Below are 56671 nucleotides of genomic sequence, written 5' to 3' on the forward strand. Positions count from 1 at the left end.
GCGCTCACTCACGCTGAACTGGTGCGCCCCGGTGTTTGTCAGGGAGCCATGCATTGACATCGCCCAAGGCCGGCACCCGGTGGTCGAAGCGCGGCTGGCCGAAACGGGCGGCGGCGCCTTCATTGCCAATGACTGTTGCCTGATGGGCAAAAGCCGCATGCAAGTGATCACCGGCCCCAACATGGGCGGGAAATCTACCTATATGCGCCAGGTCGCGCTCATCGTGCTGCTGGCCAGTATCGGCTCTTACGTGCCAGCCAGCAGCTGCCGGCTTGGGCCGATCGACGCCATCCACACCCGCATAGGCGCGGCCGACGATGTGGCCAACGCGCAATCGACCTTCATGCTCGAGATGCTGGAAGCTGCGCAAATCCTGCACGCCGCGACACCGCATTCGCTGGTGCTGATGGACGAAATCGGCCGTGGTACCTCCACCTTTGACGGCCTGGCTCTGGCCGGTGGCATTGCCGCCTACTTGCACAACAAGGTTCAAGCCTTCACGCTGTTTGCTACGCATTATTTTGAGCTGACCGAGTTTCCGGCGCGCCACCATGGCGCGATCAATGTGCATGTCAGCGCGGTCGAGTCTGGCGCCGACATCGTCTTCCTACACCACATAGCACCCGGCCCGGCCAGCAAAAGCTACGGCATTGCGGTCGCCAAACTCGCCGGCGTGCCTGCAGCGGTCGTCACCCACGCCCGCCATGCGCTGGCTGCGCTCGAAATCCAGCAAAACGAAACGCGCGCCCAGGTCGACCTGTTCGCCGCGCCGCCCGAACCGCAGGCGCCCGAGCAGAGCGCCGCCCTCAAGGCATTGAGTACCATAGAGCCCGACACCTTAAGCCCGCGTGAAGCGCTGGAGGCGCTGTATCGGCTGAAAAAGCTGTCCGCCGCCTCCTGAAATCCTCAGCGCCTCCCGCCAACCGCCCCCCCACTACCGAACCGCCCATGACCTATTGCGTCGCCGCCAAACTCAACGCCGGACTGGTCTTTCTGTCAGATTCCCGCACCAACGCGGGCCTGGACAACATCAGCACCTTTCGCAAGATGATGGTTTACGAAAAGGCGGACGACCGCTTCATGGTGCTGCTGTCCGCCGGCAACCTGTCAATTTCGCAATCGGTGCGCGAAATTTTGCAGATCGAGCAGCTCAAAGACAGCAAAGGCCCCCAGCAGCACAAAGACCAGGAAAACCACGAAGAGGCCGAGCCGACCACGATCTGGAACGCCAAAAGCATGTTTGACGCCGCCCGCGTGCTGGGTTCGACGATTCGCCGCGTCTACGAGCGCGACGCCGCAGCGCTGAAACATGCCGATGTCAATTTCAATGTGTCCATCATTTTCGGCGGGCAGATTCGCGGTGAAGGCATGCGGCTGTTTCGCATGTATTCAGCGGGCAATTTCATTGAAGCGACCGACGAGACGCCCTATTTTCAGGTCGGCGAATCCAAATACGGCAAGCCCGTGCTGGACCGCGTGCTGACGCCCGACACTCCGCTGGCCGAGGCCGCCAAATGCCTGCTGGTGTCGATGGACTCGACCATGAAGTCCAACCTGTCAGTGGGCCTGCCGCTGGACCTGGTGGTCTATGAAGTGAATACCTATAAAAGCGACAAGATCGTCTGCATTGACCACGACAACCCCTACTACAAGATGATGCACAACAGCTGGGGGCAAAAGCTGCGCGAGGTGTTCGACAGCATTGAAGACCCGGTGTGGGACGACGCGCACACCGACATTCCGCTCAAAATGCCGGTCACCCGCCACGCCGCGCTTAAAAAAATCACGACGCCTGAAGAAAAGCTGATCTAAGCTTTTGCTAATCTAACTTTTTTACATGGGCAATTGCCTCAGCCAGTTCACTGCGGCGCCCCCAAGAAAAACCGTGCCCTCCAGTACCAAACCCCTCGTTATCTTTTCCCACGGCAACAGCTTTCCAGCCAGTACCTACGGCGTGCTGTTTCAAAGCCTGAAGTCCAGGGGCTTTCAGATCAAGGCGATTGAAAAATTCGGCCACGACCCGCGCTACCCCGTCACCAGCAACTGGCCGCACCTGGTGCAGCAACTCGCCGACTTCGCCAGCTACGAAGTCAAAAAATCCGGCCAGCCGGCGTTTCTGGCGGGCCATTCACTGGGCGGCTTTTTAAGCCTGATGTGCGCCGCGGAGCATCCGCTGCTGGGCGGGCTGCCCGTTCGGGGCGTATTGCTGATGGACTCGCCGGTGCTGGGCGGCTGGCGTGCCACTGCACTCAGCGTCGCCAAGCGCGCCAAGCTGGTGGGTTCGATCTCGCCCGGTGCCATCAGCCGCAAACGCAGAAACCAATGGCTAGGCCGCGACGAAGTGCTGGCGCATTTCCGCAGCAAAAAGGCCTTTGCCAAATGGGACGAGCAGGTACTGTGCGACTACATCGACCACGGGACCCACGACGAAACCAGTGGCGCCGAATTGCGCGGCAAAGGCCAGCGCCTGCTCAGCTTCGACCGTGACGTGGAAACCGCCATCTACAACACCCTGCCAGACAACCTGGATCAGTTGCTCAAGCGCCATCCGCTGCAATGCCCGGTCACCTTCATAGGCGGGCGCCACTCGGCAGAAATGCGACAGGTCGGCATGGCCATGACCGAAAAAGTCACCAAAGGCCGCATCATGATGCTGGACGGCAGCCACCTGTTTCCGATGGAAAAACCGATCGCCACGGCGGCGGCGATGGAAGCGGCGCTGCTCAATATGGCGAGCCTGAGCGCGCGGACCTGAGCTTCTGACCCTGTTCAGGCGCCCGCCGTGCTATATTTTCAATAGCTGCTAACGCCCGATTCTAGAGGGCTAGCGAGATTTTTACCGTTAAAAATGCGGTCCTGCGGCCTTCGCGGGTTGGGCAGAACCCACGCCTTTGGCTGCAGGCCACCTTCATCGCGTCGGTTAATGTACGGATTCGGCTTCAAGCCTAATGGATACGGGCGTAAGCAGCTATCTATTTGATAGTAGATTTATCTTTTTCACTTTGCTGGCCGGGGTAGCCCAAGCCAGCAAGGCCATAACGCCACAACGCCATCAAATAAGTAGCTACTCGCGCCCATGTCTATTGGGCTAGAGACTAATTTGGCACAAAATCCGGCAATCGAACGCAGACCAGTCGACCTAAGCCGCCCAGGTCACCACCCCACTCCAGGCCGTCGCCAACACAACGACCCCAAAAGCAATCCGGTACCACGCAAACGGCACAAAACTGTGACTCGCGATGTAGCGTAGCAGCCAGCGAATGCACAGCCAAGCGCTGACAAAGGAAAACAGCAAGCCGACGCCAAACATCGGCAGATCGGCCATCGACAACAGCGCGCGCTCCTTGTACAGGCTGTAAACCCCGGCGCCTATCAGCGTGGGGATTGCCAGGTAGAAGGAAAAGTCGGTCGCCGCCTTGCGTGACAGGCCCAGCAGCATGCCGCCAATAATCGTGGCGCCGCTGCGGCTGGTGCCCGGAATCATCGCCAGGCATTGCACCAGGCCAACCTTGAGCGCGTCCATCACCGACATCTCCTCGACCTCGTGAATGCGCGCCACCGCCGGGTTGCGTTGCTGGCGCTTTTCAGCCCACAAGATGACGAAGCCGCCAATGATGAAGGTACTGGCCACCACCACCGGGGTAAACAGATTGGCCTTGATGGCCTTGCCAAACAGCAGGCCCAGCACCACCGCCGGCAAAAAGGCCACAAGAACGTTGAGCGCAAACTGCTGCGCCTGCTTTTCATTGGGCAAGGCGATCAAGGTGCTGCGGATTTTTTGCCAGTACACCAAAATCACGGCAAAAATCGCGCCGGTCTGAATGGCGATGTCAAACACTTTGGCCTTTTCGTCGTCAAAGCCCAATAGCGCGCCGGCCAGGATCAGGTGGCCGGTCGACGAGATGGGCAAGAACTCGGTCAAACCCTCGACGATGCCCATGACGGCAGCCTTGATCAGCAATGTGATGTCCACGCAAGCTCCAGAAAAAAGTTTGCGTGATTATCGCCGCGTGGCCGCGGGGCCGCAGTGCACCGGCGCCGTGCGCCGTGCGCCGTCTATACAGTCATCAATTCCGTGCCATGAAATTAATTACCCCTCTGCCCTGAATGCCGTCCATGACATCCTCATCCACTCCTATCAATCCCGCCACGCCCGCAGCGGTCCTCAACTTCTGGCTCGCCGACGGCGTGACACTCGGCTGGCCCAGCCAAAACTTGAACAAACGCTGGTTTACCGGCGGACCCACGCTGGACCAAGCCATTGGCCAGCAGTTCGGCAGCGCGGTTGCCCTGGCACTGGCCGGCGGCCTGGCCGACTGGGAAGCCGCACCGCTTGACCGGCTGGCGCTCATCATCGTGCTTGACCAGTTCACCCGCAATATGTTTCGCGGCAGCGCGCAGGCCTTTGCCGGCGATGCGCGCGCCCAGCTGCTGGTGCGGCAAACGCTGGCGGCTCAACAAGACCGGAAACTGCCCTGGGTCTGCCGCGTCTTCCTGCACATGCCGCTGATGCACGCGGAAAGCCTGGCCTTGCAAGACCAGTGCGTGGCCTGCTTCAGGCAATTGATTGTTGACGCACCCGAAGACTTGAAGGAGCGGCTGCAAGGCAATCTGGACTTTGCCCGACAGCACCGGGACATCATCAGCCGCTTTGGCCGCTTTCCTTACCGAAATGCGGCGCTGGAGCGCAGTAACACGCCAGCCGAAGAAGAGTTTCTGCTGAACGGCAAACGCTTCGGGCAATAGCGCAGGGCGGCGGGGTGGCACAGCGGATTGAAGTCGCAGAGCAAGGCTTGCACGCAAGCCGACCTAGGCGACAGCTGACACGACCTTGCCAAACTGACTACATCTTCTGGAAAGCCGCTTAGCTTAATTACCAAGATCGCCTAGCGCGAAAAAGCCCAAGGTCCGAAAATTCCGGTTTGCGGGACTTTCCTTTTACTTTTTCCCGAAGATCAGCAGCAGCGGCAAGCTCGCTGTCACACCCAAGAAAAAGCCTGCGCAAGGCAGGCTTTTGACTCAAATCAAGCGGCGCACAACAAACCGTCTGCGTTATGTGCGCGGGCCTTACTGTTAGTCGTCGTCGCGGTCCCGGTGCCGCCGGTTATGACGCCTGTCGCCATCATCTCCACGCTTGTAATACGCTGGCCCGTAACCCCGGCCACCACCGTAACCACCGTAGTACCCTGGGCCATAGCCATAACCAGCTCCTTGTACGAAGCCATCACGGCGCCCACGCCAACCAGGGCGACCGTAGTAAACCGGTGCGGGTTGCACATAAACTGGCTGCGGCTGCACATACACAGGGCGCGGGTAATAAACCGGCGCAGGCTGCACATAAATTGGCTGGGGTTGCACATAAATCGGTTGCGGCTGCACATACACCTGTGGCGCATTGCCCACATTCAGTTCCACGCCGGGAGAACCCACACCCACCGACCAGAATACGTTGTCTCTGGCTTGGGCTGCACCGGCAAAGCCGAGAGCGGCAACCGCCAATGTTGCTGCGGCACCCGCCATAACCATTGAGCGGCTTGCTTTGAGGGATGTCTTCATAACTTACTCCTTAACAGGGCATAAAAACCCCATGTGTTCATTAAACGCACCAACCCGGTAAGCGCCTACCGTATGCACAGTGAAGAGCGTAGCCAAACGTAACCCCCGCACGCTACGGCCTAAAATCACCCAATGACCTCTCCCGCCCCCTCCCCAGCCGACAAAGAAGCCCACAAGCCCAGCAACTTCTTGCGCCAGATCATTGAAAAAGACCTGGCCGAGGGCACCTACGCCGCGCGCCGCTGGGGCGGCAGCCCGGGCGACGCCGCCCACCACGCCGCCGGTCAGTCCGACCCTGCCAAGGTACGGCTGCGCTTTCCGCCCGAGCCCAACGGCTACCTGCACATCGGCCACGCCAAAAGCATTTGCCTGAACTTTGGCCTGGCGCGCGACTACGGCGGCGTCTGCCACCTGCGTTTTGACGACACCAACCCCGAAAAAGAAGAAATCGAATACGTCGATTCCATCAAGGACGCCGTGCAATGGCTGGGTTTTGACTGGAAACACGACAACATCAGCCCGGGCGAGTCCAACCTCTACCAGGCCAGCGATTACTTCGACTTCATGTACCGCGCCGCCGTTTACCTGATCGAATCGGGCAACGCCTATGTCGACGAGCAAAGCGCCGACGAGATGCGCCACAACCGCGGCGACTTTGGCCACCCCGGCACCAACAGCCCGTTTCGCAGCCGCACACCCGCTGAGAATCTTTCCCGTTTCGAAGAAATGAAGGGCGGCAAGCTGGCTGACGGCGCCGCCGTGCTGCGCGCCAAGATCGACATGGCCAGCCCGAACATCAACCTGCGCGATCCCGCTATTTACCGCATAAGGCGCGCAACACACCACAACACCGGCGATAAATGGTGCATCTACCCGATGTACACCTTTGCCCACCCGGTTGAAGACGCGCTGGAGCAGATCACCCACAGCATCTGCACGCTGGAGTTTGAAGATCAGCGCCCGTTTTACGACTGGCTATTGGACCGTTTAGCCGAAGGCAAACAAATCGCCACGCCGCACCCGCGCCAGTACGAATTTGCCCGGCTCAACCTCACCTACGTGCTGACCAGCAAACGCAAGCTGGCACAGCTAGTCAGTGAAAAGCGCGTCAACGGCTGGGACGACCCGCGCATGCCCACCATCGTCGGCCTGCGCCGGCGCGGCTACACGCACGAGGCGATTCAGCTGTTTGCCGAACGCATAGGCGTGACCAAGAGCGACAGCTGGATTGACTACAGCACGCTCGAAGGCGCGCTGCGCGACACGTTGGATCCGATTGCCCCGCGCGCCATGGCCGTGCTCGACCCGGTAAAGCTGGTGTTGACGAATTGGGATGAGGTGATGGGGAAAGATGTGCTTGACGACTGCAGCGCGCCGATTCACCCGCACCACCCCGAACTAGGCAAGCGCGAATTCAAGATCGGCAAGGAAGTCTGGATTGAACGCAGCGACTTCGAAGTAGCCCCCCCAAAAGGCTTCTTTCGCCTTTACCCGGCTAGAGTTTCAGCTGACGGCGCCATATCTCAAGGCAGCAAAGTGCGACTGAAATATGGCCATGTCGTAGTGTGTACGGATTACACGACTGATGCCAACGGTAAAGTTTTAGAGGTTCATGCCGGCCTGATCCCCGACACCAAGAGCGGCACGCCGGGCTCGGATTCGGTGAAGGTCAAGGGCGTGATTAGCTGGGTCGCCGTGGCCGATGCGGTGCAGGCCGAAGTGCGGCTGTATGAACGCCTGTTCAAGGAAGCGCACCCGGAAGGCGGCGGCGTGGATTTTCTGGAGAACCTCAATACCGACAGCCTGAAGGTCATGACGGCTTACGTCGAGCCTTCACTGGCCAGCGGCGGCGCGATTGAGGCCAAGGCTGATGACAAGTTTCAGTTTGAGCGGCATGGGTATTTTGTAGCTGATCGGGTGGATCATACGGTGGGGAAGCCTGTGTTTAACTTGGCTGTGGGGTTGAAGGATAGTTGGGGCAAGTAATGCACAGTAAGCGCTTTGACTTGCCGGTGGTGTTAACAGAACACGCTCGAGTGCGTATGGCGCAACGCAATATCGATGCTCATCTGATTTTGGAGATCATTGATAGCGGCACGCTCAAAGAGGCTGGCGGTTTTCACTACTGGCTATACAAACACCTGCCGGACCGCACCGACAACTTGCTATGCGTGGCAGCTGTGATTGACAATGTATTCGTGGTCAAAACCATCCTGCACCATTGGGAGCCTCAACCATGAAGAGCATCTATTTCGAGAACGACGATATTTTGCAAATCCGCGTGTCTGACAAGCCGATCGTGCGCGAAGTCTCACAAGGCTGGCATACCAACATCAGCTACGCCGAAGACGGCACGATTGTCGAAATCGTGCTGCTTGACGCCAAAAAAGAAGGCTTGCTGCCCCTTGAATACAGAAAAGCAGCATGACCGACAGCTTTGAGACTTGTATTGGCAGTGACAACGTCTTCCGCGATCTGGGTTTTCCCGAGGGTGAGGCGCAAAACCTTTTGCTCAGGGGCAATCTGGTCATCCATATTCGCAAAAAGATCGACAAGCTCGGCCTGACCCAGGTTGAAGCCGCCAAGCGGGCCGGCATTACCCAGCCGCGCATGAACGATCTGGTCAAAGGTCGTATTCACAAATTCACGCTTGACGCCTTGGTCAACGTGGCGGCGAATCTTGGATATTCCGTGCAACTGAAACTCAAGAAAGCAGCCTAAGCTTCAACCGACTGGCTGCCCGCCGCGACATTCGATCGCATGAAATCTGGCCCATCGCAAGCCGCCTCTGCACCAAACGCGCCCGGCTCAAGCAAACCCCAACCGCTATTATTTTGATAGCTACTCGCGCCCACCATTCGGGCGCTAGAGCCACATTTCCCCCTAAAAATTCGGGAGTGCGCAGGCCACGTTGAGATAAAGCCGACCCCGGCGGTATATTCAAAAGATCATTGCACCCGTTTTTACCAGGAGCCTGTCATGCCAACAACCGCCAAAGCATTGAGTGAACAAGCCGTTCAGCTACCGCCTGCGGAGCGCATGGCATTGGTGGAACATATTCTCGACAGCCTGGACGCCCCCGATCCTTCCATCGAAGCACTGTGGGCGGCCGAGGCGGATGACCGCCTGGCAGCCTGGCGAAGGGGCGAGATTCGTGCGGCGACGCTATCCGAAGTACTGACCAGATACCAAGTCCCGGGCGCATGAGCATCCAACTGCTGGAGCCAGCGCAGCATGAGCTTGACGAGGCCATCGCCTGGTACACCAACCAAGCACCCGGTTTGGGCGATGCTTTTCTGGCGGAAACCCTAAAAACACTGAAACTGATCGCCTAGTTTCCGCAAGCCTGGCACCCTTTAAATCCACAAGTTCGCCGTTGCCGTCTCAATCGCTTTCCTTACAGAGTGATTTACGGCGTTGAAGTCGTTAATTTACTGATGATTTCCATCGCCCACTAGCACCGCAAACATGGCTACCGGCGCAACCGGTCGCAGAAGCGATAACAGATATCCGCCTTTTTTGGAACGAAATCAAATCCCGCGCCTTCGCCCAGTCCTGAGGGCTCACTCAAAACCGTATGGGCCAAGGCGCGCACCTACAATTGCCTACGTGTCGACACCCAGACGTTGCAGGCGGCAAAGACGTCATCGAAAAACTGAAGCCCAACAGCCTGAAAGTGGTGCAGTTAGTAGAAAAGCCATCATTGACTGCGGCCAAACCGATAACCAGTTTCAGTTTGAACGGCATGAATTTTTGTGGCGGATCTGGTGGCTTATGTGGCGGGTAGCCCTGTGCTTGATTTGGCTATGGAGTCGAAGAACTATTGGGTAGATAGTTCGGATTTAGGCAATATAATTCGAATTTTCTTTAATAATTTACTTAAGCATATAACTTTCGCTAGAACAGTATGAAAACAATATCAGTATTTAATAACAAAGGAGGAGTTGGAAAAACAACTCTCACTTTTCATCTTGCTCATGCACTTGCAGAATTAGGACATAAGGTATTGATGATCGATGCAGACCCTCAATGCAATTTAACAATATTTTCAGTTGATTCAGATGCGATTTCGGCAATCTGGGAACCAGAAGATCCTTATATTGATGAAGGCATCGAGATAACGAGAGCTACTGCCTCTAAAGCACAAATAAAAAAGCTTCTGGCCAATACGCGCAGTTTGCACTTCCTGCTAAAACCTACTGAAGAAGGGACTGGGGAGTTCGACAATCTCTCACCACCTCTTAAGCTCGCTAAAAATTTGGACCTAATACCCGGTCGGTTATCTCTTCATTCATATGAAGAAAAGGTGGCATCACGGTGGGCTGACGCGTATCGCGGCGACTCACTAGCGATACGTACCATGACTAGAATTAGAAATCTTGCAGAAGAATATTCCGGCATCCACTCTTATGACTTTGTAATAATAGATACTTCGCCTAGCTTAGGCGCTCTTAATAAAGTAATTATTTCCACGGTAGATGGCTTTTTTGTGCCTGCTTATCCAGATTTATTTTCACTCTATGGAATTCGAAATATTGGAAAATCACTTGCCAAATGGAAGCAAGACTTTGACACACTTTACCAACTCATCTCTACCGACAAGCGAAAACAGTTTCCTAATCGTTTTGTCACTTTTTTAGGATATACGATTTATAACGCGAAAAAATACACGTACACACCAGCGTACAAATGGAATCTTGCACAAGCTCACTTAAGTTTTGCAGAAAAAATTCCTAGAGAAATTAAAACTTATATTGCTCCCGAACTCCGCAGTCACATTACAGAGACGGAGTTAGAAACGCCAATAGGGGAAACTGCAGTTATGCATACACATAATACTTTTCCTGCCCTTGCACAGCATTATCATGTGCCGATGTGGAAAGTGCCGAGCATCAACGCTCTTGATGCGGAGCATCAAAACACGGTAGCGGGTGCAGCACAACGCTATCGTGACACTAAAGATGCGTACAAATCCTTCGCGCGCGAGCTCCTAAAAAGACTTAAAAACGTGTAATCATGGCAACTGCTAAGCAAAAACGGATTGCTAAACTAGTTGATCTGTACCAGACAAACCTGCACCTCTTCAAGTTATTTCAAGAAGGGGTTTCAAACGCATTACGATTTGATCCGGCGTTAAACAGTGATCCTCATCCTATTATTCACTCTATTAAAACAAGATTAAAAGATCCGAGTCACCTTGCCGAGAAGATAGCGCGTAAAGAATCAGATAGCAAGGAAATTACCGAAGGATCACTATTTACAGATATTACTGATTTAGCAGGGGTGCGTGTTCTTCACCTACACCAAGCTCAAGCAGCCAAAATACATGAGTTCATAATAAGTCGTGTCACTGATAAAGAATGGTATCTTGTCGAAAAGCCGATCGCATACTCTTGGGATCCTGACGCGACCCAATTTTTTCAGGGGCTTGGATTGAAGGTTAAAATCAAACCATCTCACTACACTAGTATTCATTACGTGGTGCGTCCAAAAAAAGGGGCGCAAGCAAGCTGCGAGATCCAAGTACGAACTTTATTTGAAGAGATTTGGGGTGAAATAGATCACACTGTTAATTATCCAAAACCTGCAACAAATATTGCAACTACAGAACAGCTTAGAGTGTTATCAAAGCTGGTGTCCGCCGGAAGTCGCTTAGCTGATTCTGTATTCAAGCTTCACACCCCCTGAGCTACCAAACTGAGAAATCTGGAAATCTTAAATTTTTAATTGGTCCTGAAAGATAAAGTCGGATGGCAAAGTTTCTAAACACCAGCGCAACCAACTATTTCCTCGAAGAAATGATTAAGGGCGCGTCAGACCGCTTGATTCTGATCAGCCCGTTTCTCAAACTCAACGACCGCATGAAAGAGCTGCTCGCCGACAAGAACCGGCTGAAGATCGATGTGCGCATCGTCTACGGCAAGAGTGAACTGCAGCCGCAGGAAATCGAGTGGCTGCGCGGCCTGACTTATATCCGAACCAGCTTCTGCAAAAACCTGCATGCCAAGTGCTACATGAATGAAGAGATGTGCATTGTCACCAGCCTGAACTTGTATGAGTTCAGCCAGGTCAACAATAATGAAATGGGCATCCTGATTCGGCGCGCCGAAGACGGTCAGTTGTACAAAGACGCCTATGAAGAGGCCCAGCGCATCATCCGTATCAGCGACGAGGTGCGCATTTCGCTGGAACGGGTGACCAGCGAACCCGAAACTGACAGCCACGATGCGGACAAGAGCACCGAAGCAGAAACTGCCGGTGACAAGCTGCCGTCCGGCAAGTTGGCGCAAAAACTCGGTTTGAAGACTGCACAGCTATTGGATCGCGCGACCGAGCAGGGCTATCTTTTGCTCTCCGGCGACAAACATGTCGTAACGCCGAAGGGTGAAAGTGTAGGCGTGGAGTTTGTTGCCAAAGGGCGCTTTGGGCCTTACTTCTTGTGGCCGCAGGATTTTCACCCGGTCTGATCCACGGCGTTTGATCGCCAGCGGCAGCCGTCATGCAATGAGCTTCCGCTATATTATTAATAGCTGATTGCGCATATTCCACGGGGGCTGGAGTCATATTCAGCACAGAACTCTTAAACAATTTGGCTTGCTGCCAATTCCCGGTCAAATTCAATGCCCCGCCCCCAAACCATCCAGATATTTCTCCCCGCCAGTGAAAAGGAACTGTTCTATTGCAAGGGCTCTGGCGCAGACGGTGTGGGCGAGTACACAACGGAAGGCTTTGTGGTGCTCAGGGGCTCACGCGGGCGCACGGAAAAAGTGGCATCCATTCAAGGCACCCCCAACGAACGCTTGCGCGAACAACTCGTCAACGACGGCGTCATGGCCGCACAAAACGGTCTGTACGTCTTTACCCGTGACCATCTTTTCCCAAGCCCCAGCACGGCCGCCATGGCGGTCATGGGCCGCTCTGCCAACGGCTGGGTGGAGTGGAAGAATTCGCAGGGCAGGACGCTGGACGAGGTGAAGCGGCAGTCTGTGACTGTGGCCGGCTGACGGTTGCTACGCTTTTAATAGCTGCTTGCGCCTATTACACGGGGGCTAGAGCCATATTTGACCAAGATTTCTCTCGAGAAATCCCAATTTGGGTACGAACAACCCTGAATTGGGTATTTCAAATCACCCAATGTTTTGAGCAACTGCCACGAAAGAGCACAGCCTGAGTAAGCACCAAGGCTTGCTTAACGTAGTGGGTTCTTGAAACCCAACTTGCGAATTTATATCCGAACCAGTATATTCAAGCTAATGAAATCCGTGCGCTTTCTCGGGAACTCGCTAAAAGCACTGAGACTTCCCGGAAGACGCCAGGCAGGACGCGGGCTACCAGATCGACAAGGTCCAGCGGGGTGAGCAGCCGGATGACTTCAAGCCGATGCCCAGCATTGGCAAGGGCGTCGAAGAGATTCGTATTTGGGATGAATCGGGCACTTACCGTGTTGTGTACACCGCCCGGCTGGCGGATGCGGTGATCGTGCTGCACGCGTTTCAGAAGAAAACACAGACCACGTCGAAGCGTGATATTGATCTTGCGAAAGAACGATTAACCGAATTCATGAAAGGCCAGAAATGAGCAAATCAGAAACTTTTTCCAGCGTGTGGGACGCACTGGCCGACACGCCCGAGCAAGCTGCCAACCTGCGTGCGCGGGCCGAGTTGATGCAGCAAATTGCGGCGATCGTGAAAGAGAGCAAATGGACGCAGGTTGAAGCCGCCGCCCAGTGCGGCATCACCCAGCCACGCATGAATGACTTGCTGCGCGGACGCGTATCAAGGTTTTCGCTGGACGCGTTGGTCAACGTGGCCACGGCTATCGGACGGCGTGTGCATCTTGAGCTTGAAGTGACTTGAGGGTAGTTGCCGTCAAAACGAACGCCATGACTTCAACTGCAAAACCAAACCAAAGCCGACTGAGGCCGCCGCCCAAAGTGCTTGAAAAGGCTTTGAGAGATTCAGCCGACCGCGCCCGTCGCATGGCTGAAGCGTTCGGCTTGAAAGTGCCCGGGGTTGAGACTAAGCCTGAGAAGGCTCGCGGCAGCGCTGCAGTGACACGTCGCGCCCAGAAAGCGTAACTTGTGAAAACCGGCTTGCTATCTTTTTAATAGCTGCTTGCGCCCATGCTTATTGGGCTAGAACCCTATTTCACTCTCAAGTTCTATGCGCCGTTAAACTCCAGTACATGCCAGTCGTATTCCGCTACAAGTCGTTCCGGTTTTTCTTCTATTCCAACGAAGGTAATCCGCGTGAGGCCATGCACGTTCACGTTCGCGGCGCTGACGGTGAGGCAAAATTCTGGTTAACACCCACCGTTTACCTGGCTGACAGTGACGGTTTTGACGCACGCACGCTGCGCGAACTGCAAGGCGTTGTCACCACCAACAAAGAGCTCATCGAAAGGACTTGGAATGAATATTTCGCCTAAATCTATTCGCTTTGACGACGACACTTTGTGGGTCAGCCTGTCTGATGGCCGCACGATCGCCGCGCCGCTAACCTGGTTCCCGCGCCTGCTGCAGGCGACGCCCGAAGAAAGAGCCAAGGTTGAACTGAGCAAAGGCGGCTTGCACTGGGATGCGCTGGATGAAGATATATCGGTCGCCGGTTTGCTGGCCGGGCAGCGAGATCTGTCCGCGCGCGGTTCACACCAGCCGGCTTGAGGCCAATTAGCTATATGCCCAGTCGGCATCACACCCGGCGTAGCTGGGGTCAGATTTAAATCTCGATCAGCCTCGCTGCTTTTTGAGGTGACGTAGCGACCCTCGCTGCATGCGCCATGACGCAGCGGATCACGTGATCCCCGGTGGTGGCTCAAACCTCTAATCAGCGGCTTTTCTCAACCGGGTTGGCGGTCAGCCAGTTGGCCGGATAGGCCCGCATGAACTCTCGGGCCTTCTCGGGGCGGGTGCTGAGCCAGGCGTCGGCGGCGCCCTCGTTCAAGATCGCCAACATGCGTTTTTCATTGCCGGGCTGCTGGTAGCGGCTCATCAGGGCGTGGCTGTTGGCGTTCAGCGTGAGCAAGGTGAAGCTGATGATGACGTCGCCCTCCGCCCCCGTCCAGCCTTCCCACAAGCCCGCCACACTCATGGGCTTGCCATCGACACGGGCAATGCGGGTGGGCACGGCCTTGCCGCTGCGCCAATCATCTTCGATGAACGCCATCATCGGCACAACGCAGCGCTGCCCGCCCAGCCAGGCATCCCGGAAGTTGGTGGACGTGGTCACGGTTTCCGAGCGTGCATTGACCAGCTTGGTCGAACGCAGCTTGGCGTCAGACGCAGACTTGACCCATCGCGGCACCAGGCCAAATTGCCCGGCCACCAGCTCACGAGATGGCATCTCACGCGGGGGCTTGTCAGCGTCTGCGGCCTCTTGGGCCTCTTGGGCCTCTTGGGCCTCTTGGGCCTTCTGGGCTTGGGCCGCGCGGATGAAAACACCCGGTTGGCGCGGCCACACTTCGCGCCCCAGGGCGCAAGCGGGGGCCGCCACATGGAAGGCATCGGGATAAAGCGAGGCGATGTGAACGCTCTCGTAACGGGTACTCATGCGGCGATGCTATCGCAATGCAGCAATCAACAGCTGCGTTGCGGCCCACCCATCAGCCGCTGCGATCCAAGCCATGGCTCAAGATGCAGAAGCTTCTAATAATCTGCTAACCCGCGCCCAAAGAACTGCACTAGGCGCTCACACTGTCAGCCAACCGAGCCCGACACATGGCTGAAGCGTTCAGATTGAAAGTTCCGGGGGTTGCAGAGAAACCGGCAGCACACACCGCCTCGCATAGGCGACCTTCGCCGACACAAAAAGCTTGCGGAGGATGGCAAACTAACTGCTTCGGGCCAGGAAGGCCGGCCTTTTAACCCATCAAGGAACTTGCCATGCCTCAATTCGCCACGATTACCGGTGCAGTGACCTTCACACCGGGAGACGGTGTCCCCATCGAAATACCGCGCGGCCGCGTGGAAGTGGACTTGGCGCCCGACAGCGCCACTTTAAGCTGGGGAACTGACGGCGTTGCTGAAGTGACGGCCATTCCGCGCACGCAATTTGATGACTACGTGCGGGACGGCAAAATCACGATGACGCAGGAATAAAGCGCTGTGCCGTGAGGCACAAAAGCTGTTGACTCTGCCCGCTTGCAGCACGTCCATCGCCGGCAGTGTGATTGACACGCCCGATGACAGCGATGTGCTTGTAGTCGCAGTCGCTCAAGGGCTCACGCGGGCGCACGGAAAACGTGGCCTCCATTCAAGACACATCCAACGAACGCCTGCGCGAACATCTTGTCAACGACGGCGTCATGGCTGCACAAACCGGTCTGTACGTCTCTTTGCCAAAGACCATCTTTTCCCAAGCCCCAGCACGGCAGCCATGGCGGTCATGGGCCGTTCGACCAACGGCAGCCTGGCGTGGAAAACCCCAAGACAAAAAACTCGATGGAATGAAGCGGCAGCCCGTCAACGTGGCAGACCCACGGTTGCTATTATTTATATAGCTGCTTGCGCCCGTATCTATTGGGCTAGAGGCCATTTTTATCCAGAACAAGTCGATCGCTGTAAACTTGCCCTCATGCGCCCTTCAGAAGCTCTTTCCCTGCACCGCACGCAAATTCGCGAGATCGCGCTGCGCCACCGCGTGGTTGGGGTTCGGGTGTTCGGCTCCGCCCTGCGCGGCGACGATGTGGCGGGCAGCGATCTGGACCTGCTGGTGGAGCCCACCCCGCAAACCACGCTGATGGACATTGGCGCTATCCGCTTCGAGTTGAAGCAGTTGCTGGGGATGGACGTGGATGTGCTGACCCCTGACGGCCTGCCGGCGAGCTTCAGGGAACAGGTGCTGCGCGAGGCTGTGGCCCTATGAGCCGCGCAGACCCTGTGCGCCTTGCCGACTACCTTCGTCACATTCCGGCCTGCGGGCTCAAATAGCTTCGCTGCCCTGATTTGCGGAATCGCGTTGCTATTACTTTTATAGCTGCTCGCACACATACCACAAGGGCCAGACCTGTTTTCATCCCCAAACTCCAGCATCCAGGCCCCTTCCACCATGTCCCAACCCGACTTCAGCCCAGCCGCTGACCGCAACAAAGAGCCGATTCTCGATCTGCTGCACCAGTTGCTGCCCGAGCGCGGCAGTGCGCTGGAAATTGCCTCGGGCACCGGCCAGCATGTCGCCTGGTTTGCCGCCAACCTGCCGAACTGGAGCTGGCAGCCCAGCGACGCGCAGCTTAATGGGCTGCCCAGCATTGCCGCGCGCGTGGCGCAGCTGGATTTGAGCAATGTGCGCGCGCCCCTGCTGCTTGACGTGATGGCCGCGCACTGGCTGCCAGACGATGCGCGATTTGACGCGATTTACTGCGCCAACATGCTGCACATCTCGCCTTGGGCCACTTGCGCCGCCTTGATGCGTGGCAGCGCACGGCACCTGGCGCCGGGCGGCGTGCTGATCACCTACGGCCCGTATCTGGAAAGCGGCGTTGCGACATCGGCGGGCAATCTGGCGTTTGACCAAAGTCTGCGCGCGCAAAGCCCGGCCTGGGGCATTCGCCGAAGCAAAGACGTTGAGCGGGAGGCCGCAGGCGCCGGGCTGCAACTGTCGGCACGCCACGCCATGCCCGCCAACAACTTGTTGCTGGTGTGGAAGCAGGTTTCTGCGACGTAATCGGTGGCGGCTCGCGCATACTTCACACTGGCCCTCACTTCACACACCGTGCCCATGTCCCACCACCTGCTCTCCCCTCTCATTCATCCAACGCTGACGCGCCGCTCTGCCCTGATGGGCGCCATGGCGCTGCTGGCGCTGCCCGCATCACGCGTTGACGCAGCCGGCGCGCCGCAGCCCTCTGATGTCTGGCCCAACGCCGCGCAAGTGCCCGGCGGCATCGCCCGGCTGTCGCTTGGCCCCTCGGCGGCGCGGCCGGTGGCGCACGCGGGCGAGGCTCCCCTGCTGGTGCTGGGCGATGTGATTGAGTGGACGGCGCTGGTCGGCATTCCCTTGGCGGCCAAGCCCGGCGAAGCCAGCATTGCTGTGCAAACGGCCCAAGGCGGCCAGCGGCAAATTCCCTACACTGTGGCGCCCAAGCGCTATCTGGAGCAGCGCCTGAAGGTGGCGCCGGGCACGGTCGATCTGTCGCCCGAAGACCAGGCGCGCTACGAGCGCGAGCGCGCGCACCTGGCGACGGTGATGGCGACCTTCTCCGAACCCTTGCCGCAGACCTCGCTGCGCATGCGCGTGCCGGTGCCGGGGCGCCGCTCCAGCTCGTTCGGGCTGCGCCGCGTGTTCAACGGGCAGTCGCGCAATCCGCACAGCGGCATGGACTTCGCGGCCGCCATGGGAACGCCAGTGGCGGCGCCGCTGCCCGGACGGGTGATAGACACAGGCGACTATTTCTTCAACGGCAGCACCGTGTGGCTGGACCACGGCGGCGGGCTGCTGAGCATGCTGTGCCACCTGAGCGCCATCGACGTGAAGCCGGGCGACACTTTGAAAACCGGCGAGCGCCTGGGTGCGGTGGGCGCCACCGGCCGCGCAACCGGGCCGCACCTGCATTGGGGCGTGATGCTGAACCGGGCCATGGTGGACCCGGCACTGTTTCTGGCCGCCTGAAGCCATGCGGGTCGGGCCAGCCCATGGCACGCCGCCAAACGCACAAAAAGAGCCATTTTCCACAGGCAATCAGTGGCATCCATGAACTTTTGACCAATCCCCGCTGGCCGGCAGCAGCGGTGGCCACGGTTTCTCAGGACGAGGACGCGGGCCGTCTGAATAAGAGCAGTTCTATTTGACGCACCGCAAAAGCGCAGCCGACAAAGCGCACGGATGATCTAAAAATGCAGTGAGTGCTCAATCGCCCGGCATGACTTGTTTGAGCGGCCGCAAGGTCCGCGTAGCCATGAGTTGGTCCTGCATGTCGATCTCGATCAGCTTGCCGCTTTTAAGAGTCAACACCCGGTCAAACTTCGCAAATGTTGAAAACTGGTGACCGATAACAAGTTGCGTCTTTCCAGCGTGCATCTCGTTGAGCGCCCGGTCAATCGCCGCTGCGGACTCTGGATCGACCGCAGACGTTGGCTCGTCCAGGATCAGGATGGATGGCCGCTTGATCAGAGCACGTGCAAGACAGATGCGCTGACGCTGGCCGCCCGAAAGCAGGCAGCCGCGCTCGCCCACCAATGCGTCATAGCCATCGGTCAATTGCGAAATGAACGTATCGGCATGCGCCGCGCGGGCCGCTTGCTCAACCTCTTCCAGCGTTGCATCAGGTTTTCCATAGGCAATGTTTTCGCGGATGCTGGCGCCAAACAAAATGGTGTCTTGCAGCACGATGCCGATCTCGCGACGCAGCGACTCGCGTGTGTACGCAGCAAGGTTGCGGCCATCAATGCGGATCGCCCCAGCCTGTGGTTCGTACAGGCGCAGCAGCAGGCTGACCAGGGTTGATTTCCCGGCGCCCGAGGCACCAATCAGCGCGACGCGTTCGCCCGCACGAATGTGCAATGACACGTCATCGAGGATGGGTGCGGCGTTCTCGTAGCCAAAAGTGACATGCTCCAGCACGATCTCTCCCTTGAGATCGTTTGCTTTGATGGCGTCGGGAAAGTCGAGAATATCTGGCTCAATCGCAAACACTTCGCTCACCCGCTCCGCACTGACGCGGGCGCGCGAAAACTTTGCCCAGATCTTGCCAAGGTCTTTGATGGGTCGGTACAGGTTGTTGACATAAGCCACGAAAACCAGCAAGTCGCCGGGCGTGATCTGCCCTTTAAGTGCGAGCCAGGCGCCAACCAGTACCGTGCCCGCTGTACCCAGCGCAGTGGCCAAGCCGATGGCTTTGGAAACCGCCGCGGCGGAGCGAGCGTTGATAAGCCCCGACTCCAGGCTTTGAGCACTCTCAGCCGAAAACCGCTCATGCTCGAAATTTTCGCGACCGAAGGCCTGTACCAGCGCGATCGAGGACAACACCTCGTTCAGCCGCGAGATCACCATGCCCTCCTGCTTGCGCTGGGAGCGGGCCGACAGCCGTATCTTTCGATTCAGGAAGTACAGCACGGTAAAAAGCAGCGGCAGTGTTGCCAGCACCACAAGGGCGAGTCGCCAGTTCATCGCCAGCATGATCACCAGCACACCGGCCAACATCAGAAGTTGCGCGGTAAAGTGGATTGCCCAGTCGGCGAACACATCGCGGATCAAGTTGGTGTCAGACGCGACTTTGTTGAGCAGCTCGCCAGAACGCGAACGATTGTGAAAAGACAGCGACAGTTGCTGCAGGTGAGAGAACAACTCACGCCGCAGCGTATAAACCATTTCGTAGCCAACCTTGGCACTCAAATACGTTTGCAGATAGGCAAAGCCGCCACTTAACAAGGCAATCACCGCAATGGAGCACGAAACCACGACCAAGGCAACAGTGGTGCCACTTGCGAAAAGGGGCTGGAGCCAGTCAAGACTTGAAGGCAGCGGCTTTGCCAGCAAGATGTAGTCGATCACGATCTTGATCGGCCACGGCGACAAAAGCTCCATCGCAGTAGCCCCCAGCAAGCTGAGGAAGGCAAACGCAATGCTCCACTTGCGGGCGCGCAAGTCGGCGAGGACGATGCGCCTGAAGCGCGAGGACCCCGGTTTCATAGGTTGATGTCCAGTTTCGAATTTGCGCCCCGCGCCAGCGACGTATGAAGTACCTCCTTGCGACCCGGAATCGCGTGGACCCGGCCGCTCCACTGCGAAAATGCCCGCCGCGCTGAATCACATGATGAAGCTGTCATGGCATACCCCGGTTTTGTTTCCGCTCAAGGTAAATGTCGCAACTTCAGTCTTGGCACCAAGCCGGATGCGATAAAAAAATTTGTTGCGCAAACGCAGTTCAGGCCAACGCTCATGGGGCCAATCCAGAAGTTTTCCCATCAATACACGGTTGGTGTTGCGATGCCCGACGATCAGAATGCGGCGTCCACGGTGCTGCTGAAGAATTTCCTGAAGTGCCTGACTGACGCGCTGCATCAAGTCGTGGTAGTTCTCGGCGCCTGGCACCTGATAACCCCACATGTCGGCATGCACTTGCGCCCACATGGCCTGGGCCTGGGGATCGCGTTCATCCCGAAAGCGCCCTTGCAGCACCCCGAGATTCATCTCGTTGAGCGCCGACAAGGAGTTGATCGGCAATTGTTTGGCGCTGGCAGTGGGCTGTGCCGTGTGGATCGTGCGTTGTAGTTCGCTCGCGTAAATCGCCGCGAGGTCTTCGTCTTGCAGGCACTGCGCCAAAGCTTCACTTTGCTGCTGGCCTTTGGGTGACAAGCCAGGATTGAGCTGCCCGGTCACGCGGCTTTGATTGTTCCATTCGCTTTGACCATGCCGCGCCACGTAAAGCGTGGTCACGGCTGGATTGTTAGAACTGAGAAGCGGTCCCGTCATGCTGGCTGACCTGACTTTCCCGCGACGGTCCGCGTACTCGCACTCGCACCTGCGGCAAAGTAATAGCTCCTGTACCACGCCACAAATCGCCGCACCCCCTGCTCCAGCGACGTAGCCGGTCGGGAGGTTCCAATAAGCGCCTGCAAACGTGACACGTCTGCATAAGTGGCTGGCACGTCGCCCGGCTGCATGGGCTGCAGATCGAGCTGCGCCTTGCGCCCAAGGGCGCGCTCAAGCTCGGCTATGAAATCGAGCAGCGGTACGGGCGCGTTGCTGCCGATGTTGAGTACACGGTACGGCGCGGAGTGGTCATCTGCGCAAGCCGGAGAGTGGTCCAGCGCGCCCAGCACACCGGCAACAATATCGTCGATGTAGGTGAAGTCGCGGCTCATCTGCCCGTGGTTGAACACCGCAATCGGCTCACCAGCGAGGATGGCGCGCGTAAAAGAAAAATAGGCCATGTCGGGCCGACCCCATGGTCCGTAAACCGTGAAAAAGCGTAAGCCCGTGCAGGGCAGTCCGTACAGGTGGCTGTAGCTGTGGGCCATCAGCTCATTGGCCTTCTTGGTGGCGGCGTACAGACTGACGGGCCGGTCCACCGGGTCGCCCTCAGAAAATGGCAGTTTCCGATTTCCGCCGTACACGCTGGAACTGCTGGCGTACACCAGGTGCAGGCAAGCGCTTGCGCGGCAGCCCTCCAAAACGTTGAGGAAGCCCACCAGGTTGGCCTGTGCGTAGTCGAGAGGATGGGTGATGGAATGGCGCACGCCGGCCTGAGCAGCTAGGTGCACAACCCGCTCAAACCCGCCCTGGGCAAAGCGGTTTTCCACGGCTGCCGGGTCTGCAATGTCCAGCCGCTCAAAGGTGAAGCCTGGCTGGCCGGTCAGCTGAGCCAATCTCGCGCGCTTGAGCGCCGGATCGTAATAGTCGTTCAGGTTATCGATGCCCACCACGCTATCGCCGCGTGCCAGTAGCGCCTGCGCGACATGCAACCCAATGAACCCGGCAACACCAGTGACAAGGACGCTCGATTTAACAGCAGTCATCACAGCCGCCATACCTGAAGCCCACTTGCCCGTAACCCTGTCGCGTCGAAGCAGCCTTTGACGTCCATGAAACACCCTGCGCGCACTAGCTTCTGACTAATGTCTTCCATGCTTAAAGCTACCAACTCGTTATGCGCGACGGCGGCAATCATGGCATCGGCACGCGGCAGGTCGCGCCACGGCAGCAGCGTCACGCCGTATTCGTGCAGCGCCGTTTCGGGGTCTGCCACCGGATCGTGCACATGGACCTCAACGCCGTAGGCCTGCAATTCACAGATGACGTCGTAGACCTTGCTGTTGCGCAGGTCGGCGCAGTTTTCCTTGAAGCTCAGCCCCAGCACATTGACTTTTGCGCCCTTGATGTAGCTGCCCGCCGCAATCATCTGCTTGATGGTCTGCTCGGCGATGAACTTGCCCATGCCGTCGTTAATGCGCCGCCCCGCCAGAATGACCTGCGGGTGGTAACCGAGCATCTCGGCCTTGTGCGTCAGGTAGAACGGATCGACGCCTATACAGTGGCCGCCCACCAGGCCGGGCCGAAAGCGCAAAAAGTTCCACTTCGTTGCCGCCGCGTCCAGCACCTCGTTGGTGTCGATGCCGATGCGCTCGAAGATGATCGCCAGCTCATTCATCAACGCGATGTTCAGATCGCGCTGTGTGTTTTCAATCACCTTGCAGGCCTCGGCCGCCTTGATGCTGGTGCAGCGATGGACGCCGGCAGACACCACCATTTCGTAGAGCGCGGCCACGCGGTCCAGCGTTTGCGGCGTATCGCCCGCCACCACCTTGGTGACGTTGATCAGGCTGTGGCTGCCGTCGCCTGGATTGATGCGTTCGGGGCTGTATCCGACGAAGAAGTCCTGTTTCCAGCGCAGACCTGAAGCGCGTTCGAGCACCGGAATACAAACCTCTTCGGTAGCGCCCGGGTACACCGTGGACTCATAGACCACCGTTGCTCCCTTGTTCAGGTTCTCCCCAATCGCCTGGCTGGCGCGGATCAACGGCCCGAAGTCCGGCGTGTGGGCAGAATCGACCGGCGTCGGTACCGCCACCAGCACGATGTTTGCCTCGCGCAGCACTGCGGGATCGCAGTGGTATTCGGCGCCTTTCGCAAGCCGCATCTCTTGACTTGATATCTCGCGGGAGGGATCCTTGTAGTCGCGGCACGACGCGACTTTCTTGGCGTCTATATCAAAACCCAGGGTGCGCAGCTTCTTGCCGAACTCCACCACCAGGGGCAGGCCGACATAGCCGAGCCCGACAACAGCAACGGTGGTCATATTATTTCCTCCATAACGAGATTAATGGCGGCAACCGCAAGCGCTGGCACATTCATGGACCGGCCAATTGGGTGGTACTCGATGCCCGCGTTGCGCACCGTCCGTGGGTTAAAAAGATTTCGGCCGTCAAATATTACGGGCTGCTTGAGCAACTGCTTCATCCGGGCAAAGTCCGGCGAGCGGAAGTGCCGCCATTCTGTGACGATGATCAGCGCATCTGCTCCCTGCAGCGCATCATTGGGCGTGGCGGCAAACTCCAGCTGCGCGGAGTCCATCGCAAAGACGCGCCGCGCCTCGTCCATCGCCACCGGGTCATGCGCCACCACACGCGCACCGCGCCGCACCAGTGCGGCCACCACGACACGGCTGGGTGCCTCGCGCAGGTCGTCGGTGTCGGGCTTGAAAGCCAAACCCCACAACGCGAACAGCCGGCCGTGCAAGTCTTCGCCGAAGCGCTCGACGATGCGGTCGACCAGCACATGCTTTTGCCGCTCGTTGGCTCGCTCTACAGCGCCGAGTACATGCAGTGGTTCGCCCACGCTTTCGGCGCTGTGCAGCAAGGCCTTCACGTCCTTGGGGAAGCATGAGCCGCCGTAGCCGCAACCCGGATAGAGAAACTGCGCGCCTATGCGCGGGTCGCTGCCGATGCCGCGCCGCACCTGTTCGATGTCGGCGCCCAGCTTTTCGGCCAGCAGCGCCATTTCGTTCATGAAGCTGATGCGCGTGGCCAGCATGGCGTTGGCAGCGTACTTGGTCAGTTCGGCCGAGCGTATGTCCATCATGACCAGCTTGTCGCGCTGGCGCTGAAACGGTGCATACAGCGCCTGCATCAGGTATTGCGCGCGCTCGTCATCAACGCCAACCACGATGCGGTCCGGGCGCATGAAGTCTTCGACCGCAGCGCCTTCCTTCAAAAACTCGGGGTTGGACACAACACTGAAAGGCACGTCGACGCAGCGCCGCGCCAGCGCCTTGGTGACCGCTCCGCGCACCGCATCGGCCGTACCGACCGGCACCGTGCTTTTATCGACCACCAGCTTGTAGTCAGTCATATGCTCGCCGATGGTGCGCGCGGCGGCCAGCACATGTTGCATGTCGGCCGAGCCGTCCTCGTCGGGCGGCGTGCCGACGGCGATGAACTGAATGGTGCCGAAGCGCACGCCTTCCTTCAGGTCGGTGGTGAAATGCAGCCGCCCGCCGCTCACGTTGCGCGCCACGATTTCCGCCAGGCCGGGCTCAAAGATCGGCAGGTCGCCGTTTTGGATACGCTCAATTTTTCGCTGGTCGACATCGACGCACAGAACGTCGTTGCCCATTTCGGCGAAGCACGCGCCAGTGACCAAGCCCACATAACCGGTGCCAATGACAGTGAGTTTCATTCTTGTCTCTCCAGTTGAATCGAAGGTTAAAAGTTGACTGACATGCCTAGCTCGATTGCGCGCGCCGGATTGCGCCGGTTGCTGGCGAAGGCCGCGCCAGGCTTGAAGCGCGACCACTTGAATGTGAGCTCTACCTGCCGCCACTCGCGCAGTACCACCGCCAGATCGAGTTCGCGGCCGATGTCGCCGTTCGCGCCCAAAGGGTCAGTGCTCAGGCGCGCGCCGGGCAGCTCGGTAGAGGGAACGCGCTGGCGGTAGCGGTGCGCTACCAGCTCAACCGAGCTGTTGCCGAGAACGCGAACGCCCGCACCCAGCGTGCTCACCGCCAGGTTGGACAGCTCGGGCTGCAGCAACTCCCCGTAGCGGCGCAGCCGCTTGACGCCGGCCAAGCGGGTTTTGTTCTCCTGGAGTCCGGTCTGGCGAAAGTTGGCGTCAAGCGTGGCACTGCGTTCACCGCCCGAACCGCGCGCATAGCCCAGCGTGACCGACGGACGCAGCGGGACCGGGAAGATCAGCGTCGCGCCGACGTCCAGCGCCTGGCCGCGCACGCGTCGCGTGCTGCTGCTGCCGGCAGTGAACTGGCCATCAGCGCGCTCGCTGTAGCGCGTAAGCGTCTCGCTGCCGCGCAGCATGGCGGCATCGGCCCAGTAGGCCAGGCGAGGACCTTTGTCAAAGCGCCATTCACCGCTGGCGCGCAAGCCGTGCCAACGGGCGGTAAGGTCGCTCGGATCGGTGTCGTCTTCGCTGGCTGCCAGCGAGCCGACGGTCGGTCGTGCGGAGCTGTCGCGCGCATGCAGCCAGAACGCATCGATCGTATGGCGGCGTGCAAGGCGCCAAGTCGCTTGCCCGAACCAGCGATTCACGCCGCGCACGCTGGGCTTGATCCCATGTTCGGCCGAAGACACCCGCGCAACTTCGCGCGCGAGGCCGGTGTCCAGGCGCCATTTGTCGCCGGCGTAGAGCACGCGCACGGCGTCCAGGTCATCGTCCCACCACCAGGCGCGGCGGTCGATCAGCGCTACGCGACCGGCCTGCAGCGCCCAGAGGGTGCCGCCCAGCCGCTCAAACTTGACCCAGGCCTGGCCGCGCTCCAGCGCCTGGCTCGTCTGCTTGCCGTCGCTGCCCTGTGTGCGGCGCGATTCGTGCAGGCCGACAGCCTGCAAAAAGAGCTCGGTGTCCTGGGTTGGCCGCGTGCGCGCCTCCAGCTTGACTTCGTGCTCACGCACGCGGCGATCACGCGCCGTGGCAGAGTTAAGGTCGAAGTTGTCGCGCAGCTCATCGCTGTATTCCCAGCTGCCACTCAGCTGCACAGGCCGGCCGAGGGCATTGACCGTCAGGGGCTGCTCGGAGCGGCGTTCGTCGACGCGCAGTCCCGCGGGTTCTGGTGGCGTGACGAGCCCGACGGGTGTTAAGTCCTGCGCGTGAACCGTTGCGCCCAGCGCCTGGCATGCCGCGGCGGCTAGAACCAGGAGAGTGGAAAAGTTCATGGGTGTGTCCTTTTGTCGCACTCAGGCCGCGATGTGGAGCGCAGCCTTGCCAAGGCATTCAACGCTTGTTGGCTGCAGCGCGCGCATGGAGCGCCAGCGCAGACGCGAATGCCGCGCCAGCGCGACGAGCCAGCCTTCAAGCAAGGCCAGCTCGCCGTCATCCATTGCCGCGTGATGCAGCATCAGGCCTAGCGGCTGGCCGTCGGCGTTGCGCTGGCTGATGGCGCGCGCCAGCGCCTCGGCCAGGGCTGCCGGACCGCCGGCACGGTGGTGTTTGCACCAGTCCACGTCAACCGGCAGTTCCGGCAGCGCGCGCTGCGGCGTGGCGCCGCGGTCGCGCGACAGTACTGCGTAGCCCAACTCGGCCAGCAGCCCTGGCGTGCCGGGTGCGCAGCGGTTCCAGGGGGGGGTGAAGATGGCGTCCAGGCGATCGTCAAAATGCTGCTGCAACAGGGCGCGGCCACGCAGCAAGTCCTGGCGCTGCGCATCCATATCGCGCGCCGCGCCAAACTCGCCCGAACGACCCTCGCTCTGGTGGTTGGCGTGGGCGTAGCCGTGCTGGTGCACGCCGACGCGCCCGGGCGCGGCATCGATGCGCGCGCGCAGCGCATGCGCCAGTGCATCACCGAGGGCCAGCGGAATCACCGCCAGATCGATCACCACGCCGGCGCGCGCCGCGACATCGAGAAGCGCGATCAGGCGCGCGTCATTCCAGCCGGCGTCGTCGTCCCGCAGAAAGATATCAAGCGGCGCGCTTGCCGCATCGAGTGCGACACGCACTGGGGTCAAGACGTCAGACATGTTGCTTCCTGAATTTGGGTTTGGCGTTGCTGGGCCTGCAACTGGGCGAGGATGCTGGCGCTGCGCTCAGCGCCGTCCAGCGCGAGTGCAGCGGGCTGTGGCTTGAAGGCCAGCAGTCGTTCGATGGCGGTGGCCAGGACTTCGGGGCGCAAGGCGTCGGCGTCAAGCTGCAGCATGGCGCCCAGCGCGGCCAAACGTTCGGCGCGCTGGCTTTGCTCGTTTTCCGTGGCCGTCTGGTAAGGCACGACCAGAGCCGGAACGCCGGATACGACCAGGTCGAGCGCGGTGTTGTAGCCGCACTGGCTGAGCGAGGCCCGCGCAGCGCGCATCTCCAGCACCATGTCGCTGACGTGGCGCACCAGCTCGACGCCCGGCATGCCTTCAGCCTGGCGCTGCAGGGCTTGCCAGTGCGGCTCGGGCAGGAATGGCCCGGCGATGATCCGCATCGGCAAGGGCTGCGCCAGCAGCGCGCGCGCCGCCAGAGCACAACGAAACAGCGCATCGCCGACGATGCCGCCGCCAGCAGACACCAACAGGTGCCCGCCGCGCACGCATGAAGCGGCCCGCTCGCGTGCAGGCACAACAAAGCCGCTGTGAAATACCGGAGTTCGCATCGGCCGTGTTGGCCGAAAGCTCGTCTCCAGCCGGGCAAATTCAGGGTCCGAATGCACCAGAACCGCATCAAAGTAACGGTCGGTCAGCCAGCGCGCACGGTCATCGTGGTGCTGCTGGTCGGGCCGCACGTCAACCAAAATGTCGCGCAGGCTGCAGGCCACCAGCGCACCACTGGGCTGGGCGCGCGCGGCGCGAATCATCGGCAGTATTTCGGTGGCGAACTTCTTGCGGCCAAAGGGGAACAATTCGACCAGCAACACATCGGGCTGGGTCGAAACTACCGCCGCATCGATCAGGCGGCGGCGTTCGACGCGCGCAGCGGCCACGTCAAACACGGCATCACGGCTGACGACGGTGTGGCCATCGTCCATACCCAGCGGCGGTAGGTCGATGCGTTCAATTCCCGCCGGCACCAGCACACCTGGCGGCAATCGGCCGCCGTTCAAAAAGACCACGCGAAAGCGTTGGGCCAGCGCAGTAGCCAGCGCGAAGCTGCGTGTCAGGTGTCCGATGCCCAGCGAATGCTGGCAGTAAAACAGCAGCGTTGGCAGTGATGGGTTACCCATGACGGCGCTCCACCAAGGGTTGCGGCAAGGCCAGTGAGGCGAAGGCTAGCGCTACGCGCTGCTGGTTCAGACAGGCGAGGTACGAAGCAGTATTCATGTTGTTGGCTCCGTTAAAACAAGGGCAAGGCGCTGTTCGGTGCGCGCAAGGCGCAAGGCAAGTTCAGCGCGCCATCCGGGCCGCTGGTAGATGAAGGCTCGGCTGGCTTGCAGCAAGGACTGCATGGCGCAGTGCCAAAGCAGGCCCAGCGGTTCAAAGTGCCGGGGTGCAGCGCTGCAGTAGCCTGCGATCAACGCGGCAACGGCGGCCGCGCACCGGGACGCGGGCAACTCCGCCTGTTCCAGCTTGACGATGAACTCGGCCAGGTCTTCCATGGGATTGCCAAGAGCAAATTCGTCAAAGTCAAACAGCACGACACGACCGGCATTGATCCAGACCTGATCAGGATGGAAGTCGCCGTGAATCAGCGTCGGCGGCGCATCGGGAAGATCGCGAGCCGCCAGGGCCAGCCCTTCAGTGATCGCTGCGACACGTGAACCAAGCTCGGGGACCGCGCGGACGAGCTTCACCTGACGGCGCTGTAGTTCGGCAAGCCAGTGCGACAGCGGCCGTCGGCTGCTGGTATTCAGGGGCGCCTGCTGCAGATGCGCCAGTGCGCGCCCCACGGCGCGAAACGCGCAGGTAGCTTTTGCTGTATCGGCCAGCGACATCAGCGTTTGCCCGCTGGCAGCAGCCTGCCACAGCGTGCGCGTGGCGGCGTCAAAACCCAGCGGCTCGGCCACGCACGGAGCGCTGGCGTCTCGCTGCGCCAATCTCCAAAAGTAAACAAAGCGTTCATGCAGCAGGCTTGCATGGTCATCCGCGAAGGTCTTGCCGTACACCACGCGCGGGGCGAGCGCCGCTTCGCCCGACAGCGTGTAGCGCAAGGTGGCGCGGCGCTCCGGTTCGTAGCGCAGCGTCTCGACCAAGGTGACCGCCTGCCCGCCAGCAGTGCAACATTCCGGCAAACAATCGGAAAACTTAAGCGGATCGAGTAACTGCGGCAGCTGCGGCAGGCCGGGGTCGTAGGGCCAGGGCCAAAGCAGCATATCAAGCTCGGGCAAATGCAGCGCCGGCGTCCCCTTCGCCGCGTCGGCACTGGCACCATCACGGTAAACCTTACCGTAAAAGTGGCGTGGAAAGTGACACCCGGTGGCTGTATCAGTCACATCGAGCTCATAGCAAAGCGTTAGCGGGACCGGATGGCGGCGGCGGGAACTGCTGCGTCTCACTTTGGATATACGAAGCTGGGCAATTCCGAAGGGGCCATCGGGTAGCTCCGGCAAAGCTATTTGTAACAGCGCGCGCATTGCCTCGGGCTCCAGGCAGGTATCGATCGAGAGCGTCTGTGAGGGGCGCGGCATCACACTTCCTCCAGACTTTGGCTGCGGGCGATGTCCGCCGCCAGTGTGATCAGCCCTGGCGCTATCGCGAAGCGGCCGGGCTTGAGGTTGACCACGCAGCGCCAAGCGCGCTGGCAAAGCAGGTTCCAGGCGCAGGCCCAGGCAAGCGCCTGAGGAGGTGGTTGTATACCCCCGGCGCCGGCATAGCCCTCAAGCAATGCCTGCCAGGCTTGCTGATCGCGTGTCGGCGCGCCACCTTCGAGCACCGCCCGGTACATGCCTTCGGCCATCCAGGCACCCAGCTCCAGCAGCGCGGGTCCGCGATGCAGGTCGTCAAGGTCGATCAACGCGAGTTGATCACCATCGGACAGCACGTTGCGCGGGTGCAGGTCGCCGTGCAGCGTCACCAGGTCCGCACCTTCTAGCCAGCGCAGGCCGTCAGTCAAGTATTCTGCGGCGCGCCGTAGCGTGCCGCGCGATGCCGGCAGAGCATCGCCCAGCAGCTCGGTGATTTGAATCAGACGGGTGTAAAGAACGGCGCGTGAAAGGTCGCTCGCCGCAGCCACGGGCGTGCCGTGCAATGCGGCCAATTGCGCGCCCAGTGGCGTAGCCAGTCGGGTCGCTTCAGTGCGTGGCAGGTCAAGCAACGCCCGGCCTGGCAGCCCCAGTTGCCAGCGCAGTGCATGGGCAGGCTGCCACAACAAGGCTCGCGGTGTGCGCAGGCTACCAGCATCCCAGGCCGGCGAGGCCTGCAGCGTGCGCAGTATCTCGTGCGCCAAAGCGCCATCTGGCTCGCGGCTGGCCTTGGCATAGACACGCTGCTGGACGTGCTGCCCGCCGGCCTGCCAGCGCAGATCCAGTCGCGCGGTCAGGCGCTGTTCGGGCACATACTGCACGATCTCTATCTCATGATTGATCAGGGCGCCGCGCCCGTCGCTAAGTACCGCCACGAGTTCGGGCAACACATGCTCGCGCAAAGCATGGGCATCGGCCAGCAATTGCGGGGCGGTGAGTTTGGCGTCGTTGGGCCACCACCAAGTGAGCATGTCGAGCGCCGGCAGCAGTCGCAGTGCCGGCCCGGAGAGCGTGGCATGCAGCGGCGTGGCACTGACGCTCGCGGCGCGGCGCACCGAATCACCACCGCTGCACAGGCGCGCCGTCACGCGTTGCTCCAGCGCCAGACCGCTAATACCATCACGCAAACGCAGCAGGTAGGAAAGCGTGCAATTGCGGTTTGGCCGGTATTTAACGCGTTCGATAGTGCAGCTCTCAAGCTGACTGCCGTGTACGCGCAACTCGTCGGCGAACACTTCGGCCATGGCGTGCACGTCAAACGCGCGCGCCAGCTGTGGCAGCGCCGGATCCTGCGGCAGCGTGTGAAAAGAAGTCATCCGTGACACCCTGCCCCTTCAATCAGACGGACCACGCCACCTGGCCCGTGCAGCGTGGCACCGGCATGAGAGACTGCCCGAAGCATGCTGCCATCAGCTGCTTCTCGCCAGTGCAGCCAGCGACCGAAAAACTGGTACGGGCCAATACGCCAGCAGCGCGCTACCACGCCACGCGCATGAAACCAGACGTCATGCATGGGCTCGCCGTCCAGTGTCAAGCCGATGCGCAGTGCGCGCGTAGTCAGGTCGCCCTCGACTGCGACCTCGCCAACTGCCGGCAAGTCGCTCACGGCCAACGGGGGCTCACTGCCCGCCCAAGGCAGCAGCACCGTGTCGAAATCGGCATCGCAGCCGCGCGCTGTGGTGCGCAGCGCCGGCGCAGGCTGTTTTTCCCCGTAGCGTGCCGAGATCCATCCGGCAGCGAGCCTGGCGCGCTGGCCGGCGCGTGAGGGCTGAGCGATGCACAGTCCGGGGCTGGAAAGCTGTGTGCCGTTTTTGTCCAGCAGCGTGGTGTGCTGATCGGCGTCTGGACCAAGCTGAAAGTTCAGCGAGTAGTCGTGAACACTTTCCGCACGCAACCAGTCGCTGACAATCCAGTAACGACGGTCAACAAAGACGATGCAGCGCTGGTGCAGCGCGTCGTACTCATGGCTGTCGCAGCGGCCGTGTAGCAGGTCCAGCACGGCGCTGGCGGCGCACTCGATCAGCGTGGTCTCAGGCGCTGGTCCGCCAATTTTGTGTCGCACCGAGCCTTGCGAGTGGCGCGACGGCTGCTTGATCGGTTTCGGCAGATAGCGCGTCTGCGGCAGGTCGTCCACGCAAACGGTATTGTGGGCGGCGGTGCTACGAAAGTGGACGCGCCAATTTGTCTCTCCTGCCTCGCTGTAGGTGAAGCGGCCCGGATCGACGACCAGCGACCGGCCGTTGGCTGCAAGCTCGAAGCTGAGTGCATCGAAGTGGCCGTGATTGCCTTCGCCCAGCGGTCCGCAGTCGAACACCAGATGCTGCGCGTCGGCAAATTGTGGCGACGCCGGCCAGCCGCTGCGCAGCACATGATAGCCACTGGCAAGAAAATGGGCGGCACGGCGCGCTGGCGGTGTGCCTTGCCGGCCCCGCGTAGCGACGAAGCGCATGTCCTCTCGGTCGAACAGCTGCGCACCCTGCAGCAGCAGCGGCAAATAGCTGCGTGCATCACCATCGGAAAAGCTCGGTACGATGCCGTCAGGCTTGTGCACATGCAGGCTGAATTCAAGCGCGCGCTCCAGCGCCTCATCCATCGCTGTCGGTACGGTTTCGCCGTTGTTTGCGGCCAGATTGCGCACCTGCAGCCAGTTGCGCAGCGCGAGATGGTGGTAGTCGGTCGACAGTTCGCAGTGCACACCATCGGCCAGCAGGTCAGCCTGAATGTTGGCCAAGGTCTCACGCAGTGCGAACGCGCGCCAGTGCGCCGCACGCTGGAACTCCGGGAACACTGCACCGGCCAGACAGATAGCCAGCAGCTCCAGCGTGCGGTGGTTGCGCTTGGGCGTCAGATTGGCGCAAAGGTATTCAACCTGTTCGTGAAGGGAATGCAGCATGCGGCGAAGGAATCCCGCCTCTACCGGCGCTGCCTGGTCTGGTCTGTCGTGCATCACCATGCCGTGCAGGCTGTAAATCCAGTTCTGCACGCGCCGGCCCGTCACGTCGGCGGCGATAAAGTCCGGCGGTGTCACCCGAATCCACCCATCAATGAGCTGCGCCCAGCGCCGCACATAGCGCGCGTCGCCACTCGTCTGCCATGCCTGGGACAGCCCTGCGGCGTAGTAGAACTTGTGCAACAGAATGTGCCACTCGATATCTGAGCTGGGATTGCTAAGCCAATCCAGCGGGTCGGCGAGCGCATGGGTTTCGCCATTGAACTCGAAGCGACCTTGCATCAGGCCTTCTATACGGGTAGGAAGAACTTCCTCCGGGTCCACCACCGCCTCGAAAGACACTGTGCGCGCACTGCGGTAGTGGGCGAGCAGCGCAGCGTCATCCAGATCGTCCCACGGCGCACAAAACAGGACGTCGGTGTTGCCGGCGGTGGCAGCCAAACCCGCAGCAGAAAAAACGGCCACGTTCATGTCGTCACCCCTTCAATGGGCGCGAGGTTAGAGGTGCCCCGCGCCTGCTGCAGCTGCCAGGCGAACAGATCGCGCAACGCCACGGTTGTACGGCGCGAGTCGAAGCGCTCACACATGCGCTGGCGCCCGCCCTGCGCCAGGCACACGTGCAGCGCATCGTCTTGCAGCACGCGCCTGAGTGCCTGGGCTAGCCCGGCCGGGTCGCGCGGCTCAACCAGCAGGCCGTGCACGCCATCGTCGATGAGTTCTGGAATTCCCGAGATGCGCGTGGAGACCACTGGCACGCCCATCGCCATTGACTCGGCCAGCACGTTCGGAAAACCGTCGCGATCACCGTCATCCATCACCTGGCAGGGCAGCGCGAAGACGTGGGCGCGGGCGTAGATGGCGCGCAAGCGATCCTGGGTCATGGCGCCGCGCAAACTTACCTGGTCGCCCAGCCCGCGCTCGGCAATCAGGCGGCGAATCGACTCGTAAGCGCTTCCGCGCTCGCCGACGATGATGCAGGCGAAGGCCACGCCGGCGTCACGCAGCCAGGCGCAGGCTTCGATCAGCTGGTCAAAGCCCTTTTTTTCGACGAAGCGGCCCACCGAAAGAATCAGCGGCGGCGTGCCGGTCTGGCGCCGTGGTCGCACGAGCCGGTCGGTCTCAAGCCCATTGGGCATCATGTGCGGTGGGGCAAACCATTCAGTATCGAGCCCGTGGTAAATCGCGTGCACCTCGTTTGGCCGAGGGTGACGCGCGCGCAATACCTGCGCGTTGGCGCAGGTACAGGTTGCGACGAAGCGAGCGTCCTCCATCTTGCGCTCGAGCAACGTACCGGGGTTGAGGTCTGCCTGATAGATGTCCTTGGCATGCGCGGTAAAGCTGTAGCTGATGCCCGTCATGCGGCTGGCAAACCAGGTGATAGTGGCCACGCCATGGCAGAAGTGGCCGTGCAGGTGGCCCACGTCGCCTTGACGCATCACGTCGGCCGCGATCGCACCGGCCTGCAAGAATTCTTTGACAAAAACCTTGCGCAGGCGCGTGTGGCCTTGCTCGTCGCGGCTACGGTGACGCCACGACAACTGCAAAGCGCTAGCCAGCGCGCCCGCCCAGCGCAGCGGGTGGCGTGCAGCAACCTGGGCGTGAGCGTGCCAGAACGCTCCCAGGTTGTCGCCCAACCAGCGGACCAGCGTAGTACCAGACAGCGAGGAAGCCTCTGTCAGGTAACGCAGCGGTGCGCGGATTTCACCCACCACCGGATGCACCATTAGCTCGCGCTCGTCTTTTACCGAGTACAGGCGCAACGCCAGGCCAAGTCGTTCGAGCTGGTAAATTTCGTGCGCAATAAAGGTTTCCGACAAGCGCGGAAAACCATTCATCACGTAAGCCACGGCTTGGCGGCCTTTGGGCGTGTCACGCGACGGCATAGGGAGAGCTGTGGGCATGGGATGTCTCCAGCAGCTGGATCACCAGCCGCAGGTTGTGGTCGTTGTCAAAGGTTTCGGTAACGGCCTGGCGTGCGGCACGTCCTAGGGCTGCGCCCAGGATTGGGTCGCCGATCAGTCGGGTCACTGCATCGGCCAGCGCTGCCGGGTCGTCAGGTTCTATAAGCAGGCCGTTGCGGCCATGGCAGACGATCTCCGGAATACCCGAGACGTTGGTGGCCACCACGGGCACACCCATGGCCATGGCCTCCAGAAGCACGTTGGGAATGCCGTCGCGATCACCATCAGCGGCCACCCGCGAAGGCTGAACGTACACGGTGGCACGCGCGTAGCAGTCTATGACGTGCTCGCGCGTCAGTTTGCCGGTGAGCTGGACCTGGCTCTGCAAGCCATGGCTTGCGATGAGCGCCTGCAGCCGTTCTTGCTCTTCGCCATAACCCACAATCTCGCAGCGAAAATGCTGGCCGCGCTGGCGCAGTAGACCGCACGCGTCTATCAAGGTGTCCAGGCCCTTCTTTTCGCGCAGCCGGCCTACGCTCAAAATCAGCGGAACCCCGCTTGGCGCCAGCCGGTGCTGCGGATGAAATACCGCGTGGTCTATGCCGTGGTACATGCGCTGCACGTTGGCGTCAGGCGCGATGGCGCGCAGCGTCTGGCAATTGAAGTCGGTGCAGGTGACCGTGAAACGGGCGGCGCCCATCTTGCGCCGCAGGTCGTCGGTGTCGGAAAGGTAAATATCCTTGGCATGCGCGGATATTGAAAACGGCATGCCAGCCAGGCACGACACCAGTTCGGCCACATCGGCCGGCGTCGAGATGAAGTGCGTGTGCAGGTGCCGCACGCCGTCGTCGCGCAATTGCCCGGCCAGCCAGCCGGCACGCGCAAAGTCAATGAAACCGGCACGCCCGCGACCGCTGGCCAGGCGCAGCGCCCGCAGGTAATGTAATGGCCGCGTCGCAAGCCAGCGCGCATGGCGCACGGCAAAACCGCGCCAGTCCGCGCGCAGCGACGCCGGCACGCAGGTAATTGTCGAGTGCACCCCCGCCACCGCCGGGTGCGCCAGCGCATCCGTCGGGGCGGCGAGCGTATACAGACGCAGCGACACGCCCAGCCGTTCGAGCCCCAACACCTCTTCGAGCACAAAGGTCTCGGAAAGCTTGGGGAATATCTTGACTAGCAGACCGATGAAACAACGGCTGTCTGGCGCGGTAGCGACCATTTGGCCTCCTGAGCATGCGTAAAAAGGGTGCTGACAGCGCTGCGCGCGGTATCGGCTGTGAGGTCGATGGCGTCAAAGATCGCCGCAGTGACGCGCGCCAAGCCGTCAAGCCGAGGCGACTGTGGCAGGGCCTGATGGGCCGCCAACGCGGCGAGTTCAGACTGCAGTCCGGCCATCAGGGCGGACGGCGTGAGGCCCACCGGGTTCAGCATACGAACCAGGCCAAGACCGGCCATGCGCTCGGCGCGCATGTGCTGCTCGATACCCGGCTTCACGCGCGGCACCAGTACGGCCCGCTTGCCCAGCGTAAGCAATTCGCAGACGGTGTTGTAGCCTCCCATGGCGAGCACCACGTCAGCGCCAGCCATCAGCGACATCATGTCGTCGCTGAAGTCCTGCATGCTGACTTGCGGCAACACTGCTGCGGCCTCGATGGCGATACGCCGGGCATCGGCCATCTCGGGCCCACACACGATGTGGGTGCGTGGGCGGTGCGTCGCGGGGATGCCTTTCAGACCTGACAGGCAGGCGCCAATGAGGTCGTGCCCGTCTTCGCCGCCGCCTGGGGTGACCAGCACCAGCGGTTGGCCTTCCCGCACGCCCAGGCCGTGGCGTACTTCGGCCCGTGTCTGCCGTCCAAACTGGCGCGCAATGTAACCACAAAATCTTATTTTTGCCGCCGCGAATGGCGGAAACTGGTATTCGCGCCGCAGGTCGAAAACGTCGGGCGAGCCGACCACCAACACCTGGTCGTAGTAGGCTTCGATCGCCTCGAAATAGCCATTCTTGCGCCACACGCGCATGGTGGTCTCCGGGCTGTCGAGGATGTCGCGCAGCAGCAGCACCAGCTTGGGCCGGCGCCCACCGGACTGCAAATCCATCAACGCACCGGACAACTCGTCTTCGACGCCGAAAGGCTTTTTATCGACCAGGATCAGGTCGGGCTCAAAATCAGCGATGGTCGAACGGATCAGATTGGCGCGCAGTCGCACCAAGGCGTCCAGATCCAGCGGCAGGCTGCGCGCGCCGTAGCGGCCGTCCACATTTCGTGACAGGCACGGAAGCTTGACATAGTCAATCCGGTCCGGTATACGAAACGCGTGCAGCATCGGTGAGCCGGTGATCACGAGCACCGAAACCTCCTGCGATTCCTGCACCAGGTGACGCCCAATTTCCAGCATGCGGCGGATGTTGCCGAGTCCAAAAGTGTCGTGCGAGTAGATCAGAATACGTTTCATGCCGGGTTCCTCACTAAAGGTTGCCGCGCTGGTGCGTGGCCTGTCTTGCTTTAGATTTGCTTGAATGTGACAATTAATTAAATAGCACTCAAAAACCGGGCCAGCCAGGCTTACGAGGCAAAACCGATGATTCATATAGGTTTTTTTCGGCGAAGTGGCAGGTCGCCCCCAAGACGCGGGTCTTTTGCCCACAATTTGCGTGGGTCTTTTGCCCACTTTTTTGGGGTTGCCATGCCCCAAGATGCAGCGCGCCCGCACCGGGCACGTTTCGCACTAAGCCGGTGGTTCGCAGGCGTGGCTTTTACCGCCATCGCGGCCATCGCGGCTACCAGCGTGTGGTTGCTCAGCTGGTTTGTTACCGAACGGATGCTCTGGCAGGAAGGCGCGCTGACGCGCGACTTCGTGCACAGCCTCATGCTTGTGGAGAAGCCACTGCACAACTACCTGCGCAATCCCGAAGGGGCACCGCCGCTGCCGGTGCAAAATGCGTTCGAACACATCGGGCGCATGCCCGACGTGGTGCGCGCCAACGTCTATGGGCGCGACCGTCAGGTCCTCTGGTCGAGCGACCAGCAGCTCATAGGCCGCAATTTCGGCGTCAATGACGACCTCGATGCGGCGCTGGCCGGCACCATCGTGGTCGAGAAGAAAACCGATATCCAGCGCGTACACGGCAAGGCCGAATACGAACTGCTGCGCCCTGCTGAAGACCTGTTCATGGAGCTGTATATGCCCGTACTGGATCTCGAGACCGGCAAGGTCATCGCCGCGATCGAGTTCTACAAGAACCCGCGCGCGCTGATGGGCGTGCTGGCGCAGCTGCGCAGCTTCATCACGTTCGGCGCGGTGGTGTTCGGGCTGCTGCTGTTCATCGCGCTGTTCTGGCTGGTGCGCCGCGCCGACCTCACCATACAGTCGCAGGAGCACCAATTGGTCGAGAACGAAACCTTTGCCGTCGTCGGCGAGATGAGTTCGGTCGTGGCGCACGGCATCCGCAACCCGCTGGCCGCCATCCGCAGCTCAGCCGAGCTGATCCTCGAATCGCCAGGCCACAGCGCGACCGATGCGGCACTCGACATCGTCGCGCAGTCCGACCGCCTCGGCTCATGGGTGCGCGAACTTCTGGCCTACACCAGGCCGACGGACGAGACGCCGCAGCCGGTGGCGCTGGAGCCACTGGTGCGTACCTGCCTGAAGGAATTTTCACGCGAATGCAAGCGTCGCCAAATTGGGGCGAGCGCTTATCTGCCCGACTATCTTCCTGACGTGCGAGGCGATTCGCTGGCGGTGGGTCAAGTGCTGCGCAGCCTGCTAGCCAATGCGCTGGATGCTGTGCCCGAGGGCGGACGTATCGTTGTACGCGCGACCTGCGACCTGAACAGGGGTGACGTCACGCTGACGGTTGAAGACAATGGCCAAGGCATGACGCCGGACCAGAGGGAACGCGTCGGCAAGCCCTTTTTTACCACCAAGGCGCACGGAATGGGCTTGGGTCTTGCGCTCGCGCGCCGCGTCATCGAACGCGCCGGTGGCAGCTTCCGCATCGACAGCGAACCCGGTCGCGGCACCACAGTCTCGATCATGCTGCGCGCCGCCTAACCTCTGTACCCAATCTATACCCAAAATTATGAGCGCTGCCATCCTGATCATCGAAGACGAGATCGTACTTGCCAAAAACATGCGTACCTACCTTGAGCGCAACGGCTACGAAGTGCGCTGCGCCGAAAGCGCCGAGGAGGGTCTGGCGGCGCTGGAGGATTTTCGCCCTGACGTCGTGCTGCTCGACTTCAACCTGCCGGGCATCGACGGGCTGCAGGCGATGGCGCGCATCCGCGCCTTCGACGCGGCGGTGCGAATCATCATGGTCACCGGGCATGGCAGTGTGGAAATAGCGGTGGAAGCCATGAAGTCTGGTGCAGTGGACTTCCTGACCAAGCCGGTGGCATTGGCCAAGCTGCGCTTGCTGATAGAGCGCGCCACCGAGAACGCGCAACGCCAGAGCGCGCTCGACTACTACCACAAGCGGGACAGCCAGGGAACTGACTTCAGTGCCTTGCAGGGCGAATCGACCGGAATGCGCAAGATCAAGGCGATGATGCAGCAGCTGCTACAAGCCGAAGCGCGCCTGCAAGACGGTGAGGCGCCTGCGGTGCTTGTAGTTGGCGAGACTGGCACCGGCAAAGAGCTGGTAGCCCGGGCGCTGCACTTCAACGGCCCGCGCCGAGACAAGCCCTTCGTCGAGTTGAACTGCGCGGCACTGCCCGCGCAACTGCTGGAATCGGAGCTTTTTGGCCATGAACGCGGCGCCTTCACCGATGCGCGGGAACGCAAACTCGGCCTGGTCGAGACGGCCCAGGGCGGCACGCTGTTTCTCGATGAAATCGGCGACATGGAACCGGCCCTGCAGGCCAAGCTGCTCAAGCTGCTGGAAGATCGCACGGTTCGCCGGCTTGGCAGCGTGCGCGAGCAGCGCGTCAACGTGCGCATCGTCGCCGCCACGCACCGGCCGCTGGAGCAGCTGGTGCGTGATGGCCAGTTTCGCGCCGACCTGTACTTTCGGCTGCGTGTGGTGCAACTCGATCTGCCGCCCTTGCGCGAACGCGGCGACGACATCATGCGACTTGCCGAAAGCTTTTTGCAGCACCACGCGACACGCTACGGTAAACCGACGCCACGCGTGACTCTGGCCGCGCGCCAAGCCCTGCTGAGCCACAGCTGGCCGGGCAACGTGCGCGAATTGCGCAACCGGCTCGAACAAGCGGTGCTGCTTTGCACGGATCAGACCCTCGACGAATCGCTTCTATCTTTGAGCCCGGCGTCGCGTGACGTGGCCGGGCCAGCGACGCCTTCCACTGCGGCGGCGCGCGCTACGCCAGTCGCGCAGCCGGACGACACGAGCAGCGCCATGGCCCGCACGCTGCCTGAGCTGGAACGCGAGGCGCTGGTGCAGGCTCTCGAACGTACCGGCGGCAACGTCAGCCGCGCTGCCCGGGAACTCGGAATCAGCCGCGACACGCTGCGCTACCGCATCGAAAAGTACGGCCTGACCGCGTCAATGGTGCAGAGCAGCTTCGGCGACCTGCGCTGAAGCTGCGGGCAGTTTCGGGCCGGCCTTGTTGTTGGTCTGAACGCCGTGCACCAAGGCCACGCGCCGCACCGGCCCAATTTGGTGCGACATCTTGGTGCATGGCGATTGGGCGTATCACATACGAGGCTGCGCTAAACCTTTTTTGCTATTTTTTTAATAGCTACCGGCGCCGGTTCAACACGGGCTAGAGGCGTATTTCTTCAATAATTTTCCCAAAAGGCAGCGCCTGCGCGTGTCCGGCCCCGGCATGGCATGGGCTTTGCGCTAACTGAATCACTTAATCACTTAGATAGTGCAACGGAAAGCCTCATGAAAAAATCCCGCCTGGTGATGATTGGCAACGGCATGGCAGGTGTGCGTACCCTGGAGGAATTGCTCAAGGTTGCGCCCGATCTGTATGACATCACAGTTTTCGGTGCCGAACCGCATCCCAACTACAACCGCATATTGCTGTCTCCTGTGCTGGCCGGGGAACAGACGCTCGACGAGATCGTGCTCAATTCCTGGGACTGGTACAGCGACAACCACATCACGCTGCACGCCGGCAAAACAGTGGTCGAAGTGGACCGCGTCCAACGCATTGTGCGCGCCACGGACTCGAAAGGTGACATCACCGAAGCACCCTACGACCGGCTGCTGATGTGCACCGGCTCGAATCCCTTCATCTTGCCGGTGCCCGGTAAGGACTTGCAAGGCGTGATCGCCTACCGCGACATTGCTGACACCAACGAAATGATTGACGCGGCTAAAAAGTACAAGAAAGCCGTGGTGATTGGCGGCGGCCTGCTCGGCCTGGAAGCGGCCAACGGCCTGATGCTGCGCGGCATGGAAGTTAGCGTTGTGCATGTCATGCCGACCCTGATGGAGCGGCAGCTGGACAGCGTGGCCGGCAAACTGCTGCAAAAATCGCTGGAACAGCGCGGCCTGAAGTTCCTGATTGGCGCGCAGACGCAGGAGCTGGTGGGCGGACCGGATGGCCGCGTGACCGCCATCAAATTCAAGGATGGCACCGAGCAGGCGACTGATCTGGTGGTGATGGCCGTCGGCATACGCCCCAACACCACACTGGCCGAGTCCATGCGCCTGCACTGCAACAAGGGCATTGTGGTGAACGACACCATGCAGACCACCACCGATGCGCGCATTTACTCGGTCGGCGAATGCGCGGCGCACCGCGGCATTGCCTACGGCCTGGTGGCGCCGCTGTTCGAGCAGGCCAAGGTGGCGGCCAACCATCTGGCGCAGTTCGGCATAGGCCGTTACACCGGCTCGCTCACCTCCACCAAGCTCAAGGTGACGGGCATTGACCTCTTCAGTGCCGGCGAGTTCATGGGCGGCGAAGGATGCGAAGAAATCGTCATGAGCGACCCGTTTGGCGGCGTCTATAAAAAACTGGTCATCAAGGACGACAAGCTGATTGGTGCCTGCCTGTATGGCGACACGGTCGATGGCAGCTACTACTTCAAGCTGCTGCGCGATGGCCGCAGCGTCGCCGATATCCGCGACAAGCTGATGTTTGGCGAGTCCAGTATTGGCGACACCGGGCATGAAGGCCACACCAGGGCCGCGTCCATGCCCGACGACGCCGAAGTCTGCGGCTGCAACGGCGTCACCAAAGGCACGATCTGCAAGGCTATTCGGGAAAAAGGCTTGTTCACGCTGGACGAGGTGCGCAAGCACACCAAGGCCAGCGGCGGTTGTGGTTCGTGCACCGGCCTGGTCGAACAGCTTCTGATGTTTACCGCCGGCGGCGACTACTCGGCCACGCCCAAACTGAAGGCCATGTGCAGCTGCACCGAACACGGCCACCAGGCGGTGCGCAATGCGGTTCGTGACCACAAGCTGCTCAAGATCGCCGACGTGTACGGCTTCATGGAATGGAAGACGCCGAACGGCTGCGCCAGCTGCCGCCCCGCCGTCAATTACTACGTGACCAGCACTTGGCCCAAGGAAGCCAAGGACGATCCGCAGAGCCGCTTCATCAACGAGCGCAGCCACGCCAACATCCAGAAGGACGGCACCTACAGCGTGATTCCGCGCATGTGGGGCGGCGAAACCTCGGCCAGCGAGTTGCGCCGCATTGCCGACGCGGTCGACAAATACAAAATTCCGACGGTCAAGGTCACCGGCGGCCAGCGCATCGACCTGCTGGGCGTCAAGAAAGAAGACCTGGTCAATGTCTGGAAAGACATCGGCATGCCCAGCGGCCACGCCTACGCCAAGGCGCTGCGCACCGTCAAGACCTGCGTCGGCAGCGAATGGTGCCGCATGGGCACACAGGACAGCACGCAAATGGGCAAGGACCTGGAGCGCGCCATGTGGCGCATGTACGCGCCGCACAAGGTCAAGTTTGCCGTTAGCGGCTGCCCGCGCAATTGCGCCGAAGCCGGCATCAAGGACGTCGGCATCATCGGCGTGGACAGCGGCTGGGAAATGTACGTCGCCGGCAACGGCGGCATCAAGACTGAGGTCGCGCACTTTTTTGTCAAGCTCAAAACTGCTGCAGAAGTGCTGGAGTACACCGGCGCCTTCTGCGAGTTATACCGTCAGGAAGGCTGGTACCTGGAGCGCACCGTGCACTACGTCAATCGCGTCGGTCTGGACTATGTGAAGAAAAAAATCCTGGACGACCACGAAGGCCGCAAGGCGCTGTGGGAGCGGCTGCAGTTTGCGCTGGATGGCGAGCCCGATCCCTGGTTTGAACACCAGCAGGCCGCTGTGGACACGCGCCAGTTCATTCCGATCGCGGTGCTTTGATGGGGTAACGCCCGGCTCCTTCCCCCCCAAGGCGGGAAGCAGAAAATCGGCGAATTATCCGTCAACTAATTTAAATTAAAAGTGCCTGTAGCGCTTATCCCACCTGCGTTACCTGCTATAAAAGGGATAGCAATGAGTGAATGGAAAAAAATCTGCCTGGTCAATGACATCCCGCTGTTGGGCGCACGCCGGGTGGCGCGAGCGCAGGGCATGGCGGTTGCCGTTTTTCGCAGCAGCGAAGACAAGGTGTTTGCCTTGCTGGACCGCTGCCCACACAAGGGTGGCCCCTTAAGCCAGGGCATTATTTTCGGCGAGACTGTCGCTTGTCCGCTGCACAACATGACCATAGGCCTGGCCGACGGCTGCGCCAAGGCACCCGACGAAGGCTGCACGCCAAAATTCACCTGCAAGGTCGAGGGCGGCGAGGTCTATCTCGACGCCAATGAGCTGGCTACGCTGGCGCTTGATTTACAGCCACCCCGGGCCGGACCGGGCGCATCCACCGGCGCGGTGGGCGACCAGACCTTCGCCGTGCAGGCACCCCACAGCGGGTGAACCCGCTTGCCGCCAAATGGAACAAAACCACCCATGAGGGAAACGCGATCGACCTGCCCTTATTGCGGCGTCGGCTGCGGTCTCGCGCACGCGCGGCCCGCTGGGCGGATTCATGAGACACCGCAGCCGGAGCATTTCACACATGGCTGAGACAGGCTCAACGTGCCCCTATTGGGAGGTCGGCTGCGGTGTGGCGCACGCGCGGCCCGCTGGGCGGATTCATGAGACACCGCAACCGGAGCATTTCACACATGGCTGAGACGCGCTCAACGTGCCCCTATTGCGGCGTCGGCTGCGGTGTGGTTATCGAATCGCAAGGCGACCAGATTACCGGTGTCAGGGGCGACCCAGAGCACCCGGCCAACTTCGGTCGGCTCTGCACCAAGGGCGCCACGCTGGCACTGACCGCCTCCAGCGTGGTGACCAGGCAAACGCGGCTGCTGTACCCGATGCGGCGCGAGCACCGGCATGAAGCGGCCAAGCGCGTCTCGTGGGACAGCGCGCTGGACTTTGCCAGCGAGAGCTTTGCCCAGATCATTCGCAACCATGGTCCAGATGCCGTGGGTTTTTATATTTCAGGCCAGTTGCTGACCGAGGACTATTACGTCTTCAACAAGCTGGCCAAGGGCTTGATTGGCACCAACAACATCGACAGCAACTCGCGCCTGTGCATGAGCAGCGCGGTGGCGGGCTATAAGCAGACGCTGGGCGCCGACGCCCCGCCGAACTGCTACGACGATGTGAAGCATGCCCAGTGCATCTTCATTGTTGGCAGCAACACGGCTTACGCGCACCCGATACTGTTCAGGCGCATTGAAGATGCCAAGGCGGCCAACCCGGCGCTCAAGATCATTTTTTGCGACCCGCGCCGCACCGACACCGCCGAGATTGCCGACCTTTACCTGCCCATCCTGCCCGGCACCGACGTGTCGCTGTTCAACGGCCTGCTGCACATCATGCTGTGGGAAGGCTGGACCGACGCGGCCTACATCGCCGCACACACCAGCGGCTTTGACGAACTGAAAAGCACGGTGCGCGACTACACGCCCGACCTGGTAGCCGACACCTGCGGCATCAAAAAAGATGACCTGCTGGCTGCCGCCAGGCTGTTTGCCACCTCCCCCGCCACGCTCAGCCTGTACTGCCAGGGCTTGAACCAGTCGAGCAGCGGCACCGCTAAAAACGCCGCGCTGATCAACCTGCACCTGGCCACCGCCCAGATCGGCAAGCCGGGTGCCGGGCCGTTTTCACTGACCGGTCAGCCCAATGCCATGGGCGGGCGCGAGGTCGGCGGCATGGCCAATCTACTGAGTGCCCACCGCGATCTGGCCAACCCGGCCCACCGCGCGGAAGTCGCCGCGCTCTGGGGCGTCCCGTCGGTTCCCGAAAAACCGGGCAAGACCGCCGTTGAGATGTTTCAAGCCGCCGCCGATGGCGAGATCAAGGCACTCTGGATTGCCTGCACCAACCCGGCCCAGTCCATGCCGGACCAGGCGACGGTGCGCCGTGCGCTGGAGCGTGCAAAGCTGGTAGTGGTGCAAGAGGCCTTTGCCACTACGGCCAGCTGCGACTATGCCGACCTGCTGTTGCCCGCCACCACCTGGGGCGAAAAGACCGGCACGGTGACCAACAGCGAACGCCGCATCAGCCGGGTGCGGCCGGCGGTTGCAGCGCCCGGCGAGACGCGGCACGACTGGTCGATTGCGGTTGATTTTGCGCAGCGGCTTGAAAAACGCCTGCAGGGTTTTGACCAGAAGACGCTGTTTCCCTATTACCTGAGCGAGAAAGACGACGAAGGCGCGGGTGCTGAAGCGATCTGGAACGAGCACCGCGAATCCACCCGCGGTCGTGATCTGGACATCACCGGCATGAGTTACGCCATGCTGGAGCAAGCGCCTCAGCAATGGCCACTCAAATCTGGCGAAAGCACCGGAAAAATCCGGCTTTATGAGGACGGCATTTTCCCCACGGCCGATGGCAAGGCACGCTTCGTCAACACCGTTTACAAACCGGTGGCCGAGCCGCGCGAATCACGCTTCCCGTTTTCGCTGACCACCGGGCGGTTGCGGGACCAGTGGCACGGCATGAGCCGCAGCGGCACGCTGGGCCGGCTGTTTGGCCATGTGGCCGAACCTTCGATCCAGATGAATGTGCAGGATATGGCGCGGCGCCTGCTGAAAGAGGGCGACCTGGTGCATGTCACCTCCAAGCGCGGCTCCATCGTTGTGCCGCTGCAGGCATCTTCCGAGGTGGCCGTGAGCCAGGCCTTCATGGCAATGCACTGGGGTGGCGAGTATCTGAGCGGCCTGTCCAGCATCGGCCAGCCGCTGGCGGGCGTCAACGCCCTCACCACCTCGGCCTATTGCCCCAGCTCGAAACAGCCCGAGCTCAAACACGCCGCGGTCAAAATACTGAAAGCCGAACTACCCTGGTCCCTGCTGGCCATGGCCTGGCTGCCCGATGGGGAAGCGCTGGCGGCGCGCGAACAGCTGAAAGACCTGATGACGGCGTTTCCCTTTAGCAGCTGCGTGCCGTTTTCCGACAGCACCCCGTTGGCAGAGGCCTACCGACAACGCACCGGCGTGTTGTTTCGCGCTGCCGCCCACGAGGCACCGGCCGAGGAAACGCTGGCCCACCTCGAACGCATCCTGGGCCTCAGTGGCCTGGACACGCTGCGCTATGCCGACAAGAAAAAAGGCCAGCGCCGCACGGTGCGGCTGCATCGACCGGTGCTGCAAGGCGAGCAGGCGGAACTGCAACTGGCCGGTTTCGTGCTGGCCGGCGACACCAGCGCCCAGGCCTGGATCACCACGCTGCTGAAAGACCAACTGCCCGCGCAGGCTTATGGCCGCCTATTGCTGTCGCCTGGCGCCAAGCCCCCGGTGGCGGTGCAGTCACGCGGGACACTGGTATGCACCTGCTTTAACGTGACGAATGCGGCGATTGAGAGGCAGCTCCAGGCCATTAGCGAGCGCGCTGGCGCAATCGGCGACCTTGCCACCGACAAAGACAGGCTGGCTTCGCTGCAGGACGCACTCCGATGCGGCACCAACTGCGGCTCCTGTGTCCCGGAGCTCCAGCGCATGGTCCGCTCGTCGCGCGCTGCAATACCCGCCGGCGCGCGACCGATGGAGCGCGCCGTGATCCCGGTTCAACTGGCCGACTGATCGCGCAGCGCAGGATTGGGATGCCTGGACATCATGGTCGCCAGCTTCAACCCAGCACGATTTCCACCACCGTGTTGCCAGGCTCGCTGACAATTTCCAGTCGCGCATCAATCGCCGCTGCCCGTTCCCGCAGTGAGCCCAGTCCTCTGGTTTTTACGCGGTCCAGCTCAAAGCCACAGCCGTTGTCCATCACCAGCACCTGCGCGCCGCCCTGCACCGTGGAATGCAGCTCGATGCGCAGCACGCTGGCGCGCGCATGCTGCAGCACGTTGGAGAGCGCCTCGAAGACCATGAACTGCAGCTGTCGCATGGCTTTGTGATCGAGCCGCACCAGCGGCGCAAGCAGGTCCACGTCCCACTTGAGCTCGATGTCGGAAGCCTTGAAGCGCGGCTCCAGCCGGTATCGCAGGTTGGCCAGCAGGGCCGTGATGTCGCCTGGCGGCAGGTTGATGGCGTCGATAGACAGCTTGAGCTGGTCCAGCGAGTCACGCAAGGTCTGCAGCACCTCTCCCTGGCTTGCCCGCCCTGACTCCAGTTGCCGGATGGCCGTGCTGATGTGCGACCCCACGCCATCGTGCATGTCGCGCAAGATGCGTGCGCGCTCGGCGGTACGCTCCTGCTCGCGGGCGAGTTGCTCCACGCGCTGGTAACTCTGCGCCAGTTCGTGCTCTTTTTGCGCCACCCGCGCCGCCAGGTTGGCCGTGAGGTCGCGCGCCTGGCCGCTGACCGCACGGAACCGCATGACCACGATGTACCCCAGCGTCAGTCCGAACAGCAAAGAGCTGTAGCGCAGGTAGGTGTTTCCGCCGTACGTCTGACTGAGCCGAAACGCATACAGATCGCGTATACCCACCAGCGTGTTGAGCAGCAGCGCGAAAGCTACCATCTTGTGCGGCAAAGGCCCACCGCGCGCCGCCTTCCAGATAAAAAGCACGACAAAAATCAAGGAAGTGAGACCCGAGACGGCGTACAAAAGCGTCATCGCCAGCGGATGACCGTAAATCAGCGCGCCGGTACCGGCGCCAACACTTGCCACCAGCAACAAAGCCAGCCAGTGGCGCAACCAGCGGGCCATGGGTAGCCTGCTCCAGCCGGCAACCTCCATGCAAAACAGCGTCATGCTGCAAACCCATAGCGTCGACGACACCAGCGCCACCATGCCCCACCAAGGCCAGTCCAGCGGTGGGTGCTCGATGAGCGCGTCGCTGATGCTGACCGTCCAGCACAGCTCGGCCAGACCCGCAAAAAGATACAAAGGGTCATGTCGAGGCTGCCCGAGCTCGTCCCCATTGATCTGGCTGGCCCACAAGGCCATAGCCATCGCACCGATCAGCAAGCTTGCGATGACCACCACCAGCGAACCTGTAGTACGCCAGCGGTAATCGTGCAGATAGAGCGCTTCCACCGTCTCATCCGGGCCCAAAGTGAGTGGTGCCAGACCACCGCGCCTGCCCACGTCGGCCCGGATATGAACCCGGAAAAGGTTGCTGTTGCGCAGCAGCCCCGGCGAAATCACGATGTAGCGCGGTCCCTTGGCAAAGTCCGGCCCGTTGCCCTGCAGCAAGTCACCATTGCGCTGCAGCAGCGTGCCGTTAAGCCAGATTTCATAGGCGTTGCCCAGCCTGGGTAGGTACAGGGCTTGCGGCGCCGTCGGCACCTCGTCCAGATCAAAGGGTATTTCGAAGGTGGCCTGGCCCGGCAGGCCTGGGTGATGACGGTCCCAGTGGTAGGGCAGGCTGACCGCCAGTCCCGTCATCTGGCCTTGCACCGTCACAACGGCCCGTGCCTCCCGCAGTTCCAGCACTTCAGGTGCCAAGGCCTGTGCCTGCAAGGCCGGGCAGGCGAGGAGCAGCGCCAGGCCCCACCTGACCGCCCGCCGCAGAGCGCACTGCACTTGCACCAAACCATGCCTAGAGACGCAGCGCAGTAGAGCGCCCCCGGCGCCAGCATCAGCCATGCCGCTCCAGCAAGCCCATGCGCGTGGCTTCAAATACGGCCTCGCTTTTGGAGTGCACGGCAAGTTTTCCATAAAGGTGCTTGATATGCGTCTGCACGGTGTGCACGCTCAGACCCTGTAAACGAGCGATTTCTGCATAGGAAAACCCGCGGGCAATTAAGGCCAGAACTTCCTGTTCACGTGCGGACAGAAAACCCGGCTGCGCCACCTCATCCAGCACTCCAACTGCTTCCTTTTTCATAGCTACAGGCGCGTGATCTACGGGTGTACGCGCCTTGTTGGCCTGATCAGACCGGTATTTGGACAAGACCCGCCGCGCGATCATGGGGGAAATCGGCGAAGCACCGCCCTTCATCTCCAGAATGGTCTGGGCAATGTCCTCGGGTGCCGAGTCCTTGTGGATGTAGCCCAGGGCACCGGCTTCGATGCTGGCCAGCACGTTGTCTTCGTCGCCAAACATCGAGATCACCAGCGGCTCGCACGCTGGATGCAGGCGCGTGGCGTGGCGGATCACGTCCAGCCCGCTGCCGTCGGGCAGGCCCAGATCGGTCAAAAGCACATCCACGGCGTTGCCAGGGTCGTCCAGCCAAAGCCGGGCCTCAGCCAGCGTGCTTACGCTGGCTGCCAGTTCAAGCTTTTCGCAGCGCACCACGCTTGCCGCAAAAAACTCGCGCATCTGCGCATCGTCTTCAACAATTAATACACGCCACACTGGAACCACCCTGTTTTATGGGTCATTCAAAATGACCTCACCCTGCGTTGCGCCAAGCTTATCGGCAGTTGCAGCCTTGGCCGCCCGCCGACCAAAGAACTGCCGCGAAGCCAGATCTGCCTTGTTTTGAAGAATACGAGCTTGGCCGTTTAGTTACATCCCATATCTATGTGATGCACTTTGTCACAACTATATATATATTAGTTACAAGCGCAATCCGGAGAACTCTCGGGACCGCTTCGTTCAAATCTTTGGGAGATTTACATGACTATGAAGCTTAGTAGGCTGGCGCTTGCCCTGGCAAGTACGGCCATGCTGACAATGGCCGGATGTGGTGGCGATAGCAGTGGCGTTTCCAGCGCAACGCCGCCCATCGTTGCGAGCACCACCGACGTCTCAGTCGCGGTGATTGACGGCGCCATCAGCAAAGCCACGGTTTGCCTCGACAAAAACCTCAACGGCGTTTGCGATGCTGGCGAACCCTCGGGCAAAACGGACGCCACCGGCAACGTCACCCTACAGGTGGCCCCAGCCGATGTCGGTAAATTCCCCGTTCTCGCGGTCGTTGGCCTGGACGCGGTCGATGCCGATCACGGCCCCGTCACAACGGCCTTCACGCTGCAGGGTCCTGCAGACAAATCGGCTGTGGTCAGCCCGCTGACCACTCTGGTTCAGAGCCTGATCGCCAGCACCGGCGCCACAAGCACCCAGGCCGAGGCTTCCGTCAAAGCGCAAACCGGCATCAATGTTTCGCTGTTTGAAGACTTCACCAAGAGCACCACGCCCGACAGCCAGGCGGCAGGCACGCTGGCGCGCACGGTCGTTCTGGTTACACAGCAGCAGTCCGATGCGCTCAAAACCGCCATAGGCACCAAAGCCATTGACGGCACGGTGATTACTGCGGCCGATCTAAATAAACTTATTCAGAACAAACTGCTGGAAATTCTGCCCGCGCTGGTAACGGCCATTGCCGACTCCAATGTTAAGGATGGCACGGCAGCCAATAACCCTGCCTTGCTGGTCTTGGCCAAGGCCTTGGTGGCCGACCCTGCCACGGGCCTGACGACTGCTTCCGTCGCCACGCTGGTGGCAATTAATAACCAGACCTCTTCGACAGCCCCCGTGGCGGCTGAAGCACCGGCAGCTGGTGCATCGCTGCGAGCCCTCAAATTTACAGACGTGGACAACTGGGTCTCGCGCGTGTTCACCTCAACGCTAGCGCAGAACACCCCTGACGCGTCAGGCAACGTCAAGTACGTGGAACGCCGCAATCAAAGCACCGCCGCCAATGTGGCCAGCTGGAACACCGGCGGCAGTCCCAGCGGCCAGTCAGACCTGCATTTCAATGGTTCAGCCTGGGCAGCTTGCACCTTGAACCAAGAAAGCAGCAACAGTGTGCGTGATGGCAAAGGCAACAGCACCTATAACCATTGCAACAACAACGAGACGGGCAGAAGCAATCGCGCCACGTTCGACGTTTCGGGCAAAACCATGGCCAGTGTCATCACAGACGTTCGCGCTGCGGGATACACCAACCTGTCGATCGGCGACAACACAGCAGCCACCTTGACCACACTGCTGGGCAGCACGACTTTCCCGCCCGGCGCTTCCCTGCTTTACCAGTCCAGCACCCCTTTGACCGAAGCCATCGGCTACTACCCGGGAAGCAGCCAGCTGGTGACACAGTACAGCGCGTCGGTCTCTGCCGGAGGTACAAGTGCGGGTTGTACCTCCAACGAATTTAAGAACACCAATGGCGCCAAAAGCACCACACTGGAGAGCATGGTCAGTGCCATGACGGGTACGCCGTGCGTCTTCGGGCAAGGCAGCTTTACATACAACACAGTCAAGTACACCAGCCCGGACACCAGCGACGAGGCCTGGGGCAACAGCACGGTGGGCATCGGCACCGTCGGCACAGCACCGGTAGGTACAGGTCCGACGGCACCCGGCTTTTACAGCGGCAACACCAAACTGCGCGTGGCATTCAAGGGCACGGGCACTAATCCGCTCACTTACTACGCTTGCAAGGAGCGCTTTAACAACGGCTCGACGCGCAACTGCACGGCAATCGGCACAGGTTCCTACACCATTGCAACCTTGGGCGATGCACGGGTGATGACGCTCAACAACGCGCCTTCGCAGACCTTGCCATTGACATTTACACGGGTTTTCGTTGAACGCGGCGGTCTTGTTCATGCCGGCTACCAAAACAAGCCAAGCGTGAACAACACGGCTCGGCTGAATCTGACAGGCACCAACGCGCTGTTCACCCAGCTTGGGCTACCCGTCGTGGACCCCGCCACGCCCTTGGCATTGACGAAGACCTCATATGCGGGCGACTGGGAGGTGTTTGATACAACGGTATCTACCGCATCGACAGTCATTAGCCTTTTCAACGACGGGAATACAAGCTGCAAAGCATATGAGAACGGCATACAGGTTCGCGCCACTTTCTCCTGTCCGTTGACGTTTACTAATTTGGTGAGTGGCGACTTTACGGAAACGGACTCAGACGGTGGCTCGACCAATACAGCCACTGGTGTGTTCAACTTTTTGACAGGCACAGCAAGTGGTACTTACGTCGAGGTAGGCCCCTCGGCAACGGGAAGCTTTACGGGCGCCCGTCGCTGAAGCCCAACCCAGCGCAGGCCAGCCCGCCTGGTTTAAGAAAGCCCCGCCACGGCGGGGCTTTTTTTCGCCCTGGCAATTCACAGGGCCGCCTAAGCTCATAACTGCAAGGCAGCCTTCACCGACAATCGCCGCATGTCAATCGCTCACTACATCAAAGTCATAGGCCGCGGCAAAGACGGCGCGCGCCCGTTGTCGCGTGAGCAGGCCTGTGACCTGCTCGGCCAGGTGCTCGATGGCACGGTGACCGATCTGGAAATCGGCGCCTTTTGCCTGGCCATGCGCATCAAGGGGGAAACACCCGAGGAGATGGCAGGATTTCTTGATGCCGTGCAGCGGCGCCTGAGCCCCCTGCCCGCCAGCGACCGTCCCACGGTGGTGCTGCCCAGCTACAACGGCGCGCGCAAATTACCGCTGCTGACACCACTGCTGGCCTTGCTGCTGGCGCGCGAGGGGCTGCCGGTACTGGTACACGGCACGCCGACTGAATCTAGCCGCGTATTTGTATCAGAAGTGCTTCTAGCCCTTGATATACGGGCGCCATCTGCTATTAAAAAAATAGCAGATGGCGAGGTGGCCTTTATTCCAACCGAGCTGCTGTGTCCGGCCCTGAAGCGCCTGCTGGATGTGCGCCGCGTAGTGGGGCTGCGCAACCCGGCGCACAGCCTGGTCAAGATCATGAACCCGCTGGCCAATGGCCTGGGCAAGGCGCTGGTGGTCAGCAGCTACACCCACCCCGAATACGCGCTGGCTATGGCGCAGACTTTTGAGCTGGTGCAGGCCAATGCGCTGTTGCTGCGCGGCACTGAGGGCGAAGTGGTGGCCGACGCGCGCCGCATGCCGAAAATGGAGGCATTCATTCACGGCCAGCGCTCGCTGCTGCAAGAGGCGCAGGCAGGAACCCTGGCCGCGCTGCCGGATCTACCCACAACGGTTGACGCTGCCAGTACGGCGGCCTACATTCAGTCGGTAATGGCGGGCGAGCGACCGCCTCCTCCGTCGATTGCAAGGCAGGTGGAACACATCTTGCGTCTGGTTAAGCAACTATGAATAACGGCAGCACCAACCCCACTGCAAACGCAAACCGCACCCTTTTGGCGCACGGCAAATGCACGCTGGTGGGTGCCGGCCCGGGCGACCCGGAACTGCTCACGATCAAAGCCCTCAAGGCCATCCAGAACGCCACCGTGCTGCTGGTGGACGACCTGGTCAGTGACGAGATCGTGGCGTTCGCCTCGCCCGATGCGCGTATCGTGCATGTCGGCAAGCGCGGCGGCTGCAAGTCGACGCCGCAGGCCTTCATTGAAAAGCTCATGGTGATGGCGGTTCGGGAAGGCGAAAACGTAGTGAGGCTGAAGGGCGGCGACCCCTTTATTTTTGGTCGCGGCGGCGAAGAAGTCGAGCACCTGCGCGCTGAAGGCGTGCCGGTGGAGGTCATCAACGGCATCACCGCCGGGCTGGCCGCCGTCACATCACTGGGCGTGCCGCTCACACACCGCCAGCATGCGCATGGCGTGGTGTTTATCACCGGCCACGCCAAGCCCGGCAAAGACGGCGATAAAGGCGCTAACGGCGCTAACGGCGTTAACGGCACCGACTGGCACGCGCTGGCTGCCACGGCTCACAGCGCCCGGCTGACGCTGGTGATTTACATGGGCGTCAGTGCTGCAGCGCGCATCCAGCAAGCGCTGCTGAGTGGCTTGCCAGCGGCGACGCCGGTCGCCGTGATCCAGAACGCATCGCTGCCTTCTCAGCGCCACATCACCACCACGCTGGGGATGCTGGCAGACGCCATCACGGCGGCCGACATGGCCAGCCCGGCCGTCATCGTCGTTGGCGATGTGATTCACGGGGTGACGCTGGCAGCGCAGCACCCCGACGCACTTCGCGTGGCCTGAGCCGGCAGAGCCTACTTGGCCACACCACGCGCATCGGGGCGTCACGGCGCCGTCATTCAAGCCGATTAAACTCAGTTTTTTTGACCGGATCAACCCATGTCACCACGTTTATTGGCCGGTGCGCTGCTGGCCATCAGCTTGAGTTGCGCGCAGGCGCAAACTTTTTCATTCGGCCTGTGGGGCGACATGCCCTACCAGAAAGCCGGCGACGAGCCGAAAATCCCGGCACTGCTCAAAAGCATCAACCAATCGGACATCGCCTTTTCCATTTATGACGGCGACATCAAGGACGGCAGTTCCAAATGCACCGATGACATCTATGCCTCGGCCCTGACCATGTTCGGCCAGATGGAAAAGCCGATGGTGTACCTGCCGGGCGACAACGAGTGGACGGATTGCCACCGCCTGAACAATGGCGGCTACGACGGACTGGAACGCCTCGGCTACTTGCGCAAAACCATGTTTCCCACGCTGAACTCCCTAGGCAAGCGCCAGATGCCATTGATCCACCAGGCACCGGTTGGCGAAAAGTTTGTAGAGAACACACGCTTCAACTACCGCGACATTGTGTTTGCGACCTTGAACGTGCCCGGCAGCAACAACAACAAAGTGCTTGACGACAAAGACTGCAGCAACAAAAGCGCACGCACGGCCGCCCAATGCGAAGCCGGCAACGCCGAGTACCTGGAGCGCGACGCCGCCAATGTGCGCTGGATGCAGCAGGCCTTTGCGGCTGCCAAAAGCAGCAAGGCGCGCGGCCTGGTACTGGCGTTTCAGGCCGACCCGGGTTTTGACCTGCCCGAGACCGAGGACAAGGATGAAAGCCAGGCACCAAAATTCAGCGGCTACCGCAATTTCATCAACAGCGTGGTGGCGGAGACCGAACAATTTGCCGGCCAGGTTTTGCTGGTGCACGGCGACACGCATTTCTTCAAGGTCGACAAGCCGCTGTACAGCCCGACCAAGCTGCTGACCAACCTGACGCGCCTGCAAACCTTTGGCAGCCCGCTGATTCACTGGGTGCGCGTGACGGTGGACGCAAAAAATGCCAACGTCTTTGCGATTGAGCCGGTGATCGTCAAGCAGTGAGTCAATAAAGACGCGGCGCAAGTCGCCGGCACGTTCTGCCAAGCGTGGCGCCAGCAGGACGGGACTACACTGCCGTGTTCAAAAAGACGGTGAAACGGGCTTCAAGCCCCAGCCAAGGCGCTATGTTTTTTATAGCTGCTCACGCCCGTCTTGTATGGGCCAAGGGCTGATTTGACATATAAATTCGATGTGGTGGTGGTTGGCGCGGGCGCGGCCGGGCTGTTTTGCGCCGGTTTGGCGGGCCAGCGCGGTCTCAAGGTGCTGCTGCTGGACCACAGCCAGAAAGTGGCCGAGAAAATCCGCATCTCGGGCGGCGGGCGCTGCAATTTCACCAACCGCGACGTCGGGCCGGCCAACTTTTTAAGCGAAAATCCGCACTTTTGCCGCTCTGCGCTGTCACGCTACACCCCGCAGGACTTCATGGCCCTGCTGCAGCGCCACGGCATTGCTTTTCATGAAAAGCACAAGGGCCAACTGTTTTGCGACCACTCGGCCGAAGACGTGATCAACCTGCTACTGGCCGAGTGCGACGCCGGCCAGGTGACGCGCTGGCAGCCCTGCAGCATAAAAAGCATAAAATATGCTTCTAACCCATACAAAACGGGCGTAAGCAGCTATCAAATAGATAGCGACCGTGGCGCTATCGAAGCGCCGCAGGTGGTGATTGCCACGGGCGGCCTGTCGATTCCCAAGATAGGCGCAACCGACTTTGGCTATCGGCTGGCCAGCCAGTTCGGCCTGCGCCTTGTGGAGCCGCGCCCTGCACTCGTTCCGCTGACCTTTGACGGCGCCCACTGGGCACCGTTTGCCGAGCTCGCCGGCCTGGCGCTGCCGGTGCAGATCGAAACTTCTGCGCCAGACGCCACAGCCAAGCAACGCAAAAAAGCCGTGGATTTTTCAGAAGACCTGCTGTTCACCCACCGCGGCCTGAGCGGGCCGGCCGTGCTGCAGATCTCCAGCTTCTGGCGCGAAGGCCAAAGTGTGCGCATCAACCTGGCGCCCGGCGTTGATTTGCCCACGCAGCTGCTGCGCGCCAAGGCCGCTTCCCGGAAACTGGTCGGCAACGAACTGGCCAGCCTGGTGCCGGGTCGCCTGGCCGACGCCTGGGTCAGCCAGGATCCCACCCTGCAGCGCCCCATCAGCGACGCCACCGACAAAGCCCTGCTGGGTCTGGCGCAGCGGCTGACCGGCTGGGAACTCACGCCCAACGGCTCGGAGGGCTACAAAAAGGCCGAAGTCACGGCTGGCGGCGTCGATACCCGCGACCTGTCGTCCCAAACCATGGAATCGAAACAGCCCGGCCTTTATTTCATTGGCGAAGTGGTCGATGTGACCGGCTGGCTGGGCGGCTACAACTTCCAGTGGGCCTGGGCCTCGGGCTTTGCCTGTGCCGAGGCGCTGGTGGCTGCGGCGGCAGTTGGCAAAGACAGATCAGCAGACATCTCAAGCGTTTCGCTGTAGTCTGCGGCCGGAACAGCCGGCGGTCCAAAGCGCTGGACCGGCCGCGTCCTGAGCGGTCTCGTGATCGTGCCCTGCTGTTTGCAGGGAGGTCGCGCCGAAACAAGAAGTTGCTGTCCAGCGCGCAACTGGCAAGAATGCATGGCTTCTCCGGCATCGCCAGCCGCCAGCCCGATGCTTGGCGCTACGTCCCGGAAGTTCACTTGAAGCCTCCGTCCGTGGGCCCAAGCCGCTCTTGGCGGGCACGCTCAGCCCCCGTAGCGCTAGGGTGGCGCATGTTTAGGCTATATAATCCAAGGCTTTGCTAGCAAACCCGCGCCTGGCCTGATCCTGATCAGATCAATTAAGGCGCACATTCCTTTGGATCAACCAATCAATGACCACCATTCGCGTAAAAGATAACGAACCCTTTGACGTGGCTCTGCGCCGTTTCAAGCGCACCATTGAGAAACTCGGTCT

52 protein-coding genes and 2 pseudogenes (2 of these 54 cut by a window edge) are annotated in these 56671 nt (G+C 60.8%); 35 read left to right on the forward strand and 19 right to left on the reverse strand.

All coding sequences use genetic code 11. The annotated features are described in order from the left end of the window. The 3 genes from mutS to HHJ18_RS02685 form a co-directional block, all read left to right on the forward strand. On the forward strand, positions 1-901 hold the final stretch of the coding sequence (gene mutS / locus HHJ18_RS02675; RefSeq protein WP_296911903.1) for a DNA mismatch repair protein MutS. Its footprint begins 1652 nt before the window's first position; the window shows 901 of its 2553 coding nt (coding positions 1653-2553); the start codon falls outside the window, past its left edge; it ends in the stop codon at positions 899-901. 47 nt (positions 902-948) lie between these two features. After that, positions 949-1812, forward strand: coding sequence for a proteasome-type protease (locus tag HHJ18_RS02680; protein WP_296911270.1), 864 nt, complete (start codon positions 949-951; stop codon positions 1810-1812). A 73-nt stretch (positions 1813-1885) separates the two neighbouring features. Then, positions 1886-2755: an alpha/beta hydrolase gene (locus HHJ18_RS02685; RefSeq protein WP_296911271.1), complete on the forward strand. Its 870-nt coding sequence runs from the start codon at positions 1886-1888 to the stop codon at positions 2753-2755. A gap of 384 nt (positions 2756-3139) precedes the next feature. Here the strand turns inward: HHJ18_RS02685 and HHJ18_RS02690 are convergent, their stop codons facing one another. Further along, positions 3140-3973: an undecaprenyl-diphosphate phosphatase gene (locus tag HHJ18_RS02690; protein WP_296911273.1), complete on the reverse strand. Its 834-nt coding sequence runs from the start codon at positions 3971-3973 to the stop codon at positions 3140-3142. A 143-nt stretch (positions 3974-4116) separates the two neighbouring features. Here HHJ18_RS02690 and HHJ18_RS02695 point away from each other — a divergent pair, with 143 nt between their 5' ends. Next, on the forward strand, positions 4117-4746 hold the full coding sequence (locus HHJ18_RS02695; RefSeq protein ID WP_296911274.1) for a DUF924 family protein: 630 nt from the start codon (positions 4117-4119) through the stop codon (positions 4744-4746). 327 nt (positions 4747-5073) lie between these two features. On the opposite strand, the gene HHJ18_RS02700 is transcribed toward HHJ18_RS02695, so the two are convergent. Beyond that, the gene (locus tag HHJ18_RS02700) at positions 5074-5556 is read right to left on the reverse strand and encodes a hypothetical protein (RefSeq protein WP_296911275.1); all 483 of its coding nucleotides are present in this window, start codon (positions 5554-5556) and stop codon (positions 5074-5076) included. 132 nt (positions 5557-5688) lie between these two features. On the opposite strand from HHJ18_RS02700, the gene HHJ18_RS02705 reads away from it, so the two are divergent. The 14 genes and pseudogenes from HHJ18_RS02705 (at position 5689) to HHJ18_RS02770 (ending at position 14218) form a co-directional block, all read left to right on the forward strand. Beyond that, positions 5689-7542: a glutamine--tRNA ligase/YqeY domain fusion protein gene (locus HHJ18_RS02705; protein WP_296911276.1), complete on the forward strand. Its 1854-nt coding sequence runs from the start codon at positions 5689-5691 to the stop codon at positions 7540-7542. Continuing rightward, positions 7542-7796 carry a DUF4258 domain-containing protein gene (locus tag HHJ18_RS02710; protein WP_296911277.1) on the forward strand — a complete coding sequence of 85 codons (255 nt, stop codon included), beginning with the start codon at positions 7542-7544 and terminating at the stop codon, positions 7794-7796. The genes HHJ18_RS02705 and HHJ18_RS02710 overlap by 1 nt, the downstream gene beginning before the upstream one ends. Continuing rightward, complete coding sequence (locus HHJ18_RS02715; RefSeq protein WP_296911278.1) at positions 7793-7984, forward strand: DUF2283 domain-containing protein; 192 nt, start codon at positions 7793-7795, stop codon at positions 7982-7984. The genes HHJ18_RS02710 and HHJ18_RS02715 overlap by 4 nt, the downstream gene beginning before the upstream one ends. After that, positions 7981-8277, forward strand: coding sequence for a helix-turn-helix transcriptional regulator (locus HHJ18_RS02720; protein WP_296911279.1), 297 nt, complete (start codon positions 7981-7983; stop codon positions 8275-8277). The genes HHJ18_RS02715 and HHJ18_RS02720 overlap by 4 nt, the downstream gene beginning before the upstream one ends. Before the next feature lie 258 nt (positions 8278-8535). Beyond that, positions 8536-8763: an addiction module protein gene (locus HHJ18_RS02725; RefSeq protein WP_296911280.1), complete on the forward strand. Its 228-nt coding sequence runs from the start codon at positions 8536-8538 to the stop codon at positions 8761-8763. Further along, positions 8760-8891, forward strand: a complete 132-nt coding sequence (locus HHJ18_RS02730) for a hypothetical protein (RefSeq protein WP_296911281.1) — start codon at positions 8760-8762, stop codon at positions 8889-8891. The genes HHJ18_RS02725 and HHJ18_RS02730 overlap by 4 nt, the downstream gene beginning before the upstream one ends. Before the next feature lie 572 nt (positions 8892-9463). After that, on the forward strand, positions 9464-10570 hold the full coding sequence (locus tag HHJ18_RS02735) for an AAA family ATPase (protein WP_296911282.1): 1107 nt from the start codon (positions 9464-9466) through the stop codon (positions 10568-10570). A 2-nt stretch (positions 10571-10572) separates the two neighbouring features. Further along, the gene (locus HHJ18_RS02740; RefSeq protein ID WP_296911283.1) at positions 10573-11244 is read left to right on the forward strand and encodes a RelA/SpoT domain-containing protein; all 672 of its coding nucleotides are present in this window, start codon (positions 10573-10575) and stop codon (positions 11242-11244) included. A 62-nt stretch (positions 11245-11306) separates the two neighbouring features. After that, positions 11307-12023, forward strand: a complete 717-nt coding sequence (locus tag HHJ18_RS02745) for a phospholipase D family protein (RefSeq protein ID WP_296911284.1) — start codon at positions 11307-11309, stop codon at positions 12021-12023. A gap of 153 nt (positions 12024-12176) precedes the next feature. Continuing rightward, a complete protein-coding gene (locus tag HHJ18_RS02750) occupies positions 12177-12560 on the forward strand; it encodes a DUF4357 domain-containing protein (RefSeq protein WP_296911285.1) in 384 nt (127 codons plus the stop codon). A 249-nt stretch (positions 12561-12809) separates the two neighbouring features. After that, positions 12810-13134, forward strand: a pseudogene (locus HHJ18_RS02755) (type II toxin-antitoxin system RelE/ParE family toxin). Next, on the forward strand, positions 13131-13412 hold the full coding sequence (locus tag HHJ18_RS02760) for an XRE family transcriptional regulator (protein WP_296911286.1): 282 nt from the start codon (positions 13131-13133) through the stop codon (positions 13410-13412). The pseudogene HHJ18_RS02755 and the gene HHJ18_RS02760 overlap by 4 nt, the downstream one beginning before the upstream one ends. A 328-nt stretch (positions 13413-13740) precedes the next feature. Beyond that, entirely contained in the window at positions 13741-13983 is a 243-nt protein-coding gene (locus HHJ18_RS02765) for a DUF4160 domain-containing protein (RefSeq protein ID WP_296911287.1), read from the forward strand. Beyond that, positions 13967-14218, forward strand: coding sequence for a DUF2442 domain-containing protein (locus tag HHJ18_RS02770; protein WP_296911289.1), 252 nt, complete (start codon positions 13967-13969; stop codon positions 14216-14218). The genes HHJ18_RS02765 and HHJ18_RS02770 overlap by 17 nt, the downstream gene beginning before the upstream one ends. A 163-nt stretch (positions 14219-14381) precedes the next feature. Here HHJ18_RS02770 and HHJ18_RS02775 read toward each other — a convergent pair whose 3' ends face one another. Beyond that, a complete protein-coding gene (locus HHJ18_RS02775; RefSeq protein ID WP_296911291.1) occupies positions 14382-15104 on the reverse strand; it encodes an SOS response-associated peptidase family protein in 723 nt (240 codons plus the stop codon). Between the two features lie 332 nt (positions 15105-15436). On the opposite strand from HHJ18_RS02775, the gene HHJ18_RS02780 reads away from it, so the two are divergent. The 5 genes and pseudogenes from HHJ18_RS02780 (at position 15437) to HHJ18_RS02795 (ending at position 18161) form a co-directional block, all read left to right on the forward strand. Then, positions 15437-15652 (forward strand): hypothetical protein, encoded by a 216-nt coding sequence (locus HHJ18_RS02780; RefSeq protein ID WP_296911293.1) that lies wholly within the window; start codon positions 15437-15439, stop codon positions 15650-15652. A 94-nt stretch (positions 15653-15746) separates the two neighbouring features. Beyond that, positions 15747-15977, forward strand: a pseudogene (locus HHJ18_RS20930) (DUF4357 domain-containing protein); the annotation flags it as partial. 150 nt (positions 15978-16127) lie between these two features. Continuing rightward, positions 16128-16418: a nucleotidyltransferase family protein gene (locus HHJ18_RS02785; RefSeq protein WP_296911295.1), complete on the forward strand. Its 291-nt coding sequence runs from the start codon at positions 16128-16130 to the stop codon at positions 16416-16418. Positions 16419-16601: 183 nt separating this feature from the next. Then, on the forward strand, positions 16602-17216 hold the full coding sequence (locus HHJ18_RS02790; RefSeq protein WP_296911297.1) for a DUF938 domain-containing protein: 615 nt from the start codon (positions 16602-16604) through the stop codon (positions 17214-17216). 54 nt (positions 17217-17270) lie between these two features. Further along, a complete protein-coding gene (locus HHJ18_RS02795) occupies positions 17271-18161 on the forward strand; it encodes a M23 family metallopeptidase (RefSeq protein ID WP_296911905.1) in 891 nt (296 codons plus the stop codon). 237 nt (positions 18162-18398) lie between these two features. Here HHJ18_RS02795 and HHJ18_RS02800 read toward each other — a convergent pair whose 3' ends face one another. The 14 genes from HHJ18_RS02800 to HHJ18_RS02865 all read right to left on the reverse strand — a co-directional run bounded on the left by HHJ18_RS02800 (position 18399) and on the right by HHJ18_RS02865 (position 36900). Then, complete coding sequence (locus HHJ18_RS02800; protein ID WP_296911299.1) at positions 18399-20180, reverse strand: ABC transporter ATP-binding protein; 1782 nt, start codon at positions 20178-20180, stop codon at positions 18399-18401. A gap of 117 nt (positions 20181-20297) precedes the next feature. Next, entirely contained in the window at positions 20298-20927 is a 630-nt protein-coding gene (locus HHJ18_RS02805; RefSeq protein WP_296911301.1) for a histidine phosphatase family protein, read from the reverse strand. Positions 20928-20959: 32 nt separating this feature from the next. Beyond that, the gene (locus HHJ18_RS02810) at positions 20960-22009 is read right to left on the reverse strand and encodes an NAD-dependent epimerase (RefSeq protein WP_296911303.1); all 1050 of its coding nucleotides are present in this window, start codon (positions 22007-22009) and stop codon (positions 20960-20962) included. Then, positions 22009-23289: a nucleotide sugar dehydrogenase gene (locus tag HHJ18_RS02815; RefSeq protein WP_296911305.1), complete on the reverse strand. Its 1281-nt coding sequence runs from the start codon at positions 23287-23289 to the stop codon at positions 22009-22011. The genes HHJ18_RS02810 and HHJ18_RS02815 overlap by 1 nt, the downstream gene beginning before the upstream one ends. Continuing rightward, positions 23286-24668 carry a UDP-glucose/GDP-mannose dehydrogenase family protein gene (locus HHJ18_RS02820; RefSeq protein ID WP_296911307.1) on the reverse strand — a complete coding sequence of 461 codons (1383 nt, stop codon included), beginning with the start codon at positions 24666-24668 and terminating at the stop codon, positions 23286-23288. Before HHJ18_RS02820 ends, HHJ18_RS02815 begins: the two co-directional genes overlap by 4 nt. Before the next feature lie 26 nt (positions 24669-24694). Then, entirely contained in the window at positions 24695-26155 is a 1461-nt protein-coding gene (locus HHJ18_RS02825; protein WP_296911309.1) for an alginate export family protein, read from the reverse strand. A gap of 21 nt (positions 26156-26176) precedes the next feature. Continuing rightward, the gene (locus HHJ18_RS02830; RefSeq protein ID WP_296911311.1) at positions 26177-26956 is read right to left on the reverse strand and encodes a hypothetical protein; all 780 of its coding nucleotides are present in this window, start codon (positions 26954-26956) and stop codon (positions 26177-26179) included. Continuing rightward, on the reverse strand, positions 26941-28137 hold the full coding sequence (locus HHJ18_RS02835) for a glycosyltransferase (protein ID WP_296911313.1): 1197 nt from the start codon (positions 28135-28137) through the stop codon (positions 26941-26943). Before HHJ18_RS02835 ends, HHJ18_RS02830 begins: the two co-directional genes overlap by 16 nt. A 93-nt stretch (positions 28138-28230) precedes the next feature. Next, entirely contained in the window at positions 28231-29538 is a 1308-nt protein-coding gene (locus HHJ18_RS02840; protein ID WP_296911315.1) for an aminoglycoside phosphotransferase family protein, read from the reverse strand. Further along, a complete protein-coding gene (locus tag HHJ18_RS02845) occupies positions 29538-30908 on the reverse strand; it encodes a phosphotransferase (RefSeq protein WP_296911316.1) in 1371 nt (456 codons plus the stop codon). Before HHJ18_RS02845 ends, HHJ18_RS02840 begins: the two co-directional genes overlap by 1 nt. Beyond that, a complete protein-coding gene (locus HHJ18_RS02850; protein WP_296911318.1) occupies positions 30905-33013 on the reverse strand; it encodes an alginate lyase family protein in 2109 nt (702 codons plus the stop codon). Before HHJ18_RS02850 ends, HHJ18_RS02845 begins: the two co-directional genes overlap by 4 nt. Next, positions 33010-34443, reverse strand: a complete 1434-nt coding sequence (locus HHJ18_RS02855; RefSeq protein ID WP_296911320.1) for a glycosyltransferase family 4 protein — start codon at positions 34441-34443, stop codon at positions 33010-33012. The genes HHJ18_RS02850 and HHJ18_RS02855 overlap by 4 nt, the downstream gene beginning before the upstream one ends. Beyond that, a complete protein-coding gene (locus tag HHJ18_RS02860; RefSeq protein ID WP_296911321.1) occupies positions 34412-35662 on the reverse strand; it encodes a glycosyltransferase in 1251 nt (416 codons plus the stop codon). The genes HHJ18_RS02855 and HHJ18_RS02860 overlap by 32 nt, the downstream gene beginning before the upstream one ends. Continuing rightward, positions 35617-36900 (reverse strand): glycosyltransferase, encoded by a 1284-nt coding sequence (locus tag HHJ18_RS02865; protein WP_296911323.1) that lies wholly within the window; start codon positions 36898-36900, stop codon positions 35617-35619. Before HHJ18_RS02865 ends, HHJ18_RS02860 begins: the two co-directional genes overlap by 46 nt. A 231-nt stretch (positions 36901-37131) precedes the next feature. Between HHJ18_RS02865 and HHJ18_RS02870 the strand changes: the two genes are divergently transcribed. From HHJ18_RS02870 to HHJ18_RS02890, 6 genes are all read left to right on the forward strand, one after another. Further along, positions 37132-38499 carry an ATP-binding protein gene (locus HHJ18_RS02870; RefSeq protein ID WP_296911325.1) on the forward strand — a complete coding sequence of 456 codons (1368 nt, stop codon included), beginning with the start codon at positions 37132-37134 and terminating at the stop codon, positions 38497-38499. A gap of 28 nt (positions 38500-38527) precedes the next feature. Next, positions 38528-39988 carry a sigma-54 dependent transcriptional regulator gene (locus tag HHJ18_RS02875; RefSeq protein WP_296911327.1) on the forward strand — a complete coding sequence of 487 codons (1461 nt, stop codon included), beginning with the start codon at positions 38528-38530 and terminating at the stop codon, positions 39986-39988. Positions 39989-40297: 309 nt separating this feature from the next. Beyond that, a complete protein-coding gene (gene nirB / locus HHJ18_RS02880; RefSeq protein ID WP_296911328.1) occupies positions 40298-42745 on the forward strand; it encodes a nitrite reductase large subunit NirB in 2448 nt (815 codons plus the stop codon). A gap of 132 nt (positions 42746-42877) precedes the next feature. Beyond that, on the forward strand, positions 42878-43300 hold the full coding sequence (gene nirD, locus HHJ18_RS02885; RefSeq protein ID WP_296911330.1) for a nitrite reductase small subunit NirD: 423 nt from the start codon (positions 42878-42880) through the stop codon (positions 43298-43300). A gap of 33 nt (positions 43301-43333) precedes the next feature. After that, positions 43334-43450 carry a hypothetical protein gene (locus HHJ18_RS20935; RefSeq protein WP_366558798.1) on the forward strand — a complete coding sequence of 39 codons (117 nt, stop codon included), beginning with the start codon at positions 43334-43336 and terminating at the stop codon, positions 43448-43450. Between the two features lie 101 nt (positions 43451-43551). After that, positions 43552-46467: a nitrate reductase gene (locus tag HHJ18_RS02890; RefSeq protein WP_296911332.1), complete on the forward strand. Its 2916-nt coding sequence runs from the start codon at positions 43552-43554 to the stop codon at positions 46465-46467. 46 nt (positions 46468-46513) lie between these two features. On the opposite strand, the gene HHJ18_RS02895 is transcribed toward HHJ18_RS02890, so the two are convergent. Next, on the reverse strand, positions 46514-48424 hold the full coding sequence (locus HHJ18_RS02895; protein WP_296911334.1) for a histidine kinase: 1911 nt from the start codon (positions 48422-48424) through the stop codon (positions 46514-46516). Next, complete coding sequence (locus HHJ18_RS02900) at positions 48417-49136, reverse strand: response regulator transcription factor (protein WP_296911336.1); 720 nt, start codon at positions 49134-49136, stop codon at positions 48417-48419. The genes HHJ18_RS02895 and HHJ18_RS02900 overlap by 8 nt, the downstream gene beginning before the upstream one ends. Before the next feature lie 264 nt (positions 49137-49400). On the opposite strand from HHJ18_RS02900, the gene HHJ18_RS02905 reads away from it, so the two are divergent. The 6 genes from HHJ18_RS02905 to rpsU all read left to right on the forward strand — a co-directional run. Next, positions 49401-51770: a hypothetical protein gene (locus HHJ18_RS02905; protein WP_296911338.1), complete on the forward strand. Its 2370-nt coding sequence runs from the start codon at positions 49401-49403 to the stop codon at positions 51768-51770. Positions 51771-51902: 132 nt separating this feature from the next. After that, complete coding sequence (gene ybiB / locus HHJ18_RS02910) at positions 51903-52817, forward strand: DNA-binding protein YbiB (RefSeq protein ID WP_296911339.1); 915 nt, start codon at positions 51903-51905, stop codon at positions 52815-52817. Further along, positions 52814-53665, forward strand: a complete 852-nt coding sequence (gene cobA / locus HHJ18_RS02915) for a uroporphyrinogen-III C-methyltransferase (protein WP_296911341.1) — start codon at positions 52814-52816, stop codon at positions 53663-53665. Before ybiB ends, cobA begins: the two co-directional genes overlap by 4 nt. Positions 53666-53761: 96 nt before the next feature. Next, positions 53762-54754: a hypothetical protein gene (locus HHJ18_RS02920; RefSeq protein WP_296911343.1), complete on the forward strand. Its 993-nt coding sequence runs from the start codon at positions 53762-53764 to the stop codon at positions 54752-54754. A gap of 171 nt (positions 54755-54925) precedes the next feature. Next, positions 54926-56215 (forward strand): NAD(P)/FAD-dependent oxidoreductase, encoded by a 1290-nt coding sequence (locus tag HHJ18_RS02925; RefSeq protein ID WP_296911345.1) that lies wholly within the window; start codon positions 54926-54928, stop codon positions 56213-56215. A 373-nt stretch (positions 56216-56588) separates the two neighbouring features. Continuing rightward, positions 56589-56671, forward strand: partial view of a 30S ribosomal protein S21 gene (gene rpsU, locus HHJ18_RS02930; protein ID WP_007872347.1) — the 5' end (the start) only. Its footprint extends 130 nt past the window's final position; 83 of the gene's 213 nt are visible here — the first part of the coding sequence; its start codon is at positions 56589-56591; its stop codon lies beyond the right edge, outside the window.

The sequence above is a fragment of the Polaromonas sp. genome (genome assembly GCF_012927455.1).
GTDB lineage: Bacteria > Pseudomonadota > Gammaproteobacteria > Burkholderiales > Burkholderiaceae_C > Polaromonas.

What these genes read in the sequence shown, in the direction of transcription:
- HHJ18_RS02680 (WP_296911270.1), top strand. Translation starts at nt 949, where the DNA reads ATGACCTATTGCGTCGCCGCCAAACTCAACGCCGGACTGGTCTTTCTG.
- HHJ18_RS02695 (WP_296911274.1), top strand. Translation starts at nt 4,117, where the DNA reads ATGACATCCTCATCCACTCCTATCAATCCCGCCACGCCCGCAGCGGTC.
- HHJ18_RS02700 (WP_296911275.1), bottom strand. Translation starts at nt 5,556, where the DNA reads ATGAAGACATCCCTCAAAGCAAGCCGCTCAATGGTTATGGCGGGTGCC.
- HHJ18_RS02705 (WP_296911276.1), top strand. Translation starts at nt 5,689, where the DNA reads ATGACCTCTCCCGCCCCCTCCCCAGCCGACAAAGAAGCCCACAAGCCC.
- HHJ18_RS02710 (WP_296911277.1), top strand. Translation starts at nt 7,542, where the DNA reads ATGCACAGTAAGCGCTTTGACTTGCCGGTGGTGTTAACAGAACACGCT.
- HHJ18_RS02715 (WP_296911278.1), top strand. Translation starts at nt 7,793, where the DNA reads ATGAAGAGCATCTATTTCGAGAACGACGATATTTTGCAAATCCGCGTG.
- HHJ18_RS02720 (WP_296911279.1), top strand. Translation starts at nt 7,981, where the DNA reads ATGACCGACAGCTTTGAGACTTGTATTGGCAGTGACAACGTCTTCCGC.
- HHJ18_RS02725 (WP_296911280.1), top strand. Translation starts at nt 8,536, where the DNA reads ATGCCAACAACCGCCAAAGCATTGAGTGAACAAGCCGTTCAGCTACCG.
- HHJ18_RS02730 (WP_296911281.1), top strand. Translation starts at nt 8,760, where the DNA reads ATGAGCATCCAACTGCTGGAGCCAGCGCAGCATGAGCTTGACGAGGCC.
- HHJ18_RS02735 (WP_296911282.1), top strand. Translation starts at nt 9,464, where the DNA reads ATGAAAACAATATCAGTATTTAATAACAAAGGAGGAGTTGGAAAAACA.
- HHJ18_RS02740 (WP_296911283.1), top strand. Translation starts at nt 10,573, where the DNA reads ATGGCAACTGCTAAGCAAAAACGGATTGCTAAACTAGTTGATCTGTAC.
- HHJ18_RS02745 (WP_296911284.1), top strand. Translation starts at nt 11,307, where the DNA reads ATGGCAAAGTTTCTAAACACCAGCGCAACCAACTATTTCCTCGAAGAA.
- HHJ18_RS02750 (WP_296911285.1), top strand. Translation starts at nt 12,177, where the DNA reads ATGCCCCGCCCCCAAACCATCCAGATATTTCTCCCCGCCAGTGAAAAG.
- HHJ18_RS02760 (WP_296911286.1), top strand. Translation starts at nt 13,131, where the DNA reads ATGAGCAAATCAGAAACTTTTTCCAGCGTGTGGGACGCACTGGCCGAC.
- HHJ18_RS02765 (WP_296911287.1), top strand. Translation starts at nt 13,741, where the DNA reads ATGCCAGTCGTATTCCGCTACAAGTCGTTCCGGTTTTTCTTCTATTCC.
- HHJ18_RS02770 (WP_296911289.1), top strand. Translation starts at nt 13,967, where the DNA reads ATGAATATTTCGCCTAAATCTATTCGCTTTGACGACGACACTTTGTGG.
- HHJ18_RS02775 (WP_296911291.1), bottom strand. Translation starts at nt 15,104, where the DNA reads ATGAGTACCCGTTACGAGAGCGTTCACATCGCCTCGCTTTATCCCGAT.
- HHJ18_RS02780 (WP_296911293.1), top strand. Translation starts at nt 15,437, where the DNA reads ATGCCTCAATTCGCCACGATTACCGGTGCAGTGACCTTCACACCGGGA.
- HHJ18_RS02785 (WP_296911295.1), top strand. Translation starts at nt 16,128, where the DNA reads ATGCGCCCTTCAGAAGCTCTTTCCCTGCACCGCACGCAAATTCGCGAG.
- HHJ18_RS02790 (WP_296911297.1), top strand. Translation starts at nt 16,602, where the DNA reads ATGTCCCAACCCGACTTCAGCCCAGCCGCTGACCGCAACAAAGAGCCG.
- HHJ18_RS02795 (WP_296911905.1), top strand. Translation starts at nt 17,271, where the DNA reads ATGTCCCACCACCTGCTCTCCCCTCTCATTCATCCAACGCTGACGCGC.
- HHJ18_RS02800 (WP_296911299.1), bottom strand. Translation starts at nt 20,180, where the DNA reads ATGAAACCGGGGTCCTCGCGCTTCAGGCGCATCGTCCTCGCCGACTTG.
- HHJ18_RS02810 (WP_296911303.1), bottom strand. Translation starts at nt 22,009, where the DNA reads ATGACTGCTGTTAAATCGAGCGTCCTTGTCACTGGTGTTGCCGGGTTC.
- HHJ18_RS02815 (WP_296911305.1), bottom strand. Translation starts at nt 23,289, where the DNA reads ATGACCACCGTTGCTGTTGTCGGGCTCGGCTATGTCGGCCTGCCCCTG.
- HHJ18_RS02820 (WP_296911307.1), bottom strand. Translation starts at nt 24,668, where the DNA reads ATGAAACTCACTGTCATTGGCACCGGTTATGTGGGCTTGGTCACTGGC.
- HHJ18_RS02825 (WP_296911309.1), bottom strand. Translation starts at nt 26,155, where the DNA reads ATGAACTTTTCCACTCTCCTGGTTCTAGCCGCCGCGGCATGCCAGGCG.
- HHJ18_RS02830 (WP_296911311.1), bottom strand. Translation starts at nt 26,956, where the DNA reads ATGTCTGACGTCTTGACCCCAGTGCGTGTCGCACTCGATGCGGCAAGC.
- HHJ18_RS02835 (WP_296911313.1), bottom strand. Translation starts at nt 28,137, where the DNA reads ATGGGTAACCCATCACTGCCAACGCTGCTGTTTTACTGCCAGCATTCG.
- HHJ18_RS02840 (WP_296911315.1), bottom strand. Translation starts at nt 29,538, where the DNA reads ATGCCGCGCCCCTCACAGACGCTCTCGATCGATACCTGCCTGGAGCCC.
- HHJ18_RS02845 (WP_296911316.1), bottom strand. Translation starts at nt 30,908, where the DNA reads ATGACTTCTTTTCACACGCTGCCGCAGGATCCGGCGCTGCCACAGCTG.
- HHJ18_RS02850 (WP_296911318.1), bottom strand. Translation starts at nt 33,013, where the DNA reads ATGAACGTGGCCGTTTTTTCTGCTGCGGGTTTGGCTGCCACCGCCGGC.
- HHJ18_RS02855 (WP_296911320.1), bottom strand. Translation starts at nt 34,443, where the DNA reads ATGCCCACAGCTCTCCCTATGCCGTCGCGTGACACGCCCAAAGGCCGC.
- HHJ18_RS02860 (WP_296911321.1), bottom strand. Translation starts at nt 35,662, where the DNA reads ATGGTCGCTACCGCGCCAGACAGCCGTTGTTTCATCGGTCTGCTAGTC.
- HHJ18_RS02865 (WP_296911323.1), bottom strand. Translation starts at nt 36,900, where the DNA reads ATGAAACGTATTCTGATCTACTCGCACGACACTTTTGGACTCGGCAAC.
- HHJ18_RS02870 (WP_296911325.1), top strand. Translation starts at nt 37,132, where the DNA reads ATGCCCCAAGATGCAGCGCGCCCGCACCGGGCACGTTTCGCACTAAGC.
- HHJ18_RS02875 (WP_296911327.1), top strand. Translation starts at nt 38,528, where the DNA reads ATGAGCGCTGCCATCCTGATCATCGAAGACGAGATCGTACTTGCCAAA.
- nirB (WP_296911328.1), top strand. Translation starts at nt 40,298, where the DNA reads ATGAAAAAATCCCGCCTGGTGATGATTGGCAACGGCATGGCAGGTGTG.
- nirD (WP_296911330.1), top strand. Translation starts at nt 42,878, where the DNA reads ATGAGTGAATGGAAAAAAATCTGCCTGGTCAATGACATCCCGCTGTTG.
- HHJ18_RS20935 (WP_366558798.1), top strand. Translation starts at nt 43,334, where the DNA reads ATGAGGGAAACGCGATCGACCTGCCCTTATTGCGGCGTCGGCTGCGGT.
- HHJ18_RS02890 (WP_296911332.1), top strand. Translation starts at nt 43,552, where the DNA reads ATGGCTGAGACGCGCTCAACGTGCCCCTATTGCGGCGTCGGCTGCGGT.
- HHJ18_RS02895 (WP_296911334.1), bottom strand. Translation starts at nt 48,424, where the DNA reads ATGGCTGATGCTGGCGCCGGGGGCGCTCTACTGCGCTGCGTCTCTAGG.
- HHJ18_RS02905 (WP_296911338.1), top strand. Translation starts at nt 49,401, where the DNA reads ATGACTATGAAGCTTAGTAGGCTGGCGCTTGCCCTGGCAAGTACGGCC.
- ybiB (WP_296911339.1), top strand. Translation starts at nt 51,903, where the DNA reads ATGTCAATCGCTCACTACATCAAAGTCATAGGCCGCGGCAAAGACGGC.
- cobA (WP_296911341.1), top strand. Translation starts at nt 52,814, where the DNA reads ATGAATAACGGCAGCACCAACCCCACTGCAAACGCAAACCGCACCCTT.
- HHJ18_RS02920 (WP_296911343.1), top strand. Translation starts at nt 53,762, where the DNA reads ATGTCACCACGTTTATTGGCCGGTGCGCTGCTGGCCATCAGCTTGAGT.